41 protein-coding genes and 2 pseudogenes (1 of these 43 running past the window's edge) are annotated in these 50,760 nt (G+C 56.3%); 23 read left to right on the plus strand and 20 right to left on the minus strand.

Annotated elements, in window-relative coordinates; translation table 11 throughout:
* The 4 genes in view from ACR0J0_RS14195 to ACR0J0_RS14210 are tightly spaced (at most 5 nt apart) and all read left to right on the plus strand, a layout consistent with a single transcriptional unit that may run on beyond the window.
* A protein-coding gene (locus ACR0J0_RS14195) for an MlaE family lipid ABC transporter permease subunit (RefSeq protein ID WP_480664802.1) crosses the window boundary here: on the plus strand, positions 1–746 show its 3' portion. Its footprint begins 367 nt before the window's first position; 746 of the gene's 1,113 nt are visible here — the last part of the coding sequence; its start codon lies off the left edge, out of view; the stop codon is at positions 744–746.
* Between the two features lies 1 nt (position 747).
* Positions 748–1,563: an ABC transporter ATP-binding protein gene (locus tag ACR0J0_RS14200; protein WP_480664803.1), complete on the plus strand. Its 816-nt coding sequence runs from the start codon at positions 748–750 to the stop codon at positions 1,561–1,563.
* Positions 1,564–1,568: 5 nt separating this feature from the next.
* On the plus strand, positions 1,569–2,885 hold the full coding sequence (locus tag ACR0J0_RS14205; RefSeq protein ID WP_480664804.1) for an MlaD family protein: 1,317 nt from the start codon (positions 1,569–1,571) through the stop codon (positions 2,883–2,885).
* A complete protein-coding gene (locus ACR0J0_RS14210; RefSeq protein WP_480664805.1) occupies positions 2,882–3,532 on the plus strand; it encodes an ABC-type transport auxiliary lipoprotein family protein in 651 nt (216 codons plus the stop codon). Before ACR0J0_RS14205 ends, ACR0J0_RS14210 begins: the two co-directional genes overlap by 4 nt.
* A gap of 41 nt (positions 3,533–3,573) precedes the next feature.
* Here the strand turns inward: ACR0J0_RS14210 and ACR0J0_RS14215 are convergent, their stop codons facing one another.
* The 3 genes from ACR0J0_RS14215 to ACR0J0_RS14225 form a co-directional block, all read right to left on the minus strand.
* Positions 3,574–5,523 carry a vWA domain-containing protein gene (locus ACR0J0_RS14215; RefSeq protein WP_480664806.1) on the minus strand — a complete coding sequence of 650 codons (1,950 nt, stop codon included), beginning with the start codon at positions 5,521–5,523 and terminating at the stop codon, positions 3,574–3,576.
* Positions 5,520–6,059 carry an RNA polymerase sigma factor gene (locus tag ACR0J0_RS14220; protein ID WP_480664807.1) on the minus strand — a complete coding sequence of 180 codons (540 nt, stop codon included), beginning with the start codon at positions 6,057–6,059 and terminating at the stop codon, positions 5,520–5,522. Before ACR0J0_RS14220 ends, ACR0J0_RS14215 begins: the two co-directional genes overlap by 4 nt.
* A gap of 62 nt (positions 6,060–6,121) precedes the next feature.
* A complete protein-coding gene (locus ACR0J0_RS14225; protein WP_480664808.1) occupies positions 6,122–7,702 on the minus strand; it encodes an FMN-binding glutamate synthase family protein in 1,581 nt (526 codons plus the stop codon).
* 216 nt (positions 7,703–7,918) lie between these two features.
* On the opposite strand from ACR0J0_RS14225, the gene ACR0J0_RS14230 reads away from it, so the two are divergent.
* Together ACR0J0_RS14230 and ACR0J0_RS14235 are read left to right on the plus strand one after the other, a co-directional pair.
* Positions 7,919–8,326: a fluoride efflux transporter FluC gene (locus tag ACR0J0_RS14230; protein ID WP_480664809.1), complete on the plus strand. Its 408-nt coding sequence runs from the start codon at positions 7,919–7,921 to the stop codon at positions 8,324–8,326.
* Positions 8,323–8,685, plus strand: a complete 363-nt coding sequence (locus tag ACR0J0_RS14235) for a fluoride efflux transporter FluC (RefSeq protein WP_480664810.1) — start codon at positions 8,323–8,325, stop codon at positions 8,683–8,685. The genes ACR0J0_RS14230 and ACR0J0_RS14235 overlap by 4 nt, the downstream gene beginning before the upstream one ends.
* Here the strand turns inward: ACR0J0_RS14235 and ACR0J0_RS14240 are convergent.
* Genes ACR0J0_RS14240 through ACR0J0_RS14265 form a run of 6 tightly spaced genes read right to left on the minus strand, consistent with a single transcriptional unit; the run spans position 8,682 to position 15,216 of the window.
* A complete protein-coding gene (locus ACR0J0_RS14240) occupies positions 8,682–10,205 on the minus strand; it encodes a DHA2 family efflux MFS transporter permease subunit (protein ID WP_480664811.1) in 1,524 nt (507 codons plus the stop codon). The two genes, ACR0J0_RS14235 and ACR0J0_RS14240, sit on opposite strands and share 4 nt — an antisense overlap.
* Positions 10,202–11,185 (minus strand): HlyD family secretion protein, encoded by a 984-nt coding sequence (locus ACR0J0_RS14245; RefSeq protein ID WP_480664812.1) that lies wholly within the window; start codon positions 11,183–11,185, stop codon positions 10,202–10,204. Before ACR0J0_RS14245 ends, ACR0J0_RS14240 begins: the two co-directional genes overlap by 4 nt.
* A gap of 33 nt (positions 11,186–11,218) precedes the next feature.
* On the minus strand, positions 11,219–11,545 hold the full coding sequence (locus tag ACR0J0_RS14250) for a cytochrome o ubiquinol oxidase subunit IV (protein ID WP_480664813.1): 327 nt from the start codon (positions 11,543–11,545) through the stop codon (positions 11,219–11,221).
* Entirely contained in the window at positions 11,538–12,170 is a 633-nt protein-coding gene (locus ACR0J0_RS14255; RefSeq protein ID WP_480664814.1) for a cytochrome c oxidase subunit 3, read from the minus strand. Before ACR0J0_RS14255 ends, ACR0J0_RS14250 begins: the two co-directional genes overlap by 8 nt.
* Positions 12,167–14,257, minus strand: a complete 2,091-nt coding sequence (locus ACR0J0_RS14260) for a cbb3-type cytochrome c oxidase subunit I (protein ID WP_480664815.1) — start codon at positions 14,255–14,257, stop codon at positions 12,167–12,169. Before ACR0J0_RS14260 ends, ACR0J0_RS14255 begins: the two co-directional genes overlap by 4 nt.
* Positions 14,254–15,216 (minus strand): cytochrome ubiquinol oxidase subunit II, encoded by a 963-nt coding sequence (locus ACR0J0_RS14265; protein WP_480664816.1) that lies wholly within the window; start codon positions 15,214–15,216, stop codon positions 14,254–14,256. Before ACR0J0_RS14265 ends, ACR0J0_RS14260 begins: the two co-directional genes overlap by 4 nt.
* 186 nt (positions 15,217–15,402) lie before the next feature.
* Between ACR0J0_RS14265 and ACR0J0_RS14270 the strand changes: the two genes are divergently transcribed.
* From ACR0J0_RS14270 to ACR0J0_RS14300, 7 genes are all read left to right on the plus strand, one after another.
* Positions 15,403–16,641 (plus strand): lytic murein transglycosylase, encoded by a 1,239-nt coding sequence (locus ACR0J0_RS14270; RefSeq protein WP_480664817.1) that lies wholly within the window; start codon positions 15,403–15,405, stop codon positions 16,639–16,641.
* Positions 16,642–17,040: 399 nt separating this feature from the next.
* Positions 17,041–18,669, plus strand: a complete 1,629-nt coding sequence (locus ACR0J0_RS14275) for a peptide ABC transporter substrate-binding protein (protein ID WP_480664818.1) — start codon at positions 17,041–17,043, stop codon at positions 18,667–18,669.
* Between the two features lie 66 nt (positions 18,670–18,735).
* Entirely contained in the window at positions 18,736–19,659 is a 924-nt protein-coding gene (gene oppB, locus ACR0J0_RS14280; RefSeq protein WP_480664819.1) for an oligopeptide ABC transporter permease OppB, read from the plus strand.
* Positions 19,660–19,669: 10 nt separating this feature from the next.
* On the plus strand, positions 19,670–20,599 hold the full coding sequence (locus tag ACR0J0_RS14285) for an ABC transporter permease subunit (protein ID WP_480664820.1): 930 nt from the start codon (positions 19,670–19,672) through the stop codon (positions 20,597–20,599).
* Position 20,600: 1 nt separating this feature from the next.
* Entirely contained in the window at positions 20,601–22,406 is a 1,806-nt protein-coding gene (locus ACR0J0_RS14290; RefSeq protein WP_480664821.1) for an ABC transporter ATP-binding protein, read from the plus strand.
* Positions 22,407–22,719: 313 nt separating this feature from the next.
* Positions 22,720–23,613, plus strand: a complete 894-nt coding sequence (gene galU, locus ACR0J0_RS14295) for a UTP--glucose-1-phosphate uridylyltransferase GalU (RefSeq protein WP_480664822.1) — start codon at positions 22,720–22,722, stop codon at positions 23,611–23,613.
* Between the two features lie 220 nt (positions 23,614–23,833).
* Complete coding sequence (locus tag ACR0J0_RS14300) at positions 23,834–24,910, plus strand: DUF2793 domain-containing protein (protein WP_480664823.1); 1,077 nt, start codon at positions 23,834–23,836, stop codon at positions 24,908–24,910.
* Positions 24,911–24,942: 32 nt separating this feature from the next.
* Here the strand turns inward: ACR0J0_RS14300 and fcl are convergent, their stop codons facing one another.
* From fcl to ACR0J0_RS14315, 3 genes are all read right to left on the minus strand, one after another.
* Positions 24,943–25,920 (minus strand): GDP-L-fucose synthase, encoded by a 978-nt coding sequence (fcl, locus tag ACR0J0_RS14305; RefSeq protein ID WP_480664824.1) that lies wholly within the window; start codon positions 25,918–25,920, stop codon positions 24,943–24,945.
* Between the two features lie 10 nt (positions 25,921–25,930).
* Positions 25,931–27,055, minus strand: coding sequence for a GDP-mannose 4,6-dehydratase (gene gmd / locus ACR0J0_RS14310; RefSeq protein ID WP_480664825.1), 1,125 nt, complete (start codon positions 27,053–27,055; stop codon positions 25,931–25,933).
* 782 nt (positions 27,056–27,837) lie between these two features.
* Complete coding sequence (locus ACR0J0_RS14315; RefSeq protein WP_480664826.1) at positions 27,838–28,638, minus strand: FadR/GntR family transcriptional regulator; 801 nt, start codon at positions 28,636–28,638, stop codon at positions 27,838–27,840.
* A gap of 332 nt (positions 28,639–28,970) precedes the next feature.
* On the opposite strand from ACR0J0_RS14315, the gene ACR0J0_RS14320 reads away from it, so the two are divergent.
* The 6 genes from ACR0J0_RS14320 (at position 28,971) to thpR (ending at position 37,820) form a co-directional block, all read left to right on the plus strand.
* The gene (locus ACR0J0_RS14320) at positions 28,971–30,020 is read left to right on the plus strand and encodes a TRAP transporter substrate-binding protein (RefSeq protein WP_480664827.1); all 1,050 of its coding nucleotides are present in this window, start codon (positions 28,971–28,973) and stop codon (positions 30,018–30,020) included.
* Positions 30,021–30,135: 115 nt separating this feature from the next.
* Positions 30,136–32,199 (plus strand): TRAP transporter large permease subunit, encoded by a 2,064-nt coding sequence (locus ACR0J0_RS14325; RefSeq protein ID WP_480664828.1) that lies wholly within the window; start codon positions 30,136–30,138, stop codon positions 32,197–32,199.
* A 12-nt stretch (positions 32,200–32,211) separates the two neighbouring features.
* Positions 32,212–33,396, plus strand: coding sequence for an alpha-hydroxy acid oxidase (locus ACR0J0_RS14330; RefSeq protein WP_480664829.1), 1,185 nt, complete (start codon positions 32,212–32,214; stop codon positions 33,394–33,396).
* Positions 33,393–35,087 carry a D-lactate dehydrogenase gene (gene dld, locus ACR0J0_RS14335; protein ID WP_480664830.1) on the plus strand — a complete coding sequence of 565 codons (1,695 nt, stop codon included), beginning with the start codon at positions 33,393–33,395 and terminating at the stop codon, positions 35,085–35,087. The genes ACR0J0_RS14330 and dld overlap by 4 nt, the downstream gene beginning before the upstream one ends.
* A gap of 399 nt (positions 35,088–35,486) precedes the next feature.
* On the plus strand, positions 35,487–36,992 hold the full coding sequence (locus tag ACR0J0_RS14340) for an ABC-F family ATP-binding cassette domain-containing protein (protein WP_480664848.1): 1,506 nt from the start codon (positions 35,487–35,489) through the stop codon (positions 36,990–36,992).
* A 297-nt stretch (positions 36,993–37,289) separates the two neighbouring features.
* Positions 37,290–37,820 (plus strand): RNA 2',3'-cyclic phosphodiesterase, encoded by a 531-nt coding sequence (gene thpR, locus ACR0J0_RS14345; RefSeq protein ID WP_480664831.1) that lies wholly within the window; start codon positions 37,290–37,292, stop codon positions 37,818–37,820.
* 822 nt (positions 37,821–38,642) lie between these two features.
* Here thpR and lpdA read toward each other — a convergent pair.
* From lpdA to ACR0J0_RS14370, 5 genes are read right to left on the minus strand one after another with little or no spacing between them, the layout of a single operon-like run.
* Positions 38,643–40,004 (minus strand): dihydrolipoyl dehydrogenase, encoded by a 1,362-nt coding sequence (gene lpdA, locus ACR0J0_RS14350; protein ID WP_480664832.1) that lies wholly within the window; start codon positions 40,002–40,004, stop codon positions 38,643–38,645.
* Positions 40,005–41,261 (minus strand): dihydrolipoamide acetyltransferase family protein, encoded by a 1,257-nt coding sequence (locus ACR0J0_RS14355; RefSeq protein WP_480664833.1) that lies wholly within the window; start codon positions 41,259–41,261, stop codon positions 40,005–40,007. It abuts the gene before it with no gap.
* Positions 41,262–41,264: 3 nt separating this feature from the next.
* Positions 41,265–42,278 (minus strand): alpha-ketoacid dehydrogenase subunit beta, encoded by a 1,014-nt coding sequence (locus ACR0J0_RS14360; RefSeq protein ID WP_480664834.1) that lies wholly within the window; start codon positions 42,276–42,278, stop codon positions 41,265–41,267.
* 3 nt (positions 42,279–42,281) lie between these two features.
* Positions 42,282–43,517 carry a thiamine pyrophosphate-dependent enzyme gene (locus ACR0J0_RS14365; RefSeq protein WP_480664835.1) on the minus strand — a complete coding sequence of 412 codons (1,236 nt, stop codon included), beginning with the start codon at positions 43,515–43,517 and terminating at the stop codon, positions 42,282–42,284.
* Positions 43,514–44,644, minus strand: a complete 1,131-nt coding sequence (locus tag ACR0J0_RS14370) for a Glu/Leu/Phe/Val family dehydrogenase (RefSeq protein WP_480664836.1) — start codon at positions 44,642–44,644, stop codon at positions 43,514–43,516. Before ACR0J0_RS14370 ends, ACR0J0_RS14365 begins: the two co-directional genes overlap by 4 nt.
* A gap of 96 nt (positions 44,645–44,740) precedes the next feature.
* Here ACR0J0_RS14370 and ACR0J0_RS14375 point away from each other — a divergent pair, with 96 nt between their 5' ends.
* On the plus strand, positions 44,741–45,208 hold the full coding sequence (locus ACR0J0_RS14375; protein ID WP_480664849.1) for an Lrp/AsnC family transcriptional regulator: 468 nt from the start codon (positions 44,741–44,743) through the stop codon (positions 45,206–45,208).
* Between the two features lie 151 nt (positions 45,209–45,359).
* On the opposite strand, the gene ACR0J0_RS14380 is transcribed toward ACR0J0_RS14375, so the two are convergent.
* Positions 45,360–47,489, minus strand: a complete 2,130-nt coding sequence (locus tag ACR0J0_RS14380; RefSeq protein ID WP_480664837.1) for a Hint domain-containing protein — start codon at positions 47,487–47,489, stop codon at positions 45,360–45,362.
* 199 nt (positions 47,490–47,688) lie between these two features.
* Between ACR0J0_RS14380 and ACR0J0_RS14385 the strand changes: the two genes are divergently transcribed.
* The gene (locus ACR0J0_RS14385) at positions 47,689–48,222 is read left to right on the plus strand and encodes a DDE-type integrase/transposase/recombinase (RefSeq protein ID WP_480664838.1); all 534 of its coding nucleotides are present in this window, start codon (positions 47,689–47,691) and stop codon (positions 48,220–48,222) included.
* A 124-nt stretch (positions 48,223–48,346) separates the two neighbouring features.
* Here ACR0J0_RS14385 and ACR0J0_RS14390 read toward each other — a convergent pair whose 3' ends face one another.
* The gene (locus tag ACR0J0_RS14390; protein WP_480664839.1) at positions 48,347–48,586 is read right to left on the minus strand and encodes a hypothetical protein; all 240 of its coding nucleotides are present in this window, start codon (positions 48,584–48,586) and stop codon (positions 48,347–48,349) included.
* Positions 48,587–48,890: 304 nt separating this feature from the next.
* Between ACR0J0_RS14390 and ACR0J0_RS14395 the strand changes: the two are divergent.
* Positions 48,891–49,313 (plus strand): annotated as a pseudogene (locus tag ACR0J0_RS14395) (transposase); the annotation flags it as partial.
* Between the two features lie 464 nt (positions 49,314–49,777).
* On the opposite strand, the gene ACR0J0_RS14400 reads toward ACR0J0_RS14395, so the two are convergent.
* Positions 49,778–50,206, minus strand: a complete 429-nt coding sequence (locus tag ACR0J0_RS14400; protein WP_480664840.1) for a lipocalin-like domain-containing protein — start codon at positions 50,204–50,206, stop codon at positions 49,778–49,780.
* Between the two features lie 474 nt (positions 50,207–50,680).
* Here ACR0J0_RS14400 and ACR0J0_RS14405 point away from each other — a divergent pair.
* Positions 50,681–50,760: pseudogene (locus ACR0J0_RS14405) on the plus strand (IS5/IS1182 family transposase); the annotation flags it as partial.

Below are 50,760 nucleotides of genomic sequence, written 5' to 3' on the forward strand. Positions count from 1 at the left end.
ATGGCCTGTCGCTGCTCGGTTTTTTGGGTCTGACGCTGCACCGCCTGGTTCGCACCATCCTGATGCCGCGCCGGCTACGTACCGCGGCACTGGTATCCCAAATGGAGGAAACCGGCTTCAAGGCTATACCGATCGTCGCCCTGATGGGGTTCCTGATCGGCGTCGTACTGGCCTTTCAGGGCGCGACTCAGCTGAAGCAATTCGGGGCCGAGATTTTTGTGGTCGAGCTGATTTCGATTTCGGTGCTGCGTGAACTTGGCATTTTGCTGACCGCGATCATTGTCGCCGGCCGGTCCGGTTCAGCCTTCACCGCATCAATTGGTTCGATGAAAGTTCAGGAAGAAATCGACGCGATGCGGACGCTGGGTCTGGACCCGGTTGAGGTTTTGGTAATCCCGCGGGTTGTGGCGCTGTTGATCATGCTTCCGATTCTTGGATTCATCGCGGATATTGCTGCGCTGATCGGTGGTGGATTGATGAGCTGGATCGACCTTGGTGTAAGCCCCGGCATGTTCGTAACACGCCTGAAAGAGAATACCGGTATCTGGCAATTTGCCATCGGCATGATCAAAGCCCCATTCTTTGCGCTTGTTATCGGCGTTATTGCCTGCTGGCAGGCGATGCAGGTCAAGGGATCAGCCCAAAGCGTAGGACAAAGAACAACCGCATCGGTTGTGCAGTCCATCTTTATGGTCATCGCGCTGGACGCCCTGTTCTCGATCTTCTTCTCGGTGATGGAGGTCTGACGTGGACGGTACAACGCTGGAACAGAGCTCCAAGACCGGCACACAGCGCGAGGCCGTGATCCGCGTTCGCAACCTGACGAACCGGTTCGGGCCACAAGTCGTGCACGAGAACCTGAATCTGGACGTTTGGCGCGGCGAAGTTTTGGGGATCGTCGGCGGCTCGGGAACCGGTAAATCGGTCTTGCTGCGCACAATTGTGGGTCTGAACAGACCGGCTGCTGGCAGCATCGAAGTCCTTGGTGTCGACGTTTTGAACGGGCCGGAAGAGGAACGGCGCCGCATTGAGCGTCATTGGGGCGTCGCCTTTCAGGACGGCGCGCTGTTTTCGTCTTTGACCGTTTTGCAGAATGTCATGGCCCCGTTGCGCGAACATACCGGGCTGAGCGAAAAGCTGATGTGCGCGCTTGGTAACCTCAAGATCAGTCTCGTTGGACTGCCGGCACTGAGCTGCGGCAAGCTGCCATCTGAATTGTCCGGCGGGATGCGCAAACGCGCCGCGCTTGCCCGAGCCTTGGCGCTTGACCCCGAGATCGTGTTTCTGGATGAACCAACCGCCGGGTTGGATCCGATTGGCGCTGCCGCCTACGACGAACTGATCGGAGAATTGCAGCATGCATTGGGCTTGACGGTGTTTATGGTCACGCATGATCTGGATAGCCTCTACGCCATTTGCGATCGGGTCGCAGTGCTTGCAGAAAAACGCGTTCTGGTTGAAGGTCCGATTGAAGAAATGACCAAAGTCGATCATCCTTGGGTTCAGGAGTATTTCACCGGCCCCCGGGCGCGCGCGGCGCAAGAGAAGGGGCAGGACAGGTAAAGGCTATGGAGACCCGGGCAAACTATATTCTGATCGGTGCGTTCACCATTGCGGGCATACTCGGTGCCTTTGGGTTTTTCCTGTGGCTCGCGAAGTTCGAGGTGTCACGGCAATACGCGTATTACGATGTACTTTTCGACAATGTCTCGGGTCTGTCCGCCGCAGGCGGTGTGAGTTTTAACGGCCTGCCGGTGGGACAGGTGATTTCGTTGAACCTGGATGAAGATGACCCGTCAAAGGTGCGCGTGAAGTTGGAAGTAGACGCCGATATTCCCGTGACCGAAGACACTATCGCGCAATTGCAATCCCTGGGTGTCACAGGTGTCAGTTACGTTGAGCTGACCGGGGGCAAAAGCGGCGACAAGCGGTTGCCGGAAAACAGCGTGATCAAAAGCAAACGCAGCGCCATTCAATCCCTGTTCGAAGGGGCGCCGAAGGTATTGGACGAGGCCGTTACCCTGCTGGAAAGTCTGAACGAAGTTGTCGACGACAAAAACCGCAAATCCGTCAGCGACATTCTGGAAAACCTGGCCGCGGCTTCGGGCAAATTGGACAAAACACTTTCGGATTTTGAAAATCTATCAACGGATCTTGGCGGGGCTGCGAAACAGCTGGGCAACTTCACCACACGCCTGGAAAAGCTTGCCGACACGGCCGAAACGACCCTGACCACAGGGACGGACACCCTCAAAAGCGTGAAGACGGCGGCAGAGTCTGCGACGGCAACTCTGGATACCGCCAAGGGCACAATCGAGACTGCTGACCGTTTGATCAAAGACGATCTCAAGGCCTTCATTGATCGAGCATCGGAGTTGGCAGAACGGCTGTCGGGGTTGTCGGACGAAGGCAGCGTCGCTTTGGCAACGGTCAACGAGACCTTCTTGAACGCAAACAAGACTTTGGGATCGATCACCGGCGCCATGGAAACCGCAAACAGCACGCTTGTGTCTGCGGAAAAGGCCTTTGACTCGGCCAACAAGGTGATAAACGAAGACGTCGGAGCGGTCATGGACGATATCCGAAATGCCGCCAACCAAGTTGCGACCACGGTTTCGAACGTCACCGATAAGCTGGATAAAATCTCGGCCGACATCCTGAGCGCGTCACAATCTGCGTCCGAGTTGATGGGAACCATCGACGGCATCGTTCAAGACAACCGGCGACAATTGTCCGATTTCCTCCGCGTCGGCCTGCCGCAATTCACACGGTTTGTGGAAGAGTCGCAACGGCTTGTAATCAGCCTGGATCGGCTGGTGGATAAAATCGAACGTGACCCGGCACGCTTCTTACTGGGGACCCAAGCATCGGAGTTTCGCCAATGATCAGGCTCTTTCTCTTGGCTCTGGCGCTGGTTTCGCTGGCAGGTTGTACCGGATTGGGGACGCTCAGACAGGCGTCCAAACCGAACGATCTGTATCTTTTGACGCCAAAAAGCACCTTTTCGTCGTCTTTGCCGCGCGTTCAAAAGCAGATCGTCGTGCAGGAACCGACGGCGACCGCTGCGGTCAACACCGATCAGATCGCCATTCAGCCAACGCCGCTTCAGGTGCAGTATCTGCCGCGTGCAAGGTGGGTGGATCGCGCACCACTGATTGTTCAGGCGCTGCTTGTGGAAAGCTATGAAAACAGTGGAAAAGTGGCCGCCGTAGGCCGTTCGACTGTTGGCCTGCGTGCGGACTACGTCATTGTCCCGGATCTGCGTGAGTTTCAGGGGCTCGTCATCAGTGACGTAGAGGGGTCAAAAAGCATACGCGTAGAGGTGCGCCTTAACATTAAGATTATCGACGAGTTCGAAGACAAGATCATCGCATCAAGCTCATTTCGGGAATTTGTTGTATCGGCAAGTGACAAGACACCGGATCTTGTGAGGGCTTTCGACGAAGCTTTGGGCAAGACCATGCGGGACGCCGTGGAATGGAGCGTGCGCCGCATCAACACCCACGCGGCCAACAACCAAAGATCGTACTGATATGAGCTGGGCGCTGCCTAGCGCAGCGCCCATTTTTGTCGTCACTTTGTCAGCGTTTCCGCAAGCCGCATCAGAGTTACGGCTTCGGCCCTGTAGCCAAACAGATCTTCGCCTCGGGCAGCGTTGGCCAACCCGATCGCATCCTCATGGGACCAATCCCCTAAATATTCACCGCCGCGCAACAATTGCCCAAATCCTGCAATTGCATAGGAAAAGCGCACATCGTCCGTGACCTCTCCTTGGACTGACATAATTGGTTCCTCAATCAGCTGACTCTGCACAGCGCCGGGCGTTTTGTAACGTAGCTTGAAGAACCCGATCTCATCTGATTCTCCTTGTACCGAGTGCTCGCCATAGCGTAGCGGATCGTTTCGGATCGCATCCGACCCAACCGGTGTAACCTCGTAGATCGCTGTAACCGAGTGACCCGCACCGACGTCTCCCGCATCCACCTTATCATTAGAGAAATCCTCGCGTCGCAGTGCGCGGGTTTCGTACCCGATCAGTCGATACTCGGCGATTTGCGACGGATTGAACTCGACCTGAATTTTGACGTCATTGGCGATTGGGAACAACGCGCCGGTCAACTGATCCACCAACACCTTTCGCGCCTCGCTCAGCGTGTCGATATAAGCTGCCTGCCCATTTCCGTTCTGAGCAAGCGCCTGCATGGTGGCATCGTCCAGATTGCCTCGACCAAAGCCCAGAACGCTTAGAAATGTGCCACTTTCGCGCTTGCGGGCGATGAAGTCTTCCAAAGCTTCGGGATCTGACAGCCCGACGTTGAAATCTCCGTCCGTGGCCAGAATAACGCGCGTTATCTCTCCGTCAGAAACCATGCTTTCGGCGACCTCATAAGCCTGCTGCAACCCGGCCTGCCCCGCGGTCGAACCACCTGCCTCCAACCTATCAAGCGCACTGAGGATTTTATTGCGTTCCGCAGCCGCCGTAGGTTCCAGCACCTGCCCCGCACTGCCAGCGTATGTCACGATTGAAATCTGATCCTCGGGCCTTAGTTCCGACAGCAACAAGCGGAACGATTGCTTGAGTAGCGGAAGCTTGTTTGCGTCCTGCATGGAGCCCGACGTGTCGATCAGAAAGACCAGGTTCAGAGGCGGACGATCTTCGATCCGCGGCAACGCGCCTTGAATACCGATATGAACAAGCTGAGTGCCCTCGTTCCAGGGCGTTGGCGATACGGTAATTGTCGGTCGAAACGGGGCATCGCCTTCGGGCGCGGGGTAGGAATAGGGGAAATAATTCACCATTTCCTCGACCCGAACGGCATCTTTGGAGGGAAGCTGGCCGCGCATCAACGAGGATCGGACAATCGAGTATGACGCTGTATCGACGTCGATCGAGAACGTCGATACCGGCTCTTCGCTAGTCACTTTCACAGCGTTGTTTTCCGCGTTCGCAAAGGTTTCAGTGTCTGGCTGAGGTATCAACCCCACCTCTGGCTGCATCATGTTTGGGACGGCCTCGTCATACGTAGCGCCGTCTGCAAGGCCAAAACTCGCACCTCCTTCAGCACCCAATCCAGCCGCGCTCAGTTGTCGTGATGCCATCTTGGACCGATTGGCTTCAGCTACTTCTTCACGAGTGACCGGAGGCTCAACGACAGGTTCCTCAAGGCTCGCAATGTCCGCTTCGGGCAACGGTGGAGCGGCAACGCGACTTTCACTTCGCGATAGCGGCTGGATCACAACGTCCCGAGTTTGCGGCACGATCATTACAAGGGCCACGGCAGCAACTGCTGTTGTGGCGGTCAACACACCGCGGTGCGACAAAGCGTTCAACATGGATTTTGCTCCTTCTGTCATGCGGGCCAGAGGGCCGCGCTTAACAGTCGGACGCATTGCAGCGCGCGATCCTTGGTTGCGGGCGAAATCTTTCTGAGCCTGCTCCAGGTTTTCCGCACGTCGGCGCGCATCAGGTGCCGGAGTAGCGGCATCCATCAATGCTCTGAGTTCTTCAAGATCATCGGTCATTGTGCCAATTCCTCTTGCCGCAGGATACGCAGCCGCTTGCGGATGTCGGACATCCGCCAGGAAACGGTCCCTTCTGAAACCCCCAACACGGCAGCAGCTTCGGCATGGGTCATCTCATCTTCCAGGGTCAAAGCCAGCGTGTCCTGCAGTTCAGGCGGCAAAGACTGCATGGCGCGCTGCAACCAATCCAGGGCTTCGGCTGTTTCTGCGGCCTCTGCCCGGCGCATCTGTTCGGCATCGCCCCACCCCTCTGCCGCGCGGTTACGGCTGGCATTTCGACGCCGGGCGTCTTCTGCCGCGTTGACCACAACCCGATAAAGCCAGGTCGTGAATTTCGCCTGAGCTCTAAACCCAGTGATTTTTGCGGGGAGGGCCGCGCAGATATCCTGTGTCAGATCTTCGGCTTGATCCGCCCGCCCCGTCAGACGGAAAGCCAGACGAAAAACACGGTCATAGTGGCGCTGTAGAAGGGTAGAAAACGCGTCAGCGTCCCCTTCTGCGGCGGCCATCACAAGGTCCTCATCCGATATATTCATGCGCATCACGATGGGTAAGACGGATCGGAATCTTCAATCCTTGACGGTGTCTCCAAAAAAATTCAAAAATGATCCGCCGAAGCCGCTTTCCAGTCTGCTTCAAACTCAACCGGGATTGCATCCGACAACAAAACGCCTTCGTCGACAAAGGTATAGAGTTCGGCATAGGACCGTTCGCGTTCATCCGCCGTGCGACGGCGAATATCACTCGGACGCAGCTCGGATACGCTTTCCTTCCCCATAGCGCCCAAAAGTTCGCGGAAGCTTTCCAGGGTCGCGTCGTGGAAGCGATGCACACGCTGACGTTTTTGCGGAACATTTACAGCCCTGCCCCGGATCGGGTCTTGTGTGGCGACCCCCGATGGGCAGCGGTTCGTGTTGCAATGCAGCGCCTGGATGCACCCAACGGCAAACATCATTGCACGTGCCGCGTTGCACATATCTGCGCCCAGCGCGAATTTCTCGACCATATCGTACCCCGTCGCCACCTTGCCCGAGCAGATAATCCGGATCTTGTCACGCAAACCTACGCCACGCAGACAGTTATTTGCGAAAATCAGCGCCTCGTTCAGCGGCATGCCCAGACGGTTGGTAAACTCCACCGGCGCTGCACCGGTGCCTCCTTCCGCGCCATCAATCGTAATGAAGTCTGGGAGGATACCGGTTTCCAGCATCGCCTTGCAGATCGCCATGAATTCGGAAGGTCTGCCGATACATAATTTGAACCCAACCGGTTTACCGTCCGACATCTCGCGCAAATGTTGCACGAAGTGCAGTAGGCCAGTCGGCCCCTCAAAGGCCGAGTGAATCGGCGGGGAGATTACGTCCTGATGTTCGGGTACACCCCGAATTTCGGCGATCTCTTTGTCTACTTTTGCAGCGGGCAACACACCTCCGTGGGAAGGCTTGGCGCCCTGCGAAAGTTTGATCTCAATCGCTTTGACAACATCCTTCTTGGCCTTCTCTGCAAAGAGATCCTTGTCGAAGCCCCCTTCAGGTGTTCGGCAACCGAAATAGCCTGTTCCAATCTGCCAGATGATATCACCACCTTCGGCCAAATGGTGTGGGGACAGACCACCCTCACCCGTATTGTGCGCAAAGCCCCCGTCTTTGGCACCACCGTTCAGCGCTCGGATTGCGTTGGCGCTGAGGGCACCAAAACTCATCGCGGAAACGTTCAATCGCGATGCGTTGTAAGGCTGGGAACATTGGGGGCCACCGAGCATGATCCGTTCTTCGCTTTCAGCCACGTTCTTCGGTGCCAGCGAATGGTTCGCCCGATGATACCCAACCGTCATGATATCGTACTGGGTGCCAAAAGCCTGTGTATCGACCTGCCCCTTTGCCCGCGAATAGACAAGCGCGCGAATGATCCTGTTGAAAGGCCGGCCGCTTTCATTCGTTTCAACGAAGTATTGCCGGATTTCCGGGCTGACGAACTCCAACATATAGCGAAAGTGCCCCAGAACCGGGTAGTTGTTCAGCACGTTGTGCTTTGTTGTCAGCATATCGTAGAGGCCAACCACGGCGTATGGAATGAGTAGGACCAGCAGCCAAAGTGCCGGCGGCCAGAAATACCCCCAGAGCAGAGTCAACGGCAGACATACATAAGTAAGGACATAGTAGAGTCTGCGTACAATCATTCGTGCTCTCCCAGTATGGCGTGGTGCCTGACCGGCTCGGGCAGACAGGTCCTGCGCCAACCGTGGGGCAAATCGGCGTTAGATTGCAAGCCATTGTGCCCACGTTCACATAATCGGGCGGACTTGTGAAAGACTGCCGAACCCTAGGCCGCAGTTGATCCATTCACCATCTGCCTATATCCCCGAACAGAAAGGATTTGGGCAGGGCAACAGGCTGTGACACAGAAACGAACAGGCGTTCGGACCACGGTTTTGATGTTCGCAGCCGTTTTCCTTGGCGGAGCAGCAGGATCGCTGCTGCGCGAGCTGTTCTCAGTCAACATTCCCGGTGCGGATTTTTTAACGCAGACCTTCGGCATCAACATCGTGGCTTGTTTCATACTCGGGTGGCTCTACTCCGTTCGCAACCGGGTGCACGCCCATGTCCTGCACTTGGGGGCCGTTGGCTTCTGTGGCGGCTTGTCGACCTTTTCGTCCTTCGTGGCAGAACTGGAGCGTTTAGCGTTGTCCAATATCTGGGTTGCAGCTTCGGCTGCCGCGCTGGAGATCACAGTCGGATTGGCTGCTGCAATTCTGGGTGAAGCCATCGGGCGGCGCATTCATTTGCGGGGGCTTTCGGAATGAACGAATTGTACCTGCATGCCATGTTTGGGTTGGGCGGCGGTCTGGGTGCAGTGTTGCGCCATTGGATCGCACTTTGGGTTGTTCATGATCTGCCGTTGTCGACTCTGATCGTGAACGTTCTGGGAAGTCTTTTACTGGGCCTGTGGATCGCGTATCTCGGTGGTCCTGTTGAGATGGGTGAAGAAGAAAAACGGCTCGTTTTTGGCTTCTGCGGCGGCTTCACGACGTTTTCCAGCTTTGCCTACCAATCGCTGGAATTAAGGCGCGAGCGCACGCTTGCGCTAGCCGCTGGCAATATTCTTCTCAGCCTGGTTTTGTGCTGGTGCGCCTTGGCTCTGGGGTTATTCCTGCTGCGTTAATGCGCCGGTACAGACGCTTGCGTACCGGGTTTGGGCGCCTTGCAGAACAACAAAAGCGGAATAGTAGCCAGCGCCAGTAGCCCGAGATTGTTGAAAACGGTCAGGTACGAGATCAACTCGGCCTGTTGCGAAATCTCCTGCCCCAGAATGGCCGCGCCCTGCGCGCTGTCCGGCGTCAGGTTCAGCGGTGCGAGGTAGGCTTGCGCCGCCGGATTGTAGGGCGTCACGTTTTGGCTGAGTACGGCAGTGTTCGTTTGCAAACCACGAACGACCCATGTGCCCACAAGCGAAATACCAACTGACGAGCCAAGCTGCCGTGTCACGTTGAACAGACCCGACGCCTCGTCCTGCCGGGATTTGGATATGCTCTCGAAGGCCAAGATGGACATCGGTACGAAGACGAGGCCCATACCCAGACCACTCACGGCACCTGGCCAGGCCAGTTCCCAGAAACCCGCATCCATGTTCAGCGCACCCATCATGAAGTTGCTGACGGCGGTCAATAGCATTCCCAGTCCGGCCAGCACGCGGGGATCAAATCGGGCTACCAAAACCGCACCGGTCAAAACCATCGACAAACCCGCGGCGATCCCGCGCGGGATAAACAGATGCCCGGAGGTGATAACGGGATAGTCCAGCAGGTTCTGGACAAATGTCGGCAAGATCGCGATCCCTCCAAACAGCGAAATAGCAAACCCGGCGATAACCAGATTGCACAGCGCAAAATTGCGATCTGCGAAAAAGCGCAGATCGACGACCGGCTTTTTTGTGGTCAATGCATGAGCAATGAACCCCAAAGCGCCCAAAACCGATGCGATGACCGCGACCTGAATGACGCGGGATGACAACCAGTCCTTGGTCTCTCCCTGATCCAGAACGAATTGCAGGCAGCCGATCCCGATGGCCAGAAGGGCCAGACCGGTCCAATCTATCCGAACCTCCTCGGTCTCGTCGTCGGGCAGCTCTCCGGCCAGCAGAAGCAGGGCCATGGCGGCCACCGGCAGGTTCACAAAAAACACCATTCGCCACGAAAAGTACTCGGTCAGGATCGCCCCAACCGTTGGTCCCAGCACCGGAGCGACAACGACACCCAAACCGAACACAGCCATCGCTTGACCGCGCTTTTCGCGGGGGAAGGCATCGAACAGAATGGACTGGGACAGCGGGATCAGAAACGCACCGAACATACCTTGTGCAAGACGGAAGGCGACGATGGTCTCCAGGCTCCACGACAGGCCACACATGACCGACATGGTGGCGAATCCAGTCACGGCGGTCAGGATCAGGCGTCGCCGTCCGACCCGCCGGGCGACAAAACCGGTCAGTGGCATCACGACAACTGCCGAGACAATGTAACTGGTCAGTATCCATGTGGCCTGATCGGTTGTCGCGCCGAACGCGGCCTGTATGTGAGGTAGCGCAACATTGACGATTGTACTGTCCAGCACCTCGAGAATGGCGCTGAGGACCACAGCGACAACAATCACCGGGTTGACGTGGCCAGCAGCCGAGGACGTCATTTTCCGCCCTGAGATGCCGTTGTGTCCACGGTCACCTTGCTGCTGCCCCCCACACGCAGCGGTGCGTCCGTTGGATCAAGTTCAACCCGCACCGGAAAACGGCGCGTGACCTTGACCCAGTTTCCACTGGCATTCTCAGATGGCAGCAACGAAAAGGTGTCTCCCGATCCCCGGCCGATTGATGCAACCTTGCCGGTCAGTGTCACACCCGGAAGCATGTCGATCTTGACGGTAACCGGCTGACCCGGGCGGATGCGCGGCAAAGATGTTTCCTTGAAATTGGCATCGACCCACCAGTCAGTGGACTCGACAATTGAAAACTGCGGAGCGTTGGCTGAAACCGATGATCCGGGCCTTAGTGTCAGATTGGCAATCCAACCATTCGCCGATGCAAACACTTTGGTCCAGTTGAGGTTTGCCTGTGCGATTTCCAACAGAGCCTGCGAGGACAAAATGTCATCCTGTTTGGCCGCCAAACCGCTTTGCAAGGCCAACAGGCTGGATTGGCTTGTGGTCAGTTGCGCGGAGGCCTGCGCGAAACTCGAGGTCGTCTGATCCAGAGAGGCCCGCGCCAGATCACCGGTAGAGAACAGCGCCTTGGCACGTTCCAGATTGCTTTGCGCGGTATCGTACGCGGACTGCGCGCTTTCGACGGACGCTTGCGCAGCGGCGATCTGTGTCGAATAGGACTGCGCCTGCTGCACAGCGCTGTCCAAATTGGCTTTGGCCTGATCGACCGATGCCTTGAATTGGGTGTCATCGATGGTGAACAGAAGATCCCCGTCTTTGATTGGCTGGTTTTCATCAACAAGCACTTCGGCGACCTGACCGGTGACCTGAGGCGCTACGTAGATGATGTTTGCCCCCACATAGGCATCATCGGTCGAGGGGTAACGTTCTTGGTGGCGCCAAAACAACAGCAGGCCAATGGCAATAGACCCCAGCATGACAACGGCACCGACGATTTTGAGAGATTTCATTTACCTGCCCCTGTTGTTTCGCTCGTCCAGACGTCACATAGGAAACGTGTGCATCCGGATCGCCAGATTGCCCATGATCCACACCGTCCCGAGAATGATTATCAGCAACACCAGCGTAGAGAACAGGATAAGATCCAGGTCTTCGCGGCTGCTGCGACGTCGGTCGATATGCAGGAAATAGACCAGTTGCACGATCAACTGAGCCAACCCCAGCAGGGCGATCGTCAGGTAAACGCCCTTCGTCTCGATACCGTATCGGTAGGCAATCCCGAACACCGCGAAGGTCAACAAAAGCGACCCGCCATAGCCAATCACATAACGACGGCGCTCGCGGCGATGCATCTCGCTGCGTTTATCCATAGGTCAGGCCTCCGAAATAAACGATGGTGATGATCCCGATCCAGATCAGGTCGAGAAAGTGCCAGAACAGCGCCAACCGCACCACGCGCGACATCAGCAGATCGGTCAGGCCAAAGACCCGCAGCTGAATACCCAGCACGATCAGCCACAGGCACCCGGCCGCGACATGCAGGCCGTGCAGGGGTACCAGCCCATAGAATGCGGACAGAAAACCGCTGCGCTGCGGGATACCACCCTTTTCGGCCATCGACATGAAGTCTCGGATTTCCAGCACCAAAAAACTAAGACCAAGAACCAATGTCACGCAGAACCAGAATACGATCCGCCACCGCGGAAGGTTGTACTTGAGAGCGAGCATCGCCAGACCAACGGTCAGGCTGCTTGTCAAAAGGATCAGCGTCTGGGCAAAGATGCTTGTGAGGTCGAACAGTTCATGCGGTCCCGGCCCGCCTGCCTGCGCGTCGATCATGGTGATGTAGATCGCGAACATCAGCCCGAAATAGACCAGATCGCTCATCAGAAAGACCCAGAACCCGAAGGTTACAACTTCGCTTGCCTTGTCGGCGCTTGCGTGTCGCCGCCCAAGGTTCAGGCCGGGGTAGCTGTGTGTCGGCGCGCGCTTCATGGCATTGCCTCCAGATCAGGGCGGGCTAATCCGCGGTTTTCCGGGGCGGCTTCGTTATCACGGTCGACAGGCGTGGACTTGTGAACCAGGTCCAGCCAGGCTTCGTGCTGTTTTCGTACCTGTTCCGCCGGGATGACACGTTCCGTTTCTGTTTTGAATGTCCAGGCGATGAAGGACCCTAGCATCATGACGGTTATCAGCGCCGCCAGCCACCAGATCCACCAAACCAGTGCAAACATCCAGATTCCGCTAAGCACGCAGAGTGTAAAGCCAATGCCGGTGTTCAGCGGTACCGAGATATCCTCATAAGCATCCGGTGTTGGGTAAGCGTTTCCGCGCTCTTTTGCGGCCGCGAAGTTGTCCCGGTCGGTGACGTGAGGAATGACCGCAAAGTTATAGAGCGGCGGTGGTGCCGGGATCGACCATTCCAACGTGCGCGCATCCCAAGGGTCGCCCACTGGCACGCGGGTTTGGTGCCGGTCCCGGATGCTGACCCACAATTGAACGATAATGGATAAAAGGGCACACAGAATGACCAATGCTCCGACAACGGCGATAATCATGTATGGGTGGAAACTGGGATCCTCCCAGCTGAAGGATCGACGCGGCATTCCCATCAGACCGACGAAGTACAGTGGCAGGAAGGTCAGCATGAACCCGACCGTCCACAACACAACCGAGACACGTCCCCAAAACTCGCTCAGACGAAACCCGAAGGCCTTGGGAAACCAGTAATTGTAACCTGCCAGCAATCCAAACAGCACGCCTGGCAACAGCACATTGTGGAAATGGGCGACCAGAAACAGAGTGTTGTGGACCTGATAGTCGACCGTGGGGTTGGCGAGGATGACGCCCGACAGTCCTCCGATCACAAAAAGCATCAGAAAGGCCAGCCCATAAAGCATAGGCACTGAGAACCGGATACGCCCCCGGAACATCGTCGCCATCCAGTCATAGACTTTAACGCCGGTCGGGATGGCGATCAGCATTGTTGCAATGCCGAAAACCGCGTTGATCAGTGCGCTTTGACCCATTGTGAAGAAGTGGTGCAGCCAGACGGTGAACGACAGCACAGCAATCGACATGGTGGCAATGACCAGCGAGTTGTATCCGTATAGACGTTTTGCCGAGAACGTGGCGAAAACCTCGGAATAGATCCCATAAGCGGGCAGAACCAGCAGATAGACCTCCGGGTGGCCGAACAACCAGAACAGGTTGGCGTAGTTCATCATGTTGCCACCAAGATCGTTCGTGAAAAAGTGGAAATCCAGATATCTGTCAGCCGCCAACAGCAACGCCGCAACCCCCAGAGGCGGCATTGCAAAGACGATCAGGATCGAGCTGCAGATGATCGTCCAGCAATACATCGGCAAACGCATGAACTTCATCCCCGGCGCGCGCAGTTTATATATGGTCACTGCAAAATTGATGCCGGTCAAAGTGGTGCCGATACCCGAGACAACGATAGCCCAGATCCAATAGTCCGGCCCGACGCCCGGATTGAACGCTGCGCCGGTATAAGGCGGATATGCCGTCCAGCCGCCCGTCGAGAATTCGCCCACCACCAGCGACACCATCAGCATCATCCCGGCCGAGACAGTCAGGCCCAGGCTGATCTGGTTCATCACGGGAAATGCGACGTCCCGCGCGCCAATCATCAGCGGGACCAAGAAATTCGCGACACCAAAGACAAAAGGCACGGCGACAAAGAAGATCATGATCGTGCCATGCGTGCTGAAGAGTTCGGCGAAGTGTTCAGGTTCCAGGAATCCGGCCCCCGGCCCCGTTGCCTGCTGGGCCCGCATGACCACGCCCTCCAGAACGCCGCGCGCCAGCATCACGATTGCAACAACGATGTACATGATGCCGATTTTCTTGTGGTCCGCGCTGGTCAGCCAGTCGCGCCACAATGGCCCCCAGAGGCGGAACCACGTCAGCAAACCGATCACGGCCACGACACCCACGATCACAACGCCTGCTGCGGCATTGGCAACGATTTCGTTGGCATTGGGGGTCTGGATCAGCCCCGCAATCGGAAACGCGTCCCAATTCAGGCGGCCAAAGAAGCCGGACTCCGTGGTGGTCATTTCTGTGCCTCCTGCCCAAATTCCACCGTCCCCGGCTGTTGATCCACTGGCAGCGCCTGACCACCGTGATATCTGTGCACAATGGACTGGAATAAATCACTGTCCTCCAACGTGAAGTACAGAGCGTTGTCCGGCATCCGTGCTGTCCCCAATGCGGCCTGAACCTCATCCCGATCCGAACGCATGGCCAAAACGCGATATGTTTCTTCGTCCAGAGGAATGCCGCTGCCTCGAACCTTTTCGACCCATGCACTGAAGTCGTCCGTCGGCATGGCTATGGTCTGAAACTTCTGCTTGGTAAAACCGCGCCCATTGTACTGGGTATTTTCACCCTGCATGGTTCCCGGCGCATCCGATACGACATGCAACTGTGTCGTCATCCCCGGCATTGCGTAGATCTGACCTGCCAGAGCCGGGATCATGAACGACTGCATCACGGTGTCAGTCGTCAGAGTCATGGCGACCTGCTGTTTTACCGGAATCCCAAATTCCCCGACACTGGCGATGCCAAGGTCCGGGTAGATGAACAGCCACTTCCAGTCTAAACCAACGACCTGAACGTTCAGCGCAGGCGTTTCACCGAACCTTGCCACATAAGGATCAAGCCTGTGGGTTGCCTTCCACAAGTAGAAAGAAAGGAGGGCCACGATCACGACGGGCACACCCCACATGACGAACTCCAGAGGCCCGGAAAAGTCCCATTTTGGTCGATAAAGGGCACTGCCGTCAGAGCGCCGCCGGTACCGAATTGCGATCAACGGGACCAGTACCAGAACCGGAACGACCGCGATCAGGATCAGAACCGTCGCTCGAAAAAGGTGGAGTTTCTGGACGGCTGCAATGGGCCCCTGAGGATCCATGAAACTGTCACTTGCAATGGCAGTCTGTGCCACGACGGAAAAAATCGCAGCAGCAATCATGACTTGCATCGCCTTTGGTGACATTCGGGAAAGAGCCACGCGTGATTATCCTCCAGAGCCATCCTCTGGGGCCAACTATCGGCAGACACATGAAATTTCTCAAGGTTTTTTCCAAAATGGCCAAAAGTGTGTCGTCCATCGTGACCAATCGCCGGGATAGGAGCAGACAAAATCAAATGTTCGGCGATGTTGACTTACAACCGACGGCGGGCGAGACCTTGGGTGATGCGTTGGATTGTATTCATCCTCAGCCTTTGGTGCCTGTCCACAAGCGCAAATGCGCAGGATCGTTCCGCGGTCGAACGGCAGTTTCAGACATGGTTGAACGAAACTGTCTGGCCAATGGCCAAGGCCAGGGGCGTTTCGCGTCGTACTATGCGGCAAGCTTTTGACGGGGTCACGCTGAATTGGAAGCTGCCGGATTTGGTGCCGCCGGGCCAAGCGGTCAAAACACCCAAGCAGCAAAAACAAGCAGAGTTCGGGTCTCCGGGCCGCTACTTTAACGCGGGTTCCGTACAGGGGGCGACATCCGTTGGCCGGCAGATGGCTCGACGGCATGCCGCGACTTTGTCTCGCGTTGAGGCTGAAACCGGCGTGCCTGCTCGTATCATCCTGGCCATCTGGGGTCGCGAAAGCGGTTATGGTCAGGTTCCCATTCGTCACGATACCTTTCAGGTACTGGGCACCAAGGGTTTCATGAGCACCCGTGCCGCGTACTTCACGGAAGAGCTCATCGCGGCCTTAGAAATCGCGGAAGCCGGCAATGCACCACCCGGAACCATGAAAAGCAGTTGGGCCGGCGCGCTTGGGCAACCGCAGTTTATGCCGACCAGTTTTCTGGCCTACGCAGCCGACGGAAATGGGGACGGCACAGCCGACATCTGGACCTCGGCGGACGATACAATCGCGTCTATCGGAAACTACCTAGCGCAGCATGGTTGGAAATCCGGGCGCGACTGGGGGTTTGAGGTCATCGTCCCTGACTCGGTCTCCTGTGCGCTTGAAGGCCCGGATCAAGGCAGGCCCATTCAGGACTGGGCCGAAATGGGGATCGCACGCGTTTCAGGCAAGGCATTTCCCCGGCATGAACAGACAGGTGAAGGGTACTTGATGATGCCCGCCGGGCGAAACGGCCCCGCTTTTATCGTGACGCCCAACTTCTATATCCTCAAGGAATACAACAAGAGCGATCTGTATGCCTTGTTCGTAGGGCATGTCGGAGACCGTATTCAGTTCGGCGTCGGCGATTTCAAAGGGCGTTGGGGTAAAGTCGCTAATTTATACCGGTCTGATATTGCGGCCATGCAGCGCGCGCTCGAGCAACAGGGCCACGACGTAGGCGGCGCTGACGGCCTGCCCGGTTTCAAAACCCGCCGATCGATCGGGCGCTGGCAGCAGGCCAGTGGTCGTGCGCCGACCTGCTTCCCTGAAGTGAGTATGAAGGCGGCGCTGATCCGCTATTGATTCGCCCGGTTCCGGCCATCCTTCAGCACCCTGACGCCGCGGAAATCGCCAAACAGAAATCTCCTGCCTTCACGAAAATGTCACGAAGCGATGACGTTTCAGCATAAAATTTCCAACGCAACCCCGATTTCAATCACAATCCACCTCTGGTTGCCCAATTTTCAGGCAAAGGCTTTAACCTTTTTTGAAATAATGCCACGTTCTGCGTCAGTGAAAGGCGACTTTCGCAAACACGTTCCCGACTGCAAACCGAAAGACTGCGACGCGGTGTTCATTGCGATCTAAAAAAGCAAAATTCGAACCTGCCCCGGTCTCTTTCTGGGTCGGACAAACATGGTGGCCTACTGCCATCCTGAAGGGATGCGCGTGTGCTACCGAAAAAAACGGGAGTAGAAACACATGAACAAGTACATTCGGACATCTCTGGCGGGGCTGTTGACCTCGACCATGATCGTCGGTGCTGCATTTGCCGCGGGTACGCACCCGAAAACCGGCGAAGCGCTGGCGGATGACCAGACCTTTACCTATCGTATTCTGGACGAGCACAGCTCGGTCGACCCTCAGGTTGTTGAGGATGTTTCCGGCGCCGAGATCGTTCGTGACCTGTTCGAAGGCCTGATGAACCAGGACGAAGACGGCAATTTGGTTCCCGGTGTCGCCACTGGTTACACAACCAACGACACCAAAGACGTTTACACCTTTACCCTTCGCGACAACGCAAAATGGTCAAACGGTGATCCGGTGACCGCAGGCGATTTTGTTTACGCCTGGAAACGTGCCGTCGATCCCGCCCTGTCTTCGCCTTACGCGTGGTTCATGGAGCTGATGTCGATCGAGAATGCGTCTGAAATCATCGCAGGTGACAAGCCGATTGACGAACTGGGCGTCAAAGCCATCGACGACCACACGCTGGAAGTTACCCTAAGCGCACCGCTGCCATATTTCGCGCAGATGACCACGCACTCGACCACTTTCCCTGCCCCGCAGAAAGTCATCGAAGAATTTGGCGACGCCTGGACCAAACCGGAAAACATCGTCTCAAACGGCGCTTATGTTCTGACCGAGCATCTGCCGCAGGAACGTTCGGTCCGCGAGCGGAACGAAAACTACTGGGATAACGACAACACCATCATCGAAAAAGTCGTGGCGCTGGTCATTAACGATGAAAACGTCGCTTTGACCCGCTATCTGGCTGGAGAGCTGGACCGCACCGAAGTCCCCGCTGGTCAGTTCCCACGCCTGCAGAAAGAGCACCCGGAAGAGGCGATCAGCTTCCCGCGCTTGTGTAACTATTACTACACGTTCAACCTGTCCGAGGGTGGCCCCGAGGCCTTCAAAGACCCTAACGTTCGTCAGGCCCTGTCACTGGCCGTCGACCGCAAGATCATCACCGAGAACATCATGGCCGGTGGACAGCCGCAGGCTTACACTTTCGCACCTGAAGCGACCGCCGGCTTTGACGTTCCGGACGTCGAAATGGCGTCCATGTCTCAGGCCGAGCGCGACGAACTGGCCAAGGAACTGCTGGCCGCGGCTGGTTATGGTCCCGACAACCCACTGAGCTTTGAGATGGTTTACAACACCTCGGAAGCCCACAAGAAGGTCGCCGTGGCGCTGAGCCAGATGTGGAAGCAAAAACTGGGCGTAAACGCCGAGCTGGCCAACATGGAATGGAAGATCTTCCTGGAAGAGCGCGGCAACCAGAACTTCGATCTGGCACGTGGCGCATGGTGTGGCGACTATAACGAAGCTTCGACCTTCCTCGACCTGTTGCAGTCGGATTCCGGTTATAACGACGGCAAGTACAACAACGCACGTGTTGACGAACTGCTGGCCGAAGCAAAAACCTCTGACGATGCGGCACCTCTCTACACCGAGGTCGAGCGCATCATCGCACAAGAGACCCCCGTTATCCCGATCTACCACTATGCTGGCGTCTACATGATGGACAGCGATGTCGGTAACTGGCCGGTCAAAAACGTAGAGCAGAACTGGTACTCCAAGAACCTCTACAAAACCGCCGAGTAATCATCCTTTGACCACGCGTTGCCCCGGAGCTTTCTCCGGGGCAACGCCAATAATTGGGGGCATGAAATGCTTGCCTATATCGTCCGGCGGTTGTTAATGGCCGTTCCAACGATCCTGTTGCTGATCGTTGCAAGTTTCTTTTTGATGCACTTCGCGCCAGGTGGGCCCTTCACCTCGGAACGGCCACTGCCGCCCGCGGTTCTGGCCAATATCGAGGCGCGGTACGGGCTGGACCAGCCGCTGTGGAAACAGCTTTGGGATTACCTGTACAACATCGTCGTGCATTTTGATTTCGGCCCGTCCTTCAAGTTCAAGGACCGGGATGTGAATGACATCATCGCGCAGGGTTTCCCGATCTCGCTGACCTACGGTTCACTCTCCTTCCTGGTGGCGACATCCGTTGGAGTCGCACTGGGGATTGCCGCCGCGATCAAACACAATAGCTGGATCGACTACTTCGCTGTCGGTCTGGGCATCGCAGCCCAAGCGCTGCCGAACTTCATCATGGGTCCGATCCTGATCCTGACCTTCACCTTGTGGCTGGGATGGCTGCCGGGCGGTGGCTGGAATGGCGGTCAGTGGCAATACCTGATCATGCCTGTTATCGCGCTGGCGACGTCCTACATGGGCTCAATCGCGCGGATCACACGTTCGTCGATGCTGGAAGTTCTGAACTCGAACTTCATTCGCACCGCGCGGGCCAAGGGATTGCCGACAAGAACCGTGATCTGGCGCCACGCGCTGAAACCGACCTTGCTGCCCGTCGTGTCTTATCTGGGACCGGTATTCGTCTACGTACTGACCGGTTCGGTCTTTGTGGACATCTACTTTTCGACCGGCGGATTGGGACAAGCCTATGTGGGGTCCGCTCTGTCTCGCGACTATGCCGTGCTGCTGGGGGTCACGATCCTTTATGGTGTCCTGACCGTTCTGGTGAACCTGCTGACCGACCTGGCCTATGCCTGGTTCGATCCGAAAATCCGTTACTGAGGGGCTGGCAATGCTTGGTAAATCACAAAAAGCCGCCCACCTGGCCGAAGACATCACCGATTTTTCGGTCATTCAGGGGCGTTCACTCTGGCAAGACGCACGGATGCGTTTTGTTCGCAATAAGGCTGCAATGGCGAGCCTCTTTATCCTCGGTCTTATCGTTTTGTTCACGATCATCGGGCCCTACTTCGCTGTCTGGAACAACGAAGAGATCGACTGGAACGTCATGGGCGACGTGCGCGGCATGGGGATGCCTTCTGTCGAAACAGGGCACTTCTTTGGAGTCGATGATCTAGGGCGTGACCTTTACAGCCGCGTTATTCAAGCGACAACGACGTCGTTGTTGGTGGGTCTGATCGGCGCCGCGACGGCGTTGATTGTCGGCACGTGCTACGGCATCACCGCTGGATATATCGGTGGCCGAACCGACGGCGTCATGATGCGCTTTGTCGATATCTTGTTGGCAATTCCGGCGACGCTGGTCATCATCCTGCTGCTGGTTGTGGCAGGCCGGTCGTTTGTAATGCTATTCATCGCGCTTGGTGCGGTCGGGTGGCTCACTATGGCGCGGATCGTGCGGGGCCAGACACTGACCCTGAAGAACCGTGAATTCATCGAGGCCGCGCGTGCGGCCGGTGTCAGCGAGTTCACCATCATGTATCGCCACATCCTGCCCAATTTGCTTGGCGTGGTGATCGTCTATGCCTCGCTTCTGGTGCCTGAGATGATCCTGACCGAAAGTTTCATCTCGTTCCTAGGTCTTGGGATCTCGGAACCCTACACGTCGTTGGGTCGTCTGATCGCTGAAGGCGCAGGAACTATGGGCTATGGCACACTTTGGCAGCTATTGTTCCCGCTCACATTCTACGTCGCAATCATCATCACGATGTTCTTCATCGGTGATGGCCTGCGCGACGCTCTGGACCCGAAGGATCGCTGATATGAGTCTGTTTTCCATAAAGGACCTGAGCGTCCAGTTCGACACCCCCGATGGCATAGTCGAGGCCGTCAAGGGCATCAGTTTCGATATCAATCCGGGTGAATGCCTGGGCATCGTGGGTGAAAGCGGGTCTGGCAAAAGTCAGACCTTCATGGCCGCGATGGGGCTGTTGCCGCCTGCTGGACGGGCACTTGGGTCAGCCATGTTGAACGGTCAGGAAATCCTGAATCTGCCGGTCAACAAGCTGAACCAAATCCGCGGCGACGATGTCGGCATGATTTTCCAAGACCCGTTGACCGCCCTAACACCGCACCTGCGGATCGGTCAGCAAATGCGCGAAGTTCTGCAAGTTCACGAGGGACTGCAAGGTTCCGCCGCACGGGCACGTTGTCTGGAGTGGTTGGACCGTGTGCGTATCCCCGAGGCCAAACGCCGTCTGGATCAATACCCGCATGAGCTTTCCGGCGGCATGCGCCAGCGGGTCATGATCGCGATGTCGATGCTGTGTAATCCCAAGCTCTTGATCGCAGATGAACCTACAACCGCACTGGATGTAACCGTTCAGGCCGACATTCTGGACCTGATGGTGCGTCTGCAAAAGGACGAGGGCACTGCCATCGCGCTGATTACCCATGACATGGGTGTCGTCGCGAGGATGTGCGACCGCGTTCAGGTGATGCGACTGGGTCAATTCGTGGAAGCGGGAGAGACGCGCGAGATCTTTCGTGCGCCGAAACACGAATACACACGAACACTGCTGGAAGCGATGCCACGCATCGACGCCGGCGATGCACCCAAGGCGCTGGACAAGATCGACGAGCCTCTGCTGAAGGTCGATGACGTCAAGGTGCACTTTCCGATCCACGTTTCAGGCGGGTTGTTCGGACGCAAAGTGCCTCTGAAAGCCGTTGATGGTGTCAGCTTTGACATCCGCAAAGGTGAAACACTCGGCGTTGTGGGTGAGTCGGGCTGCGGTAAGTCAACTCTGGCACGGGCCGTTCTGCAGTTGATCGAGCCCAGCGCGGGTAACGTCAGCTGGCTGGGCCATCCCATTGTTGGGTTGAAACGACGCGAACTGAACAAATACCGCAAGGATTTACAGATCGTTTTCCAGGATCCATTGGCCAGCCTCGATCCGCGTATGACCATCTCGGCCTCGATCGCTGAACCGCTGAAAACCTACCGGCCCGACCTGACCGAGCGTGAGCGTAAAAAGATGGTCGCGGAAATGATGGAGCGGGTCGGCCTGAAGGCCAATATGATCAACCGTTACCCGCATGAACTGTCCGGCGGTCAGAACCAGCGCGTCGGCATCGCCCGCGCCATGATCAACAAACCCAAGCTGATCATCTGCGACGAAGCGGTGTCTGCATTGGACGTCTCAATTCAGGCGCAGATTGTGGAACTGCTGCGGGAATTGCAAAAGGAGTTCGGTCTGTCGATGATCTTCATCAGCCACGACCTGTCGGTTGTGCGGGCGGTTTCGAATCGGATTATGGTTCTGTATCTGGGCCGGATCGTGGAGTTGGGGGATGGCGAAGTGATCTGTTCTGATCCGATCCATCCCTATACCAAATCTCTGATCTCGGCGGTCCCAATTCCGGATCCGGACGTGGAACGCAGCAGAACGCGCCTGAAGTTGCCCGGCGAATTACCTTCGCCTATGGATCCAAAGGCCGCACTGCGTTTCCTTCCAAGCCGACTTACGGCCGGTGACACAAACTATGTGCCGCAGCTGAGCGAAGTGAAGCCTGATCATTTTGTGGCTGAACATGACTCGCTCGAATCCATCATGGCTAAGGCGTAATAGCTGCCCTGCCCCGAAGCACCATTTTGCCTTCGGGGCATTTTTTTAGCGGCGGACATTACTCGCCGTTGAGATTTCCAAAATCACCTAATTCGGTGAAAATTGGCTATATTGTTGACCTATTCAGCCGACTTACAACCGACGCCTTGGTCAGCTAAAGCGGGTAGTTTTGACTTCCATAGTTAACGGTGGCACGATTTCTCCGGATTGCTTGAAGTTAGTCTGTATGCGTTGAATGTTCCGGCTGCGCACCCTATTAGGTAGCCTTGAAAGCACAAATTCATTCGGACGGTAATTTACAGTGAGAGGTAGTATGGCACGTAAGGTCACAAAGGCGGTTTTCCCGGTAGCGGGTCTGGGCACCCGTTTTCTACCCGCAACAAAATCGGTGCCTAAGGAAATCATGACCTTGGTTGACCGCCCTCTGGTTCAATATGCCATCGACGAAGCCCGCGCTGCCGGGATCACAGAGTTCATTTTTGTGACATCGCGCGGGAAGTCGGCGTTGGAGGACTATTTCGACTGCAACCAAATTCTTGAGCAAACGCTTAAGGAAAAAGGCAAAGACGACCTGTTGGAGACGCTGAATGCAACCAACATGGAAAGCGGGGCAATCGCCTATATCCGCCAGCACAAAGCCTTGGGCCTGGGTCACGCAGTCTGGTGCGCACGTCGACTGATCGGGGACGAACCTTTTGCAGTCATGCTCCCCGACGACGTGATCGCGGCGGAAAGACCCTGCCTGCAGCAGATGATCGAAGCCTATGAGGAAACCGGTGGAAACATGGTCGCCACCATGGAGGTTCCTGCCGAAAAAACCAGTTCGTACGGTGTGCTGGATGTGGGTGAAAACATCGGTCAGGTGGTACGTGCCCGCGGCATGGTGGAAAAACCCAGCCCCGAAACGGCACCTTCCAATCTGGCAGTAATCGGTCGCTATGTTCTTCGCCCGTCTGTCCTGTACAACCTCAATCAGAACAAGCAAGGCAGCGGTGGCGAAATTCAATTGACTGACGCGATCGCCGAGGACATCAGAAACGGCGTACCGGTCTTTGGCTACAAGTTCGACGGACAAAGGTTTGACTGTGGCTCCAAGTCGGGTTTCCTGCAGGCCACTGTTGCCTTTGCGCTTGCACGCGACGATCTGCGTGATGACTTGAGAGAATACTTGCATGACGTCGTGGTCACGAGCCAGGCCGCACAGTAACAGGATCACCTAACTCTCGCTGGCAAGAATGAACGGGGCAAGTTGCACAAGACGCAGCTTGCTCTTTTTGCTTGCACGCCTGTTTTGCACTTCGCCAAACAAACAAGTGATTAGCGAATTGTTGCCGGGGCGTTCGGCTCAGTCAGTCGAAATTCATGTGTGTCACGGCAGTGTTGCGCACAATGCAATTGTCGCACTGACAGCCAACGGAGGATGCCCCTTGTCCCTGAATTCGCCCAGATTGAATCTGCCTTTCCTTCAACCCTCGCAGGCACAAAAGCACGTCACACATAACGAAGCCCTGCGACTTCTGGATCTGGTGGTGCAACTGAATGTTGTGGCAACCAATGCTGCGACTCCGCCTGCAGCACCTGCTCAGGGTGAAATTCACGCAATTGGAACAGCCCCCACCGGCGATTGGTACGGGCAGCCTGGAAAACTTGCGGCCTGGCTGGACAACACCTGGCACTTTGTGAGTCCAGATTTGGGTTGGCGCGCTTGGGATCAAACCACCGAACGTCTGAAAGTATGGGACGGGACCGCCTGGATCGACCCTCCGATTTCTACGCAGAACTTGCCCGGTGTTGGCATCGCCACCGGGTACGACAGTACAAATCGCCTGTCGGTCCGATCCCCGGCCACGTTGTTGAGTCACGATGGCGGCGGGCATCAACTGAAGATCAACAAAGCCGACGCCGATGATACCGCATCCCTGTTGTTTCAATCCAACTGGACCGGCCACGCCGAAATGGGTCTGTCGGGCACCACTGGGTTTTCGATCAAGGTCTCACCGGATGGAAACAACTGGTCAGATGCGCTGAGTTTTAATCCCGCGACCGGAATAGCCAGCGGCTCGGCCATTCAAAACAATGCGAATGACACGACCGCCGGGCGATTGATGCGGGCGGATTATGGCTATGGACCGGGCAATCTGGTGGGTGCGGTCGCGCAGTCCGGCGGAAATCCAACCGGCGCGGTTATCGAACGCGGAAGCACATCAGACGGCGAATTCGTCCGTTTCGCAGATGGAACACAGATTTGCACAGCAACGCCGGACCCCACAGCTTGCACAAACACCGAAGGTGCCATGTTTGCCAGCACGTCCGCATTATGGACCTTCCCGGCTGCGTTTGCGGCTGGAACCACCCCAACACTCAGCGGCAGCGGCGGCGGCATTAGCAGGCTTGTCGGGTTCGACACGCCGTCTGAAACCCAGGTTGCGTTCAAGGTGTTTTCTTCAACGTCTGATTCCGTAACGCTTTCGCCAGCGTGCATCGCTATCGGTCGCTGGTTCTGACCCCCCTGCCGCCCGGACGCGCGTTCGGGCGGCTATTTGGCGCGCAGGCTTGCGTCAGACTGTTCCTGAAACCACGCGTAAGTTTCGCGAATTCCATCCTCGAGACCCGTCTTCGCGCGCCATCCCATGTCTGCCAGACGCGAAACATCCATCAGCTTTCGCATTGTGCCGTCCGGCTTGCTGACGTCCTGGGAAATCCGCCCCGCAAACCCGGTGACTTTGGCAACCAGCGTCGCCAGTTCGGCAATCGAAACATCCTCGCCACAACCAACATTGATATGGCTCAGCATGGGATGGGTATTGGCCTCATAGACTTCGCGAGGCAGGTCCAGAACGAACAACGACGCTTCGGCCATGTCGTCTACGTGAAGGAACTCGCGCCGTGGCTTGCCGCTGCCCCAGATGACAACCTCGTCCAGCCCATCGAGCTGCGCCTCGTGGAACCGGCGGATCAGAGCGGGCAGGACGTGGCTGTTTTCAGGGTGAAAATTGTCGCCCGGACCATAGAGGTTTGTCGGCATTACTGAACGATAATCTACCCCGTGCTGCCGGTTATAACTTTCACACAGTTTGATCCCGGCGATTTTGGCCACCGCGTAGGGTTCGTTCGTCGGTTCAAGCACACCCGTCAGCAATGCATCTTCCCGCATCGGCTGCGGGACGGCGCGCGGGTAGATGCAGGAACTACCCAACTGCAGCAGGTTTTTGACACCCGCGTCAAAAGCCTGATGGATCACGTTACATTCGATCATCAGGTTTTCGTAAATGAAATCTGCCGGATACGTGTTGTTGGCGTGAATACCACCTACCTTGGCTGCCGCCAAAATGACAACGTCGGGTCGCTCTGTCTGCATGAAATCCCGGACGGCTGTCTGAGCTGTCAGGTCAAGCTCTGCGTGCGTTCGCGTTACAAGCTCCAACGCTTCGCCCGAGGTCTGACGGTCTCGCAGGCGACGCAGAATTGCTCCGCCAACCATACCGCGATGACCTGCCACATAGATTTTGCGCATGTCAGCTGCCTCAACCAGATTCCAGTGTTACCGGTAATTCGTACCCGTGCTCTTTCAAAAGCGCATGGCGCTTGGCTGTTTTCAGGTCTTCCGAGACCATCTCGGCGCACATCTCCTGGACGGTCAGTTCAGGGACCCACCCCAATTTGGTCTTGGCATTCGTGGGGTCGCCAAGCAGCGTGTCCACCTCAGCCGGGCGGAAATACTGCGGGTCGATTCGCATGACCACGTCGCCCTGTTTCAAAGCAGGTGCGTTATCGCCTTTGACGGATTTGACTGTCGCGATTTCATCGACGCCCTCGCCCGAGAACTCAAGCGTAACCCCAAGTTCGTTGGCGGACCATTCAATGAACTGCCGGACCGAATACTGAACGCCTGTTGCGATGACAAAATCCTCGGCGGTGTCTTGTTGCAGCATCAGCCACTGCATCCGAACATAGTCTTTGGCATGCCCCCAGTCGCGCAGGCTGTCTATATTGCCCATGTACAGGCAGCTTTCGAGGCCTTGCGCAATATTGGCCAAACCGCGAGTGATCTTACGCGTCACAAAGGTTTCGCCCCGGCGCGGACTCTCGTGATTGAACAGGATACCGTTGCACGCGTACATACCGTAGGCTTCGCGGTAGTTCACGGTGATCCAATAGGAATAGAGCTTGGCAACCGCATAGGGCGAACGCGGATAAAACGGCGTGGTTTCGCGCTGCGGCGTTTCCTGAACCAAGCCGTACAACTCGGATGTGGATGCCTGGTAAAAACGCGTCTTCTTCTCAAGCCCCAAAAACCGGATCGCCTCAAGCAATCGCAAAGTACCAATCGCGTCGACATCAGCTGTGTATTCAGGCGCTTCGAAACTGACCGCCACATGCGACTGGGCACCAAGGTTGTAGACCTCGTCCGGCTGCACTTCCTGAATGATACGCGTCAGGTTCGAAGTATCGCTCAGGTCACCATAGTGCAGGTGCAGGCGCGGATTGGGAACATGCGGGTCTTGATAGATATGGTCGATACGCTGCGTGTTGAACGACGATGCTCGCCGCTTGATTCCGTGAACCTCATACCCTTTTTCCAGCAAAAGCTCAGCCAGATAAGAACCATCCTGTCCTGTGATGCCAGTAATCAAAGCTGTTTTTTTCATAGCTGCGTTCCACGAAACTCAATCTGGTGCTTGCAATCTCAGAAACAGCAATATCCGACTGAATGCAAGCAAAGGCCATTGTTGGGTATAGAATTCGCGCCTGGATCCGAACTCAGACACTTCTTTCGAGGTACCAAGCAAAACGGCGCTTTTGCCGATTTTTGCGAGGCCTTGGTCTAATCGGTGCTGTAGACTGGAGTTTTCTAACTTGAACCGCCGTAAGGAAAACCAAGTGAGGGAACTGTCGAGGGCGTCTTGCAACCCCTGCTGTTACCGTCATGCCAAGGGGTTGAAACCCAACTCGGTCAATGGCGCCAAGTGCAACTCGTCGCCTTCCAGGATTGGGTTCTGTCGCAAAGTTTCCTGCCAACTCAAATCCGTCTGCCGCTGAAGCAAATGCTTTGACGCAAAGAATCTGGCGAGTGCGCCGCTTGTTGAAACGTTCGCCCTGTTCTACGATGTTAGTGAGAAATTTCCGCCCCACCATCTCGTTTGGAATCGGGTAGCCAAAGCTTCTGTGCATTTTGATGATAGCTTTGATGCCTGCGGTAATGGTATCCCCTCTTGTCGATGAAGATCTCTCTGAGACGGCTGTTGACTTCTATCATTCGAGAAAAGGACTTCGTGGTCGCTGGCTTGTTTCAGCGTCGCGTCTGCAATAGCGCAAGAGTGTCGTATCACCAAGCGGTTCAGCGTGGCGTGATCTACCGATACCCCCGCTCGGGCAAGTTCATTCCAGGTCGCTGAAAAACCAAAATCGGCATTTTAGCACAGGAGTTGTATTAACCGCGCGGCATCCCAAAGGTGTGGTGATCCGACAGCATCCTGCGCTTTTCGGCCATCGCTTCCAATCGGCGTCTTTCCAATCCCAGTCTGAATGACTTCTCAACAAAATCGATATGGTCGGTCGCGGCCTCTTCGGCACGGGCCTCGTCCCCTTCGATCACCGCTCGACCCAGCGCCAGATGTTGCTGCAAAAGCTTCTCGCCAGTGCCGTCGATCGTTTTCAGAAAGTCCCGATTGTAGAACACGCCTTTGCGTGTAAGCTCGTAGATCGAAGCCATCATATGAATCAAAGTGGCGTTTTGGCTTGCGTCAACAATGGCGGAATGGAGCGCAAAATCGGCCTCTTGGGAAGCCTTCGAGTCGTTCTCTTGCCAGGCTCGTTCATTCTCATTCAGAATTTCGGTGATCCGTTCCTTATCAGCTTTTGTTGCGCGGCGTGCTGCAAGTCTGGCGGCGAATCCTTCCTGCTCGCGCCGATATTCGAGATAGTCAAAAAAGGCGGGTTCATGCCGTTCGTAAAGCGCCAGCAGTGCCGGCATCATTGCCTGTCCGGTCAATGCGGCAACGAAAGTGCCCTCACCATGCTGAGTTGTCACTAGGCCGCGCTCTTCCAGAACGGAAAGGGCCTCGCGCAGTTTTGGCCGGGACACACGCAGCATCTCGGCCAGGTCCCTTTCGGACGGTAATTTGCGGCCCTGTTTCAGAACGCCCGAGGCGATCAGGTCCTCGATCTGTGCCACTACGGCTTCGGCCAGCGATTCGTGTCCAACCGGTTCAAATATCGCTGTGGGGCTCATGACGCTCCGCCTATACTTTGCCAATTTCGAAGTCGATGGTAAATTAATATAACCATAACTCATCAAAACTCAAGCCAGTGAGAGATCCAGTAGGTCTGTTCTCAGAAACCTGTTTTTTAAGGATTATTTAAGGAATCCTGTGAATGCCGCCTTTGGACTGCCCTATCGGGCTTCCTGTTTTCCTCGTCAATCGGCGCGCCTGGAATTACCAGTGGTAAACAAAATTATTGACTGGAACAAACTGGTAAAGTTAATTTACCACCGGATAGGCGCTGGAAGAGCCTGCGCCACTGATTGGGGTAGACGCCCTGACCAACCCTGGAGGAGATTTCATGAAGAAGACCCTGACGAGCCTCGCTGTGGCTGCCAGCCTGATGGCTGCGCCTGCGGTTGCCGCTGACAAGCTGTTGCTGAAAACCCCGATTGCCTTTTCGACCGAATTGCCCGGCCTCGGCTCGCCGATCCCGCGCGTTGCTGAACAACTGGACCTGATGTCCGGCGGCACACTGAAGATGAAGGTCTATGAGCCGGGCAAGCTGGTTCCGCCCTTTGAAATTCTGGACGCCGTGTCCACAGGCAAGATCAACTCGGGCTACACCACTGCCGGCTATTGGGCTGGGAAAATCCCCGCCGCACCGCTGTTCTCGGCCGTTCCGTTCGGCCCCGAGGCCGGCGAATACATGGCGTGGATGTATTACGGCAACGGTCTGACGCTGTATCAAGAGATGTATGATCAGGCGGGTTACAACGTCAAAGTTCTGCCGTGCGCCATCATCGCGCCCGAAACCTCGGGCTGGTTCGCGACCGAAATCAACTCGCCCGAAGATCTGGACGGTTTGAAAATGCGTTTCTTCGGCCTGGGCGGCAAAGTGATGCAGAAACTGGGTGTGGCAACCTCGCTGCTGCCGGGCGGAGAGATCTTTCCCGCACTGGAAAAAGGCGCGATCGACGCGACCGAGTTCTCGATGCCTGCCATCGACGCCCGTCTGGGCTTCCACAAGCTGGTCAAGTTCAACTACTTCCCCGGCTGGCACCAACAGGCGACGGTGTTCGAACTGATGATCAACAAGGACGTCTGGGCAGAGACCAGCGAGCAGCACAAGGCAATCATCGAAAACGCTTGCAAGGCGTCGATGGCCGACAGCTTTGCCGAAGGTGAGGCCATTCAGCACGCGGCCCTGATCGACAACGTCGAAAACAATGGTGTTACCATCAAGCAGTGGTCGCCTGAAATGCTGGATACGTTCCGCGCAACCTGGGAAGAAGTTGCTGCCGAAGAAGCCGCCAACGACGCTTTCTTCGCCAAGGTTCTGGCCGACATGAACGAATTCCGCGAGGGCTATGACCTGTGGAAGACCAACGCGTTCCTCCCCCGTCAGTAACTTGAACTGCTGACGCGTCCGGGGCGGCGGGCTCCTCCGCCTCGGACTTTTTCAGGACTTTAAACCTGCATTCCCTTGACCGCGAACGCGCCGGTCAACTGAGCGAGGATTACCCATGGCCACGCAAAACAACCTTAATGATCCGGTCGAAGCCTATGAAGGCATCCTGGAACACCCCGATACCGACCGTCAGAAAATAGCTGTTGCCATTGATACTGGTGTGAAAGCCGTCGGACACGTGGTTATGTGGGCCAATGTCCTTTTGATGGCAGCGATCTTCAGCCAGGTCTCGCTGCGTTACTTGTTCAGCCAAAACTATCCCAAATTGGACGAGATCCAGTGGCACTTCTATGGCATCGTTACGATGATCGGCATTTCCTATGCCTTGATCACCGATAGCCATGTTCGTGTCGACGTTTTGCATATGCAGCTGTCGCGGCGCGCACAACGTGTGATCGAAGTGATCGGCATCCTTACTCTGCTGACCCCGTTCATCTATCTAATGATCGATCAGGGTTATGACTATTTCTACGAAAGCTTCCGCGTTAACGAGCGCTCGGACAGCCCGACCGGCCTGCCTGCACGCTGGGCTTTCAAGGCCGTTATCCCAATCAGCTTTGTCCTGCTGGCGCTGGCAGCGCTTGCGCGCCTGATCCATGACGGTCACGCCCTGATGTACGGCCCAGCCTCAGAGCGCGAGGGTGCGCCGCTGCGTCGTATTCTGCTGTTGCTGGCCGTGTTCGCCGCCGTCTGCGTGGGCTTGACCTTCCTTGTCGAGACGACCGAGGAAAAACTGGTCATCGCGATGTTCCTGACCTTCATTGCGCTGCTGTTCACCGGTTATCCGGTGGCCTGGGTGCTGGCCGGTGTCGGTGTTGCATATTGCGGTCTGGCCTACCTGTTCGACAACGACCTGATGCTGTGGACGGGGTTGGAGAGCACTTTCACTGGCCTCGACTACCTGACCCTCGGTGCGGTGGTGAACCGTGTTTACGCGACCATGTCGAACGCGGTTCTGGTGGCGCTGCCGATGTTTATCTTCATGGGCCTTATGCTGGACGAATCCGGTGTGGCCGAGCGTTTGATGTCCTCGATGCAGCGACTGTTCGGTACGGTACGCGGCGGCTTGGCGATTACCGTGACCCTGATCGGGATCATCCTTGCCGCCTCAACGGGCATAATCGGAGCATCCGTTGTGCTGCTGGGTGTTCTGTCGCTGCCATCAATGATGCAACAGAAGTACCAACCGACGTTGGCCGCCGGTGTCGTCTCGGCCTCGGGTACGCTCGGCATTCTTATCCCGCCGTCGATCATGCTGGTGATCATGGCCGACCAGATGGCGCTGTCTGTGGGTGACCTGTTCATGGCAGCGGTCTTCCCCGGTGTGATCATCGGTGGCCTGTATCTGACCTATATCTTCATACTTGCGCTGGTGAACCGTGATGCCGCCCCAGTGCCAGAAGGCGCAACGGCCCCCGACTGGGCCGCAGTCAAGGACGTGCTGATTGCCGTCATCCCAACGCTGATGCTGATCCTCGCCGTGCTGGGTTCGATCTTCGCCGGTCTGACCACGCCGACCGAAGCCTCGGGCATCGGCGCGCTAGGTGCGACCCTGCTGGCTTTGGGCTATCGCAAGCTGACTTTCGCAAAACTGTGGAACGTGCTGGTGTCGACCTTCAACACCACCGCTTACATTTTCGCGATCTTCCTGGGTGCGACTGTGTTCTCGTACGTTCTGCGCGAACTGGGCGGCGATGAGCTGATCGAACATGTGGTGCAGTCCACCGGTTTTGGAGCCAACGGCACGATCCTGTTCATCCTGTTCATCGTCTTCCTGCTGGGCTTCGTTCTGGATTGGATCGAGATCACGCTGATTGTCCTGCCGCTGATGCGCCCGATCGTGAACGGCCTCGGCATCGACATCCCCGGCTTTGGCGTTCTGGATGAGCCGGCTCTGGTGTGGTTCGTGATCCTGGTTGCGGTGACGCTGCAAACCAGCTTCCTGACCCCACCGGTTGGCTTTGCACTCTTCTACCTGAAAGGCGTTTGCCCGCCCGAGATCAAGCTGACCCATATCTACAAGGGCATCATTCCCTTCGTTCTTCTGCAGCTGACGGGTCTGGCGCTGGTCTTCCTGTGGCCAACGCTTGCCACCTGGTTGCCTTCAGTCGCCTATTAAGGAGCTCTCGTGATGCGTTTGAATCAATGTCACAACTTCCACGACTTCCGGCGGCTGGCCAAAAAACGGCTACCGGGGCCCATCTTCAACTATATCGATGGCGGTGCTGATGACGAGGTGACGTATCGCGAAAACACCGGCGCATTTGACCGCTGCGATCTTTTGCCTTCGGTCCTGCGCGGGGTAAAGGATGTGGATATGTCCGTCACGGTGATGGGGCAAAAGCTGGATATGCCGGTCTATTGCTCGCCCACCGCGCTGCAACGGCTGTTTCACCATCAGGGCGAACGCGCGGTTGCGGCGGCGGCCGAGAAATACGGCACCATGTTCGGGGTCTCGTCGCTGGGTACGGTTTCGCTGGAGGAGTTGCGGCAAAAACACAAGAACCCGCAGGTCTATCAGTTCTACTTCCACAAGGACCGTGGATTGAACGCTGCCATGATGCAGCGTGCGAAAGAGGCGGGAGTCGAGGTCATGATGTTGACCGTCGACAGCATCACCGGCGGCAACCGTGAACGTGATCTGCGCACGGGTTTCTCGATCCCGTTTCGGCTTACGCTGGGCGGCATGATCCAGTTTACGATCAAGCCGATGTGGGGCATAAACTATGTCACCCACGAGAAATTCCGCCTGCCTCAGCTTGAGGAGCACGTGGATATGGGGGGCGGCGCGAGTTCCATAGGTGGCTACTTCACCGACATGCTGGATCCGTCGATGACCTGGGATGACGTGGCCCAGATGGTGCGTGACTGGAACGGTCAGTTTTGCCTCAAAGGGATCATGACCGTCGAAGACGCCTGCCGTGCGGCCGAAATCGGATGCACCGGGATCATCCTGTCAAATCATGGTGGCCGTCAGTTGGATGGTTCACGCACGCCCTTCGATCAACTGGCCGAGATTGTTGATGCCGTTGGCGACCGGTTGGATGTCATGATGGATAGCGGCATCCAACGTGGAACCCATGTACTGAAAGCGTTGTCGATGGGTGCAAAGGCCGTTGGTGTCGGACGGCATTACCTGTATCCGCTGGCTGCCGCGGGGCAAGCAGGTGTTGAACGCGCATTGGGTTTGATGCGCGCCGAGATCGAACGCGATATGAAGCTGATGGGTGTGACCCGCATCGATCAACTGAACCGCCGCAACATCCGGTTCCGGGGGGCCGCATCCGATGGCTATCTACCTATGGAGGCTGCATGACCAATGAGGACCTGATCAGAACTTTTCGATCCATCGTCGGGTCCCGCCATGTGCTGACCGGCGAACGTGCAACGGAGCGATTCCGCCGGGGCTTCCGCTCGGGCGAGGGCGAGGCGCTGTGCGTTGTGCAACCCGGCACTCTGCTGGAGCAATGGAAAGTGCTGCAGGCCTGTGTCGCCGCAGACAAGATCGTCATCATGCAGGCCGCCAATACCGGCCTTACCGAAGGCTCGACCCCCTCGGGCAGCTACGACCGCGATGTGGTGCTGATCAACACACGCCGGATGGATACGCTGGTGCCCCTGAATGACGGCGAGCAGATCATCAGCTTTCCCGGAGCTACGCTGTTTTCACTGGAAAAACTGCTGGCCCCGCTGGGGCGCGAACCGCATTCGGTCATCGGGTCATCCTGCATTGGTGCGTCGATAGTCGGCGGGGTGTGCAACAACTCCGGTGGCTCGCTGGTCGAGCGCGGGCCTGTTTACACCGAATTGTCTGTCTATGCCCGGATCACTGAACAGGGCGCGCTGGAGCTGGTCAATCATCTGGGGATTGATCTGGGCGAAACGCCCGAGGAGATTCTGGCCAATCTGGATGCCGGAACCTTTGACCGCGACCCAAACCCGTCCAACAAACGCGCGTCGGCAAGCGACTACGCTCAAATCGTGCGCGACGTGGACGCGCAAACGCCGGCGCGTTTCAACGCAGACAAGGCAAAGCTATACGAGTCCGCAGGTTCTGCCGGAAAGCTGGCGGTGTTTGCCGTTCGCCTTGACACCTTTCCCAAGAATGAAACCGAGCAGGTGTTCTACATCGGCACCAATGATCCGGATGATCTGGCGGCCCTGCGCCGACACATCCTGAGCGAGTTCAGCTCGCTTCCGGTTTCAGCCGAATACATGCAGCGCGAGGTATTCGATATCACTGCGCGCTATGGCAAAGACACCGTGGTCATGATCGACAATCTGGGCACCAGCCGGCTGCCGATGTTCTTTGCACTCAAAGGCGCGGTCGATGCCCGGCTGCGACGCATTCCGTTTCTGCGCAACCTCACCGACCGTTTCATGCAAATGGCGATGACCCTGTGGCCACGAGTGCTGCCCGGGCGGATGGTGGAGTTCCGTGACAAGTTTGAACATCACCTGATCCTCAAGATGAGGGATGGCGGCATTGCCGAAGCTGGGAATTGGTTGCCCGACTTCCTGAAAGATCGCGACGCCGACTTTTTCGAATGCACTGCACGCGAAGCCAAGATTGCCGGATTGCACCGGTTCGCGGCGGCCGGTGCCGCAGTGCGCTACATGGCGATCCATTCGAACGAGGTCGAGGACATCATTGCCCTGGACGTCGCCCTTCGTCGAAATGATCAAGACTGGTTGGAAAGTCTTCCTTCGGAAATCGGCGACCAGTTGGTTCACAAGCTCTATTATGGCCACTTCATGTGCCATGTGATGCATCAGGATTACGTGGTCAAAAAGGGCGTGGACACCAAGGCGCTAAAGGCAGCAATGCTGAAAATCTTTGATGAACGCGGTGCCGAGTATCCTGCTGAGCACAATGTAGGCCACCTGTATCAGGCCAAACCGGATCTGGCAGCACATTACCAATGTTGCGATCCCACCAATTCGTTCAACCCTGGAATCGGCAAGATGTCCAAAAATCGAAATTACGAGGATGGTTGCTTTCGTTGAGCCGCATAATTGCGCTTCGCGAAGAATGCTTTTTAAATTTTGGAAATGCGCGGCAACAAATCCATTGAATGCTGAGCGTGGCCACCAGAAGATAGTCGCCGCGTTCGGCACATAAGATGAGCCCAAACCAATTCATTCTGGCAATGCGGCAAAGGTGTGCTTTCCCCATCGAGACACTTGCTGATACGGACATTGTTTTCTAAGGTCTGCATACACAGTCACAATCTACAACGGGAGGGCACTAGCTGAACATGCGTATCATCCGCCGACTTCAGCATGGTCCCCGTTACGCCCTGTAAATGCGTTTTCAGGGCGGGTCCGAGAAGTAACACTTAAATCGGTCTGCCCAAAGCCGCACTGCGGCACCTCTTCTTATGAGCAGAGACTCCGATGACTGTTATGACGATCAACGCTTTAAGCGTAATCCGTGGCGACCTTCTTTTTGACAACCTGAACCTGACAATTTCCAAAGGTGACCGCATTGGATTGGTTGCCGCTAATGGGCGCGGCAAGACAACACTTTTGGAATGCATGACCGGTCAAACCGAACCAACGACCGGCGACATCGTCCGAGCGCGTGGTTTACGGGTTGGATATGTGACCCAATACGTTCCGGACCATGCCTATGAAAAAACGCTCTACGATTGGGTGTTGGACGCCCTTCCCTCCGAGCAGGCAGAATTCGAAAGCTGGCGTGTGGACGTGGTGCTTGATGACCTAAGTGTTCCATATGAGTTGCAACACCGACCGCTCAATGAGTTGAGCGGCGGGTGGCAAAGGACTGCGCTGCTGGCCGCTGCCTGGATTCAGGAACCTGATATCCTGTTGCTGGATGAGCCGACCAACCATTTGGATTTACGCCGCATCGGGTTGCTCCAAAACTGGTTGTGCGCTTTACGGCGTGATGTACCAGTTGTCGTGACATCGCATGATCGGGCGTTTCTTGATGCGGCAACCAACCGAACGCTATTTTTACGAACAGAACAGTCACGCGTTTTTTCGCTTCCGTTTTCGACAGCACGCGCGGCGCTTGATGACGCGGACGCCGCGGACCAACGGCGGTTTGCCAATGACTTGAACAAGGCACAGCAGCTGCGCAAACAAGCTGCGAAGTTAAAGAATATCGGCATCAATTCCGGGTCTGATCTTTTGGTTACCAAGACCAAACAACTCAATGATCGGGCAGCGCAAATTGAAGCGGCGGCCAAACCTGCCCACCATGAACGCGGCGCAGGTGATATTAGATTGGTCAACAGCGGAACTCATGCCAAAGCTCTGGTCACTTTGGATGACGTACCCGTCGAAACACCGGACGGTCGTTTGTTATACACGACCGGGCGTAAATGGATTTTGCCAGGAGATCGTATCGTACTGTTGGGAGCCAATGGCGCCGGCAAAACCCGCTTGATAAAGTTGGCACACGATGCGCTGTCTGGGAGTGCCGGGGCAATCAAATGCGCTCCTTCGGTTGTGCCAGCCTATTCTGATCAACATCTCAGCCAGCTTTCGGACAACGACACACCGATGACGGCTGTTGCCGGGCAGTTTGACATTGGTGATCAACGCGCGCGGAGTGTTCTTGCGGGCGCCGGCGTGACGATACAGATGCAAAACACAAAAATCGGCGCGCTATCTGGCGGACAAAAGGCGCGTTTGGCGATGCTGATTTTGCGGCTCAAAAATCCGAATTTTTATCTGCTGGATGAGCCGACGAACCATCTCGACATCGAAGGACAAGAAGCTCTTGAGGATGAACTGATCACGCACAATGCATCATGTTTGCTCGTTAGTCACGACCGCAGCTTTTTGCGCAATGTCGGCAATCGGTTTTGGCTGATCACGGGGAAAAAACTGGAAGAAACGGACAGTCCCGAGCCGTTTCTGGCGGGAGAGATACATTCATAGTGTGCCTTAATGTCCAACGTAATCGTGGGGGCTGAACGGCATCGAAACGGATTTTTGTGTGCTTGCGGCGAAAGTGCACTTTGTCCACTCCGCTGCCGTCCGAGAGCGGTACTTTCAACCTCCACTTTCCGCCCGACTCGACTTACTGCCCCAGCAAAGGACCGGCATGTGATCAGCGGTCGAACAGGGCTCGAATGGCTTGTGTGGATTGCCCCAGTGGAGAGTTGATGTGACAAAGCTTCTTAGAACGGCAAATGGTATTCACAACCAAACCATCAAGCCAAGTAAGAGGGGCCTATGCGTTCTTTCGTTGCATTAGAACTCACCGAAGAGACAAAAGCAGCTTTTGCACCGTTGCAGCGCCTGTATCCATTCGCCCGACCGGTTTTACCTGAAAACATGCACCTAACGCTGGCATTTTTGGATGATCAATCCGAGGAGACTTTGGAGACATTGCATGAAGAACTACTCACTCTTTCTGTCCGGCCCTTCAGCATCACCTTCGCAGGGATCGAGTGTTTTGGCCGGGCGTTAGCTGTCAGGGCGGCGGAATGTTCTCCGCTCACTGTTTTACACCGGAAAATCCAGACTGCCGCGCGGCGAGCCGGGATCGTCCTGCCTCGCCGACGCTTTCGGCCTCATGTAACCATTGCTCGTTTCAAGCCAGAGCCACATGAGGCAACTAGGCACGCCCCGCACCCCTGCGCAACAAGCGCTGTGCCAGAAATGTTGGTCACCAGCTTTACTCTCTTCCAGTCCACCTTGCGCCCCGAAAGTCCTCTGCACGATGCGCTGGCGCATTATCCTTTAAAATTGACGGGGTACTGAACAAAGATCCTCTTCGCCGACAATACCCGGCAGTGTCGCCAACTTCGGGCGTAGGTTGACGAGAGCGTCGGTTTCCAAGGACGTTGTTTGTACGCCGTGTTCGTTTGTTTTCAGTACATTGTAGCCTACCGCAATTAATAGGGGATCATGGCCGAACGCGATATTTTTAGACCACGCTACCTTGAACAGGTGGATGGTAGAGGTCTAGCCGATGGTCGCAGCGCGCTGACAATCGAAGAAGCGTTTAGCAGTGAAATCTTGGCGTACGGGCGAAACATATCAACGTGCCTGCAGTAGGTAGATGAATCTCGACCGAGCCGTCGACAAGGTGGGAATGACCCCATATTTCAGGCTATCAGAGCGCAGGAACAATCCAGCAGCCCCGAGGTTTTCGTCAAGGCACTGTCCACAAATGGAATTTCAGCCAAGATCGTGATCGACAAAAGTGGAGCCAGCGCGGCACGTATGCGGGAAGTAACCAATATCCTCAGACGGTTTTACTGTCCGGCCAAACTACAAACGATCAGGCCCAAGTTTCTGAACAATATGATCGAGCAGGATCACCGATTCACTGAACAGCGCATTCGGCCAAGCTCGCATTTAAATCGCGATCGGACATCGCGAGCTGCGGGTAAGCATACTCGCCGTATGAAATAGCCTCCTTGGGTACATGGCAGCTTTTCGAGGAATTCGCTCCAATACCTGTTCGAGGTTTTTTGCATGGAGCAAATGTCGGGACCTGCATGCTTATCAATCTAGGTCTGAATTGCGGCTTACCCCCTGCCCAACCTAATCCGGGCGGACAGAGGTCCAGTCAAAACTTCAGATATGCAGGGCCTTACCCAAAGCTTTCAGGCAGGCTTCCTGCAAGCCTTCGGACTGGGTGGGGTGCGCGTGGATGGTTGCGCCGATGTCCTCAAGGCAAGCGCCCATTTCGATTGCGATTGAAAAGGCTGCCGAGAGTTCCGACATTTGCGCGCCGACAGCCTGAATGCCCAGCACAGCATGGTCGCTTTCTCGCCAGACCACGCGGACAAATCCGTCTTCACGTTCGCATGTCATCGCCCGACCATTGGCTGCTAATGGAAAATCGCTGGCCTTTGTGCCGTCTATCTCGCCAGGCAGAGCGCCGCAGGTGACGATCTCGGGATCGGTGAAGCAGACTGCCGGAATCGCCCGTTTGTCCCACGCGACGGCGTGGCCTGAGATATGTTCGGCGACCATTTCACCCTGTGCCATGGCGCGATGGGCGAGCATGGGTTCGCCTGTGACATCCCCGATCGCATAGATGCCCCGCATCGAACTCTGACAGGTCTCGTCGATCCGAATGAACGGCCCATCCATGGTTAACGACAGCTCCTCAACGCCGATGCCGTGGGTGCGCGGGCGGCGGCCGACAGTCACCAGTACTTTTTCGGACGAAACGTCGCCCTGATCGGTGGCCAAGACACCATCGGAAAAGCCTTGCGCCTTGGTGCCAGTCATGACCGTGACATCCAAAGCCGCCAGACGTTTCGCCACCGGTGCGGTCAGCTGTTTGTCATAGGTGGGCAGGATGCGGGCTTCGGCTTCAACCACCGTGACCTTTGTGCCCAGTTTGGCAAAGGCCATGCCTAGTTCCAGCCCTATGTAACCGCCGCCAACAACGGCGAGGCTTTTAGGCACGTTGCCCAGCGCCAGCGCCTCGGTCGAGGACAGGATATCGCCGCCGAATGGCAGGAAGGGCAGTTCGACCGGGGCCGATCCCGACGCGATGACGATGTAATCAGCGCTGATTTCACGGCTCTCGCCATCGCTATCGCTGACCAATACGGTCTTGCCATCCAGAAACCGAGCGCTGCCCGACACGAACCTGACACCTGCCTTTTTCATCAGGCCTGAGACACCGGTATTCAGCCTGCTGACGATGCCGTCTTTCCAGGCAACGGTCTTGGCGAGGTCGATTTTTGGGGCAGCGGCGGTGATGCCCAGCGGGCCATCATTAACCGATGTTATCCGGTGAAACTCATCAGCTGCATGGATCAGCGCCTTGGAGGGGATGCATCCCACATTCAGACAGGTGCCGCCGGGATTGGCCTCGTCTACCACAATCGTGTCGATGCCCAACTGCCCCGCACGAATGGCGCAGACATACCCGCCGGGACCAGCGCCGATGATCAGCAACTTACATTTCAGGTCCGACATTCAGCCCTCCACAAACAGCATGGCCGGGGTTTCCAGCAAGGATTTCAGTTTCTGCACGAAAACGGCCGCATCCCAGCCATCGACCACCCGGTGATCGAAGCTGCACGAGATGTTCATCATCTTGCGCGGCTGGAACTGCTGACCGTCCCAGACAGGGCGGATCTGCATTTTGTTGACGCCGACGATTGCCACCTCGGGGTGGTTAATTATCGGCGTGGTGGCCAACGCGCCCAAGGGCCCGAGCGACGTGATGGTGATGGTTCCACCCTGCAATTCCTCGCGTTTGATCGTGCCGTCGCGGGCGGCTTCGGCCAGGCGTGTCAGTTCAGCGGCATTGTCCCACAAGCTGCTGGCTTCGGCATGGCGGATCACCGGCACGTTCAACCCGTTTGGCGTCTGGGTAGCGATGCCCACATGCACCCCGCCATGGCGATGTATGACGCCAGCCTCATCATCAAAACGCGCGTTCAGTCCGGGCTGTTCGCGCACCGCTTCAACAATCGCGCGCATCAGGAACGGCAGCATGGTTAGCTTTGGCCTATCACCCTTGTGCTTGTCGTTCAGTGCCATCCGCAACGAGTCAAGAGACTCGATTTCGACCTCTTCGACGATGGTGATATGCGGAATCTGGCGCTTTGAAAGCTGCATCTTTTCGGCGATCTTGCGACGCATGCCGATGACGCGCACCTCTTCGATGCCGGTATTGGCTCCACGGGTGATCTGACCCTGCTGGATGCCGCCCGAGGCAATCCACTGGTCCAGATCGCTGTGGCTGATCCGCGAGGCAGGACCGGACCCCGGCACCTGGCGCAGGTCGATCCCTTCTTCTCGGGCACGCGCGCGCACCGAAGGAGAGGCCAGCGGCTTGGTGCCTTGGGCGCGCGCCACCGCAGGCGCGACCCGCTCGGGTGCTTTTGCGGGTTCAGGCTTGGGCTTGACCGTCGTCTCTGGTTCAGGTTTCGGCTCAACTTCGGTCACCTCGGCCACGGCAGGCGCGTCGCCTTCGTTGCCTTCGCCGTCGACCTCAATGCGGATCAGAGTGGCACCAACGGCCATCAACTTGCCGATCTCGCCACCCAGTTCCAGAACTTTGCCCTCCACGGATGATGGCACTTCGACCGCAGCCTTGTCGGTCATCACTACCGCCAGAATATCGTCTTCCCTGACGATATCACCGGGCTTGACCAGCCATTCGGTCAACTCGGCCTCAGCAATGCCTTCGCCAATGTCCGGAAGGCGGATGGTATGTACGCCCATGGCTCAGTCCTCCATGACGGTTTTGAGGGCTTCACCCACCCGCGCGGGACCCGGGAAATACTGCCATTCCTGAGCATGCGGATAAGGTGTGTCCCACCCGGTGACCCGAACAATCGGCGCTTCGAGGTGATAGAAGCATTCCTCCTGCACAAGGCTCAGCAACTCGGCACCAAAGCCACAGGTGCGCGTGGCTTCATGCACGATCACGCAACGGCCGGTTTTCTTCACCGAGGCAGTGATCGTGTCCAGATCCAATGGCATGAGTGTCCGCAGGTCGATCACCTCAGCGTCAATACCCGTTTCCTTTGCGGCGGCCTCGGCCACATAAACCATGGTTCCGTAGGCCAAGACGGTCACATCCGCCCCCTCGCGGGTGACCTTGGCCTTGCCCAGAGGCACAATCTCATCGCCTTCGGGCACGTCGCCCTGGGCGTGCTTTTTCCAGGTTGTCAGCGGTTTGTCGTGATGCCCGTCAAACGGCCCGTTATAAAGCCGTTTGGGCTCCAGAAAGATCACCGGATCCGGGTCGGCAATCGACGCAAGCAACAGGCCCTTGGCATCCACCGGATTTGACGGCATCACCACCTTGAGGCCCGACACATGGGTAAACAGCGCCTCCGGGCTCTGGCTGTGGGTCTGGCCACCGAAAATACCGCCTCCCGTTGGCATGCGGATGACAAGTGGGCAGGTGAAATCGGCGTTTGAGCGGTGGCGCAAACGTGCGGCCTCACTCACGATCTGATCATAGGCGGGATAGACATAATCAGCGAACTGAATCTCGATCACCGGTTTCAGACCGTAGGCGGCCATACCGATAGCGGTGCCGACGATCCCGCTTTCATTGATTGGCGCGTCGAAGCAGCGGCTCTTGCCGTATTTTTCCTGTAGGCCGGCGGTGCAGCGGAAGACGCCGCCGAAAAACCCCACATCCTCACCAAACACCACCACCCGGTCGTCGGCTGCCATAGCTACGTCATGAGCGTTGCGAATGGCTTCGATCATTGTCATTTGGGCCATCTCTCAATACCCCGCTTGCTGGCGCTGCCGGATCAGGTGCGGCGGCATCTTTTCATAGACACCTTCGAACATATCGCGCGGCGATGGTGCCTTGCCGTCGCCCAGGGTGCCGACACTCTCAGCCTGTTTCTGCGTTGCTATGACGCCATCCATAATTTCGGCCTCGGCCTGTGTATGGCGTTCGTCTGACCATTCGCCGATCGTGATCAGATGCTTCTTCAGGCGTTCTATTGGATCGCCGAGCGGCCAGGCGCTGGCTTCCTCACCCGAACGGTAGGCCGAAGGATCGTCCGACGAAGAATGCCCGCCCGCGCGGTAAGTCACATACTCAATCAAGGTTGGGCCCAACCCCCGACGCGCGCGCTCAGCGGCCCATTTGGCGACCGCAAAAACGGCCAGATAGTCGTTGCCATCCACACGAAGCGAGGGAATGCCAAATCCATGACCGCGCGCGGCAAATGTGCCAACACCACCCCGGGCGATCCCCTGAAAGGTCGAGATAGCCCATTGGTTATTGACGATGTTCAGGACCACTGGCGCCTTGTAGGTTGAGGCGAATACCATCGCCGCGTGAAAGTCGCTTTCTGCGGTTGAACCGTCCCCGATCCAACCGGCGGCGATCTTGGTATCCCCCGAAATGGCCGAGGCCATGGCCCAGCCTACAGACTGCACGAATTGCGTGCCCAGATTGCCTGAGATCGAAAAGAACCCGTGTTCTTTCGAGGTATACATGATTGGCAACTGCCGCCCGTGCAGCGGGTCATCAGCATTGGAATAAATCTGGTTCATCATCGTCAGCATCGGATAATCAACCGCAACCAGCAGACCGGCCTGACGATATGTCGGAAAGTTCATGTCACCGGGTTGCAACGCACGAGCGAAGGCACAGCTGATCGCCTCTTCGCCCAGATGCTGCATATAGAAACTTGTCTTCCCCTGGCGCTGCGCCATCAGCATGCGTTTGTCAAAGGCGCGCAGAGTCATCATGTGACGCAAGCCTGTGCGCAGATCATCAGGCGTCAATGCACCTGCCCAGTCGCCGATGGCTTGCCCCTCTTTGTTCAAAACCCGAACAATCGAAAAAGCCATGTCACGAATGTCATCTGCGGCAATGTCGACCGGCGGCCGGGGAACTTCGCCAGCGCGGGGGATTTCGAAATCCGAGAAATCCGGCGTATCGCCTGGTCGGCAACCCGGTTCAGGTACATTCAGCGACAGCGGTTTGATTGAGTCGCTCATGCCGCCCCCTCCTGTCGGTGGTCACGGGCGCGATCCAGAATGTCATCGACAATCTGATCCGCGACCTTTGTGGTCGAATGGCCGGTGCGATTTGAGGTTTCGAGGATCTCGGCAATACGCGTCGCGATTTCCTTGAGCCTGGACTGGCGATATGTCTCACCCGCCTTGTGGATTTCACCTGCCACGCTGATGATGCCGCCCGCATTGACCACATAATCTGGCAGATAGCGAATTCCGCGCGCGCGAAGGATCTCGGCAACGTCGTCTTCAGCCAATTGATTGTTGGCCGCGCCACAGACCAGCCGCGCCGACAGTTTCTGCGCGCTTTCATGGGTCAGGATACCGCCCAGCGCACAGGGTGCGAAGATGTCCATCTGCGTGTCAAAGACCTGATCTACGGGGCAGATATCCGCACGCAACCGGTCGCGGGCCAGATCCAGCGCGGCCTGATTGATGTCCGACACAATCAGCGACGCGCCCGCGGCATGCAGTTTCTCCGCCAGGCTCATACCCACATGGCCCAGACCCTGAACCAGTACGCGGCGCCCGGTCAGGTCGGCGCTGCCGAACACGTCACTGGCACCAACCTTCAGGCATTGGAAAACCCCTTCAGCGGTAAAGGGTGACGGGTCGCCGCTGCCATGCTCGCCCCCTTCAAGGCCAACCGCGAATTCCGTTTCATCAGCTACAATCCGTATATCTTCGGGCGAGAACCCCACATCTTCGGCCGTGTAGTACCGTCCGTCCAGCGCGTCGACTGCGCGGCCAAAGGCACGCAGCATCGCCGGTGTTTTATCTTTGCGAGCATCGCCAATGATCACCGATTTACCACCGCCCAGACCGAGCCCAGCCATGATGTTCTTGGCCGTCATGCCGCGCGCCAGTCGCAATACGTCCTCGCGCGCAGCTTCCCGGCTGTCGTAGGCCCACATTCGGCAGCCGCCCGCAGCCGGGCCACAAACTGTCGAATGAATACAGATGTAAGCCCGTAATCCGTTTCTGGTATCCTCGGCAAATATCAGACGTTCATATCCAGGCGGCGGAGTTTCTTCTGTGAGGATCAGGGGCATGGTTTCACCATTTGTTTGCATGGCAGGGGTGTAGTCATTTCGATCCGTCAGGATCATCACTTACAGCCTATGGCCCTGTGCCGGGTTGAAAAACCGATTTTACAAGGTATTCTAAACCAAATTGAGTGATGTCCACTATCTTTTGAGGTTTTTATAGTGCCTTTCACTACTGATCAAATAGATCGAGAGATTATTCGCGCATTACAGGAGGACGGACGCATGTCGTTGGTTCAGCTGTCGGAACGCATCGGCCTGTCCGCTACACCTTGCAAACGACGGTTGGCGCGCCTTGAGGAATCCGGGCTGATTTCGGGTTACAGCGCCCGTATCGACCGTAAAACAGCGGGCTTTCCGATCACGGCTTTCGTCTCGGTCGAGCTTGAAAGGCAGGACGCCGAAAAAGTGGCCGACTTCCAGCGTCAGGTCGCGTTGTTTGACGAGGTGGTGACCGGAACGTTGATGACAGGTGCACAGGATTTCCTGCTGGAAGTTGCCGTTGAAAGCCTCGAAGAGTTTGAGACGTTCCTGCAGACAAAACTAATGCGGCTGCCGGGTTTACGTGTTGTGCGTTCGCGGTTCGCCCTACGCCGTTTCATCAGCCGGGCGCGCATCCCTTATTGAAACTCGGAGCCAGTCAAAAAATGACGGTGTTCCCGATGATTTTGATGCCCTAGTCGGTGTCCTGATAAAGGCTGTGACCGTTCTGGAGCTCGCGAATCGACGCATCACGGCTTACGTCGGCCTGCCGCTTGCCATTGGGTCAAAACGGCCCTTAACAAGCTACATTTTCAACGGAACTCATCCCTAGCCCCTGAGAGCCGAGCTTTCGGCTTTGCTGCACATTCGCCGCACACGTCTCTATGTCGGCAACTGCAATTTCCTTACAATAGTGAGCCACTCTCGACGGCTTATTTAGCATCAGACTCGCTTCAGTGCGCTTAAGGCACAGACGTGCCGTTTCAGGATGGACATTTCCGCGGGTCCGGAGTTCCGGAAAGATGGCGAACAGCTCTTCCCTGGTTTCGTCGACAATTGAATTCAACCCGACGTCGCCGGCAAAGAAACTCTCCGTCAGCATTCCGTTTGAAAGTACGATTTCGTGCCTGTCAAACATAATGTGGATATAGGTAACTTCAGCGCAGGGCTCGGACCGCGCCAGGTTACCGTCTACAAGGTGTTTTGCCGCCACAAGGACCTCCGCAGCCCCAAAGTACAGCTGCGCTTGGTGACTCGCGACCAGCACTCTGTGCTGCGGTGACACCAAAATGGACCTGCCGGGCGCGTTTTGGCTTGTTCCAGAAATCCGGACCGGGGCGAGATTCCCTTGCCCTAACACCGTTCGACGTCCCACCCAGCGGATCGGTTGCGCATCGTTGTCGCGTGTGATCACAAGATCACCAGCCCGCAGGGTTTCAATGCGGCGCTCGCCTTGCGGGGTCAAAATCAGCGTGCCTTCGGTGAAACAGGGAACATCGCGATAGTCCAGATCGTTAATGAGCGGAATTGCCCCAGACCCATCCGAGGCGGTGTCGTTATCTGAATCGGCCAGCGTGAAATTGCCCGATCCGTCAACATCCGCGTCATTGACATCGAACCCCGAAACATCATCAACCGCGTCCTTGATGCCATCGCCATCAGCGTCACCCGAGGCGTCAATGGTCGCCTGGTCCACGCCATGTCCGGCCTCATCGGTATCACTCACCCCGTCATTATCAGAGTCGGTATCCAGATAGTCAGCGGTGCCATCACTGTCGGTATCAACGGGGCTTAGTCCACCGGTTTCGTAGGCATCATCCAGCCCGTCACCATCACTATCCGTTCCGGTGGGGGCGACGTAGGCATCGGTTGTCTGGGCCTCGACGTTATCGGTGATGCCGTCATTGTCGCTATCGAGGTCAAGGTGATCGGCAATGCCGTCGCCGTCGCTGTCTGTCGTGGTGACAACCGGATTGACGGTAAATGTCTCGGTTGTTCCGGTGCCGAAATTTGGGTTTGGACCAGAGTCGACAACAACCACACCATCGATTGAAATCGTGTAGCCAGCAGTGTTTCCGCCAGCAAGGCCATCGCCAAAATCATCAAAAATGGTAAACGTATAGTCCCCAAGGCCGGTCACACCGACATTGGTGATTTCGACGACGTTGTCGGAAATCGTATCGTCGCTGACGATCAGATTTCCGTCTGGATCGCGAAGCTCCCAACGGGTGTTGTCGATTTCTGCGAACTGATCGGCGTCAAATTCGATCGTGATCGTGCTGGGGGCAGTTTCGCTGTACCCTTCATCTGTATCCAGAATGCCGTCGCCATCGTCGTCGAGGTCGTCGCGATCTGCCACCCCATCGCCATCCGCATCCGGCGGAGGAATGTCGAATGTTAGGTCACTGATTCCTGAGCCGCCTGTGCTGACGCCGTTTGGGCCTGGCTCGAATGTCAGGTCCAACTGAGAGACCGGGCCGGCCAGAGAAATGCTGACGTCGTTCGAAATAGTGCCGGTGGCCTCGATGGTGACAGAGCCATCGGGGTTGGTAATGACATTTTCATCCTGAAGACCACCAAGGCCCGCGATGACGTCAGCGGCATCAATCAGATCGCCGTTTTCGTCATAAGCATAGATCGTCCACTGATCGTCGAACGTGGCGGCGCCGTCATCGTTGAGGTGATCAATGTCAAAGCCCAGGTTCTCGACAGGATTCGAAAAATCGTAACTGGCCGTGATTGGCGACGTTGTGGCAAACGCGCCGAATTCAGATATGTTGTTACCGCCCTGGCTGGCGTCCCAAGCGTTTGCAGTAAAAGTGGCGGTGACCGTGGTGCTGTTGCCGCCTTCGGTGATCGTGGTGTTGCCGCTTACGGCTGTGCCTCCGGGCCCGGTCAACCAAATTGCATTGTCCAGAATCGCCATTCGTCACACCTTTGTCTTCCGCAAGCCCCACTTGATACACCGGTTGATGGCAGTTCACACCGCTTCGTCCCGCGTTCGGCATAGATGCCCAACAAATGAGAAAAAACTTGGGCGACGCCTGATTTTCTGACAGTAAATCTAACACGTTGGGCAGACATCATTTGGATGTATCACAAACGTTGGCATCCGATTGACAGGCATGCGGGATGGAGCGGTCTCGAATAGGTTCTTTGCCAAAGCCCCGTCCTCAAATAGAATCCCAGACAAAATCGTGATCGATAAGAGCGATGCCAATGGGGCAGGTATTCGGGAGATGTACAGAATCCTGAGGCGATTTGGTTGCCCGATCAAAGTACAGACGGTCAGATTGACGTTCTTGAACAGCGTGATCGAACAGATTCATCGGCTCATAAAGCGGCGTGTTCGGCACATGAGCCGTTTTAAGTCCCTCGCCTCTTCGTTTGCCACCTTGGATGGCATCGAAATTGCGAACATAACTCGAAAACGCAAATTCTTTGTCACTGAGAATTCTGGCTTTCAGCGGTTCGCCCAACTAGGCAGGATAAATGTGTCCTGCGAAAAGCCATCAATCACGTCATCAGAAGTTTGCGACACAGCCAGGCAACCTAAAGCGTTGAATTTTTTGCAACGACACCAGCGAAGCGCAGGCAATCGACTAAGAGAAGATAAACTCGTCGGTCAGAAAAAATGGCTTATGAGATTCAAGTTCTGAAGCCTTTTGAACGGGTGCCGCCGTAGGCGCAACATCCGAAGAAGCCGCGGCTTTGGCCTGGCCCTTTCGAAGTTCGAGTTGGTTCAACAAGAAAAAAACACCTGCCCTTTGACCCTTCAACGCCTCAGGTACCATTACCGGCACAACCTGTGTGTTCTTTGGAGAGTTCTTCATCAAAGGAACCTTCGGGACCAAGCTGCTTTGCAACATAATATGTAAAAAGAAGTGCAAGTTGGATGGCAAAATTCAATTTTTGCGGGTGGCGTGTCTTTTCTACCAGAAGGGCCAAAACCACAACATTTGAGCCGATTAGGAAACAAACGACGGAAGCAAATTGCCTGAACCGGCCCGCACGATGACGCATTTGCGAAATTCCCTACACGCAGCCCCATGCGAAGGTCAAAACACTTGCTTGTACCTTTTGCCAAACTTGGCGAAAGCAGGACTAAGCGACCCGCGATCAGCTTTCCCGAACGGCATGCGCCAACTGATCCGTCAAAGGTTTGAGCAGGAAGCTCAGAACCGAATGGTCACCTGTGTGCAAAAAACGCTTCGACTGTCATACCCGGTATAAGCTCGGACTTCTCCAAGTAGCCAGTTCTCCGGGCGGAAGCGTGACTTCTACCCTATAGAAACGCGATCTGTTTCCGGATCTTCGACGCCGCCCAGTGAGCCGGTACACCCATCGTGTTGCCATCTCAGACGACCGCCTCATTAGCGCCGATGCCGACGCCGTGACGTTCCGCTGGAAAAACTACCGCATCAAGTCCGGGGATCGCATGAAGGCCATGCGGCTCGACACGCGCGAGTTCATCCGCCGTTTCCTGAGGCATGTACTGCCTGATGGCTTTCATCGTATCCGACCTTACTACTTGCTGGCTTCCGCACAGCACAAGGCCAACATCGCGAAGATCCGCACATTGCTCGGCGTGGAAGGGCCCGAGCGGGAAGACGCGCCCACCGCAGAAGTCATCCCACTTACGTTGCGCGAGCCCTGCCCAGACTGCGGTGGCCCAATGCGCATCATCGAGACGTTCAGGCGTCGCGAGGTGCCACGATCTCGCGCACCACCGAGAAAGCAGGCCGCATGACAGAGTGACTGATCACCCAACTCATCCAAAGCCTGGGTGGCTCTGCCAAACCGGCCATACAGCCTCGTGCGCAACCCTCCGACAGGTCGAAAAAACCGTCCAATTCTGCTGCCACAAGAGCGAACTCCATCCGGACAGAAATCCCCGGGCGCCAAAACTGCTAGCTTAGCCCGCCATCGCCACGGTCCAGTTGCGACCCCGGTTCCAACCGCAAACGTGCTTTCCCCACAGACCGTGCCCAGACCCCGCAGCTTCCTCACTGAGAGACTTTCCAACAAGGGCCGCAGTCCGTCCCAGCAAATACGCGGCACCCTGTCCCGCATCAGAAAACCTTAATCCAATTTGACGTTCTGAAACCAATCTTTGCAGCTTCCAAATGCATAGAAAGCCACCATCAGTGTTGGTGCGAATGGACGTCGAAACTGATTTCTATTTGGCGCATGGTAATGCTTCCGTTTAAGCGTCTAAACTTTAGCAAATTCCATCCGATAAATGACTTCTTCGCCTGTCTTGGGGTCGATGCCTGGAGCACCACTAATCACCAATCTTTCACCTTCGAGCACAAAGGGACGCGAGAGGTCCCCGTGCCAGTTTGGGTTCCAAGATCCATCAACATGATGAATGACACGGTCTTCTTCGAGCGTATAAGACGCGACATAGGCAAGCATGTCGTCGAAAAGCTGGGCTTTTTCGCTCTCTGTCCATTCAGTTTGGCTTGAGTTCAAACGATTACGCCTGAATACGGTGGCCATCATTCGCCCATCCGCATGGTATGCAATGTAGCCAATTGGTTCGGGTCCCAGCGCATCGGTCACGTCACCCGTTGCCACCGACTGCCGCGTCCATGCATGCATCTTCCATGATCCGATCAGTGCACTTCTGTCCAAAATCAAGCCCCTTCTATTGCTCTGCGATCAGTCAGGATTAAACAAGCTTAGCGGAACCAATGTTAGTATGAAGCAAGAAGTTTCGGGTTTGACCATACTTGGTAGATTGGGCCTCGCTGCTGACGTCTTAGCAAGTGCAGCGTCTTGTCAGCAGATCCGTCTTGCTCAGATAAGGGTGGCCCTTCGCAAACATTCGTTACAATGCTCAGCGTCGCATCGCAGCGATCCCAAAATAGACATCAATCGCAATGCGTATCGTCGCCCCAAATCGGAGAACAGGTCATTTGTTGGATGCACACTGCGGCGCAACCCGAGGGTCGGAGACCGCGCGACATGCAAACAGGATGTTTCCCTCGCATCTCAACCCCGATGAATCCTTGGCTAGCGTCGGGACCCATTGATTTCCGTTTTACGGCGTGATTCACGGTTCAAAAACGAGCGGTGAACAAGTCTGATCTCTTCTGGCTTGCGGATGCGCAAATGGCGCGTCTGGAGCCCTTCTTCCCGAAGCCCCACGGCAAGCCGCGCGTCGATGACAGGCGTGTGGTGAGCGGGATTAT

This window comes from Ruegeria sp. BF12 (genome assembly GCF_056538705.1).

Coding starts and splice junctions, on each gene's coding strand:
- dld (WP_480664830.1), top strand. CDS start 33,393: ATGACCAATGAGGACCTGATCAGAACTTTTCGATCCATCGTCGGGTCC.
- ACR0J0_RS14210 (WP_480664805.1), top strand. CDS start 2,882: ATGATCAGGCTCTTTCTCTTGGCTCTGGCGCTGGTTTCGCTGGCAGGT.
- ACR0J0_RS14380 (WP_480664837.1), bottom strand. CDS start 47,489: ATGGCGATTCTGGACAATGCAATTTGGTTGACCGGGCCCGGAGGCACA.
- ACR0J0_RS14225 (WP_480664808.1), bottom strand. CDS start 7,702: ATGATTGTACGCAGACTCTACTATGTCCTTACTTATGTATGTCTGCCG.
- ACR0J0_RS14285 (WP_480664820.1), top strand. CDS start 19,670: ATGCTTGGTAAATCACAAAAAGCCGCCCACCTGGCCGAAGACATCACC.
- ACR0J0_RS14255 (WP_480664814.1), bottom strand. CDS start 12,170: ATGAAGCGCGCGCCGACACACAGCTACCCCGGCCTGAACCTTGGGCGG.
- ACR0J0_RS14385 (WP_480664838.1), top strand. CDS start 47,689: ATGCGGGATGGAGCGGTCTCGAATAGGTTCTTTGCCAAAGCCCCGTCC.
- ACR0J0_RS14320 (WP_480664827.1), top strand. CDS start 28,971: ATGAAGAAGACCCTGACGAGCCTCGCTGTGGCTGCCAGCCTGATGGCT.
- galU (WP_480664822.1), top strand. CDS start 22,720: ATGGCACGTAAGGTCACAAAGGCGGTTTTCCCGGTAGCGGGTCTGGGC.
- thpR (WP_480664831.1), top strand. CDS start 37,290: ATGCGTTCTTTCGTTGCATTAGAACTCACCGAAGAGACAAAAGCAGCT.
- ACR0J0_RS14260 (WP_480664815.1), bottom strand. CDS start 14,257: ATGACCACCACGGAGTCCGGCTTCTTTGGCCGCCTGAATTGGGACGCG.
- ACR0J0_RS14220 (WP_480664807.1), bottom strand. CDS start 6,059: ATGAATATATCGGATGAGGACCTTGTGATGGCCGCCGCAGAAGGGGAC.
- gmd (WP_480664825.1), bottom strand. CDS start 27,055: ATGAAAAAAACAGCTTTGATTACTGGCATCACAGGACAGGATGGTTCT.
- ACR0J0_RS14290 (WP_480664821.1), top strand. CDS start 20,601: ATGAGTCTGTTTTCCATAAAGGACCTGAGCGTCCAGTTCGACACCCCC.
- ACR0J0_RS14390 (WP_480664839.1), bottom strand. CDS start 48,586: ATGCGTCATCGTGCGGGCCGGTTCAGGCAATTTGCTTCCGTCGTTTGT.
- fcl (WP_480664824.1), bottom strand. CDS start 25,920: ATGCGCAAAATCTATGTGGCAGGTCATCGCGGTATGGTTGGCGGAGCA.
- ACR0J0_RS14340 (WP_480664848.1), top strand. CDS start 35,487: ATGACGATCAACGCTTTAAGCGTAATCCGTGGCGACCTTCTTTTTGAC.
- ACR0J0_RS14205 (WP_480664804.1), top strand. CDS start 1,569: ATGGAGACCCGGGCAAACTATATTCTGATCGGTGCGTTCACCATTGCG.
- ACR0J0_RS14240 (WP_480664811.1), bottom strand. CDS start 10,205: ATGACGTCCTCGGCTGCTGGCCACGTCAACCCGGTGATTGTTGTCGCT.
- ACR0J0_RS14360 (WP_480664834.1), bottom strand. CDS start 42,278: ATGGCCCAAATGACAATGATCGAAGCCATTCGCAACGCTCATGACGTA.
- ACR0J0_RS14235 (WP_480664810.1), top strand. CDS start 8,323: ATGAACGAATTGTACCTGCATGCCATGTTTGGGTTGGGCGGCGGTCTG.
- oppB (WP_480664819.1), top strand. CDS start 18,736: ATGCTTGCCTATATCGTCCGGCGGTTGTTAATGGCCGTTCCAACGATC.
- ACR0J0_RS14365 (WP_480664835.1), bottom strand. CDS start 43,517: ATGAGCGACTCAATCAAACCGCTGTCGCTGAATGTACCTGAACCGGGT.
- ACR0J0_RS14325 (WP_480664828.1), top strand. CDS start 30,136: ATGGCCACGCAAAACAACCTTAATGATCCGGTCGAAGCCTATGAAGGC.
- ACR0J0_RS14370 (WP_480664836.1), bottom strand. CDS start 44,644: ATGATCCTGACGGATCGAAATGACTACACCCCTGCCATGCAAACAAAT.
- ACR0J0_RS14275 (WP_480664818.1), top strand. CDS start 17,041: ATGAACAAGTACATTCGGACATCTCTGGCGGGGCTGTTGACCTCGACC.
- ACR0J0_RS14355 (WP_480664833.1), bottom strand. CDS start 41,261: ATGGGCGTACATACCATCCGCCTTCCGGACATTGGCGAAGGCATTGCT.
- ACR0J0_RS14215 (WP_480664806.1), bottom strand. CDS start 5,523: ATGACCGATGATCTTGAAGAACTCAGAGCATTGATGGATGCCGCTACT.
- ACR0J0_RS14245 (WP_480664812.1), bottom strand. CDS start 11,185: ATGAAATCTCTCAAAATCGTCGGTGCCGTTGTCATGCTGGGGTCTATT.
- ACR0J0_RS14315 (WP_480664826.1), bottom strand. CDS start 28,638: ATGAGCCCCACAGCGATATTTGAACCGGTTGGACACGAATCGCTGGCC.
- ACR0J0_RS14330 (WP_480664829.1), top strand. CDS start 32,212: ATGCGTTTGAATCAATGTCACAACTTCCACGACTTCCGGCGGCTGGCC.
- ACR0J0_RS14270 (WP_480664817.1), top strand. CDS start 15,403: ATGCGTTGGATTGTATTCATCCTCAGCCTTTGGTGCCTGTCCACAAGC.
- ACR0J0_RS14250 (WP_480664813.1), bottom strand. CDS start 11,545: ATGGATAAACGCAGCGAGATGCATCGCCGCGAGCGCCGTCGTTATGTG.
- lpdA (WP_480664832.1), bottom strand. CDS start 40,004: ATGTCGGACCTGAAATGTAAGTTGCTGATCATCGGCGCTGGTCCCGGC.